This is a genomic window from Mycetocola tolaasinivorans (assembly GCF_003667565.1).
Lineage (GTDB): Bacteria > Actinomycetota > Actinomycetes > Actinomycetales > Microbacteriaceae > Mycetocola > Mycetocola tolaasinivorans.
Genome location: NZ_RCUX01000002.1, coordinates 169757 through 227427, shown reverse-complemented (window position 1 = coordinate 227427; position 57671 = coordinate 169757). Strand labels below are relative to the sequence as shown.

Annotated in this window: 52 protein-coding genes (2 of these 52 running past the window's edge); 27 read left to right on the top strand and 25 right to left on the bottom strand. The window is 65.3% G+C overall.

All coding sequences use genetic code 11. The features are described from left to right. Both D9V32_RS02935 and D9V32_RS02930 read left to right on the top strand, forming a co-directional pair. A protein-coding gene (locus D9V32_RS02935; protein WP_121647402.1) for an ABC transporter ATP-binding protein crosses the window boundary here: on the top strand, positions 1 to 676 show its 3' portion. Its footprint begins 422 nt before the window's first position; only the last 676 of its 1098 coding nucleotides appear in the window; its start codon lies off the left edge, out of view; it ends in the stop codon at positions 674 to 676. A gap of 97 nt (positions 677 to 773) precedes the next feature. Next, on the top strand, positions 774 to 2072 hold the full coding sequence (locus D9V32_RS02930) for a DUF4032 domain-containing protein (protein ID WP_121647401.1): 1299 nt from the start codon (positions 774 to 776) through the stop codon (positions 2070 to 2072). Positions 2073 to 2307: 235 nt separating this feature from the next. Here D9V32_RS02930 and drt3b read toward each other — a convergent pair whose 3' ends face one another. From drt3b to D9V32_RS02905, 5 genes are all read right to left on the bottom strand, one after another. After that, positions 2308 to 4341 (bottom strand): antiviral reverse transcriptase Drt3b, encoded by a 2034-nt coding sequence (gene drt3b, locus D9V32_RS02925; RefSeq protein ID WP_183086152.1) that lies wholly within the window; start codon positions 4339 to 4341, stop codon positions 2308 to 2310. Next, positions 4334 to 5740, bottom strand: coding sequence for an antiviral reverse transcriptase Drt3a (gene drt3a, locus D9V32_RS02920; protein ID WP_121647399.1), 1407 nt, complete (start codon positions 5738 to 5740; stop codon positions 4334 to 4336). Before drt3a ends, drt3b begins: the two co-directional genes overlap by 8 nt. Positions 5741 to 5961: 221 nt before the next feature. Next, on the bottom strand, positions 5962 to 6996 hold the full coding sequence (gene rlmB, locus D9V32_RS02915) for a 23S rRNA (guanosine(2251)-2'-O)-methyltransferase RlmB (RefSeq protein WP_121647398.1): 1035 nt from the start codon (positions 6994 to 6996) through the stop codon (positions 5962 to 5964). Continuing rightward, the gene (gene cysS / locus D9V32_RS02910; protein ID WP_121647397.1) at positions 6989 to 8404 is read right to left on the bottom strand and encodes a cysteine--tRNA ligase; all 1416 of its coding nucleotides are present in this window, start codon (positions 8402 to 8404) and stop codon (positions 6989 to 6991) included. Before cysS ends, rlmB begins: the two co-directional genes overlap by 8 nt. A gap of 101 nt (positions 8405 to 8505) precedes the next feature. Further along, positions 8506 to 9120, bottom strand: coding sequence for a TetR/AcrR family transcriptional regulator (locus D9V32_RS02905; protein WP_121647396.1), 615 nt, complete (start codon positions 9118 to 9120; stop codon positions 8506 to 8508). Positions 9121 to 9216: 96 nt separating this feature from the next. Between D9V32_RS02905 and D9V32_RS02900 the strand changes: the two genes are divergently transcribed. Further along, complete coding sequence (locus D9V32_RS02900; protein WP_183086151.1) at positions 9217 to 9945, top strand: DUF981 family protein; 729 nt, start codon at positions 9217 to 9219, stop codon at positions 9943 to 9945. A 59-nt stretch (positions 9946 to 10004) separates the two neighbouring features. Here the strand turns inward: D9V32_RS02900 and ispD are convergent, their stop codons facing one another. Next, entirely contained in the window at positions 10005 to 11177 is a 1173-nt protein-coding gene (gene ispD / locus D9V32_RS02895) for a 2-C-methyl-D-erythritol 4-phosphate cytidylyltransferase (RefSeq protein WP_121647556.1), read from the bottom strand. Positions 11178 to 11309: 132 nt separating this feature from the next. Next, positions 11310 to 11792, bottom strand: a complete 483-nt coding sequence (locus D9V32_RS02890) for a CarD family transcriptional regulator (RefSeq protein WP_121647394.1) — start codon at positions 11790 to 11792, stop codon at positions 11310 to 11312. A gap of 160 nt (positions 11793 to 11952) precedes the next feature. Between D9V32_RS02890 and D9V32_RS02885 the strand changes: the two genes are divergently transcribed. Both D9V32_RS02885 and D9V32_RS02880 read left to right on the top strand, forming a co-directional pair. Beyond that, positions 11953 to 12456 (top strand): hypothetical protein, encoded by a 504-nt coding sequence (locus D9V32_RS02885; RefSeq protein WP_121647393.1) that lies wholly within the window; start codon positions 11953 to 11955, stop codon positions 12454 to 12456. Positions 12457 to 12515: 59 nt separating this feature from the next. Next, positions 12516 to 13067: a GNAT family N-acetyltransferase gene (locus tag D9V32_RS02880; RefSeq protein WP_183086150.1), complete on the top strand. Its 552-nt coding sequence runs from the start codon at positions 12516 to 12518 to the stop codon at positions 13065 to 13067. 55 nt (positions 13068 to 13122) lie between these two features. Here the strand turns inward: D9V32_RS02880 and D9V32_RS02875 are convergent, their stop codons facing one another. Continuing rightward, on the bottom strand, positions 13123 to 13809 hold the full coding sequence (locus D9V32_RS02875) for a response regulator transcription factor (RefSeq protein WP_121647391.1): 687 nt from the start codon (positions 13807 to 13809) through the stop codon (positions 13123 to 13125). Further along, on the bottom strand, positions 13809 to 14957 hold the full coding sequence (locus tag D9V32_RS02870; protein WP_342772563.1) for a sensor histidine kinase: 1149 nt from the start codon (positions 14955 to 14957) through the stop codon (positions 13809 to 13811). The genes D9V32_RS02875 and D9V32_RS02870 overlap by 1 nt, the downstream gene beginning before the upstream one ends. 192 nt (positions 14958 to 15149) lie before the next feature. Here D9V32_RS02870 and phoU point away from each other — a divergent pair, with 192 nt between their 5' ends. Both phoU and D9V32_RS02855 read left to right on the top strand, forming a co-directional pair. After that, on the top strand, positions 15150 to 15815 hold the full coding sequence (gene phoU / locus D9V32_RS02865; protein WP_121647389.1) for a phosphate signaling complex protein PhoU: 666 nt from the start codon (positions 15150 to 15152) through the stop codon (positions 15813 to 15815). A gap of 1386 nt (positions 15816 to 17201) precedes the next feature. After that, on the top strand, positions 17202 to 17528 hold the full coding sequence (locus tag D9V32_RS02855) for a type II toxin-antitoxin system HicB family antitoxin (RefSeq protein WP_121647388.1): 327 nt from the start codon (positions 17202 to 17204) through the stop codon (positions 17526 to 17528). A gap of 28 nt (positions 17529 to 17556) precedes the next feature. Here D9V32_RS02855 and D9V32_RS02850 read toward each other — a convergent pair whose 3' ends face one another. Beyond that, positions 17557 to 18228, bottom strand: coding sequence for a GntR family transcriptional regulator (locus D9V32_RS02850; protein ID WP_183086149.1), 672 nt, complete (start codon positions 18226 to 18228; stop codon positions 17557 to 17559). A gap of 28 nt (positions 18229 to 18256) precedes the next feature. Then, a complete protein-coding gene (locus D9V32_RS02845) occupies positions 18257 to 19279 on the bottom strand; it encodes an ornithine cyclodeaminase family protein (RefSeq protein ID WP_183086148.1) in 1023 nt (340 codons plus the stop codon). A 230-nt stretch (positions 19280 to 19509) separates the two neighbouring features. On the opposite strand from D9V32_RS02845, the gene D9V32_RS02840 reads away from it, so the two are divergent. The 7 genes from D9V32_RS02840 to D9V32_RS02810 are packed head-to-tail and all read left to right on the top strand — an operon-like array spanning position 19510 to position 26630. Further along, a complete protein-coding gene (locus D9V32_RS02840) occupies positions 19510 to 20430 on the top strand; it encodes an ABC transporter permease (protein ID WP_183086147.1) in 921 nt (306 codons plus the stop codon). 27 nt (positions 20431 to 20457) lie between these two features. Then, entirely contained in the window at positions 20458 to 21342 is an 885-nt protein-coding gene (locus D9V32_RS02835) for an ABC transporter permease (protein ID WP_121647384.1), read from the top strand. Next, complete coding sequence (locus D9V32_RS02830) at positions 21339 to 22169, top strand: ABC transporter ATP-binding protein (protein ID WP_121647383.1); 831 nt, start codon at positions 21339 to 21341, stop codon at positions 22167 to 22169. Before D9V32_RS02835 ends, D9V32_RS02830 begins: the two co-directional genes overlap by 4 nt. Beyond that, a complete protein-coding gene (locus D9V32_RS02825) occupies positions 22166 to 23077 on the top strand; it encodes an ATP-binding cassette domain-containing protein (protein ID WP_121647382.1) in 912 nt (303 codons plus the stop codon). The genes D9V32_RS02830 and D9V32_RS02825 overlap by 4 nt, the downstream gene beginning before the upstream one ends. A gap of 45 nt (positions 23078 to 23122) precedes the next feature. Then, complete coding sequence (locus D9V32_RS02820; protein WP_183086146.1) at positions 23123 to 24637, top strand: ABC transporter substrate-binding protein; 1515 nt, start codon at positions 23123 to 23125, stop codon at positions 24635 to 24637. Positions 24638 to 24642: 5 nt separating this feature from the next. Continuing rightward, on the top strand, positions 24643 to 25863 hold the full coding sequence (locus D9V32_RS02815; protein ID WP_220700640.1) for an amidohydrolase family protein: 1221 nt from the start codon (positions 24643 to 24645) through the stop codon (positions 25861 to 25863). Next, a complete protein-coding gene (locus D9V32_RS02810; protein WP_220700639.1) occupies positions 25857 to 26630 on the top strand; it encodes an aspartate/glutamate racemase family protein in 774 nt (257 codons plus the stop codon). The genes D9V32_RS02815 and D9V32_RS02810 overlap by 7 nt, the downstream gene beginning before the upstream one ends. 55 nt (positions 26631 to 26685) lie before the next feature. Here D9V32_RS02810 and allB read toward each other — a convergent pair whose 3' ends face one another. The 8 genes from allB to D9V32_RS02770 all read right to left on the bottom strand — a co-directional run bounded on the left by allB (position 26686) and on the right by D9V32_RS02770 (position 37279). Further along, positions 26686 to 28023 carry an allantoinase AllB gene (gene allB, locus D9V32_RS02805; protein ID WP_121647380.1) on the bottom strand — a complete coding sequence of 446 codons (1338 nt, stop codon included), beginning with the start codon at positions 28021 to 28023 and terminating at the stop codon, positions 26686 to 26688. 62 nt (positions 28024 to 28085) lie between these two features. Then, complete coding sequence (locus D9V32_RS02800) at positions 28086 to 29330, bottom strand: allantoate amidohydrolase (protein WP_121647379.1); 1245 nt, start codon at positions 29328 to 29330, stop codon at positions 28086 to 28088. Then, the gene (locus tag D9V32_RS02795) at positions 29327 to 30586 is read right to left on the bottom strand and encodes a pyridoxal-phosphate-dependent aminotransferase family protein (RefSeq protein ID WP_245981970.1); all 1260 of its coding nucleotides are present in this window, start codon (positions 30584 to 30586) and stop codon (positions 29327 to 29329) included. Before D9V32_RS02795 ends, D9V32_RS02800 begins: the two co-directional genes overlap by 4 nt. Next, complete coding sequence (locus tag D9V32_RS02790) at positions 30583 to 33279, bottom strand: AtzH-like domain-containing protein (protein ID WP_121647378.1); 2697 nt, start codon at positions 33277 to 33279, stop codon at positions 30583 to 30585. The genes D9V32_RS02795 and D9V32_RS02790 overlap by 4 nt, the downstream gene beginning before the upstream one ends. Positions 33280 to 33281: 2 nt before the next feature. Next, the gene (locus D9V32_RS02785; protein WP_245981967.1) at positions 33282 to 33971 is read right to left on the bottom strand and encodes a YoaK family protein; all 690 of its coding nucleotides are present in this window, start codon (positions 33969 to 33971) and stop codon (positions 33282 to 33284) included. 155 nt (positions 33972 to 34126) lie between these two features. Further along, a complete protein-coding gene (locus D9V32_RS02780) occupies positions 34127 to 34774 on the bottom strand; it encodes a GntR family transcriptional regulator (RefSeq protein WP_121647377.1) in 648 nt (215 codons plus the stop codon). A gap of 100 nt (positions 34775 to 34874) precedes the next feature. Next, the gene (locus D9V32_RS02775; protein WP_121647376.1) at positions 34875 to 36341 is read right to left on the bottom strand and encodes an amino acid permease; all 1467 of its coding nucleotides are present in this window, start codon (positions 36339 to 36341) and stop codon (positions 34875 to 34877) included. Then, positions 36338 to 37279 carry an arginase family protein gene (locus D9V32_RS02770; RefSeq protein ID WP_121647375.1) on the bottom strand — a complete coding sequence of 314 codons (942 nt, stop codon included), beginning with the start codon at positions 37277 to 37279 and terminating at the stop codon, positions 36338 to 36340. The genes D9V32_RS02775 and D9V32_RS02770 overlap by 4 nt, the downstream gene beginning before the upstream one ends. Positions 37280 to 37437: 158 nt before the next feature. Between D9V32_RS02770 and hutH the strand changes: the two genes are divergently transcribed. Both hutH and D9V32_RS02760 read left to right on the top strand, forming a co-directional pair. Then, entirely contained in the window at positions 37438 to 38997 is a 1560-nt protein-coding gene (hutH, locus tag D9V32_RS02765; protein WP_121647374.1) for a histidine ammonia-lyase, read from the top strand. Between the two features lie 50 nt (positions 38998 to 39047). Then, on the top strand, positions 39048 to 39830 hold the full coding sequence (locus tag D9V32_RS02760; RefSeq protein WP_121647373.1) for an IclR family transcriptional regulator: 783 nt from the start codon (positions 39048 to 39050) through the stop codon (positions 39828 to 39830). Positions 39831 to 39948: 118 nt separating this feature from the next. On the opposite strand, the gene hutI is transcribed toward D9V32_RS02760, so the two are convergent. The 3 genes from hutI to D9V32_RS02745 form a co-directional block, all read right to left on the bottom strand. After that, a complete protein-coding gene (hutI, locus tag D9V32_RS02755) occupies positions 39949 to 41124 on the bottom strand; it encodes an imidazolonepropionase (RefSeq protein WP_121647372.1) in 1176 nt (391 codons plus the stop codon). 110 nt (positions 41125 to 41234) lie between these two features. Beyond that, complete coding sequence (gene hutU / locus D9V32_RS02750) at positions 41235 to 42914, bottom strand: urocanate hydratase (protein WP_121647371.1); 1680 nt, start codon at positions 42912 to 42914, stop codon at positions 41235 to 41237. A 175-nt stretch (positions 42915 to 43089) separates the two neighbouring features. Then, positions 43090 to 43842: a phosphoglyceromutase gene (locus D9V32_RS02745; protein WP_121647370.1), complete on the bottom strand. Its 753-nt coding sequence runs from the start codon at positions 43840 to 43842 to the stop codon at positions 43090 to 43092. A gap of 198 nt (positions 43843 to 44040) precedes the next feature. Here D9V32_RS02745 and D9V32_RS02740 point away from each other — a divergent pair, with 198 nt between their 5' ends. Continuing rightward, positions 44041 to 44226: a hypothetical protein gene (locus D9V32_RS02740; protein WP_121647369.1), complete on the top strand. Its 186-nt coding sequence runs from the start codon at positions 44041 to 44043 to the stop codon at positions 44224 to 44226. Further along, positions 44227 to 44853: a Fic family protein gene (locus D9V32_RS02735; RefSeq protein WP_121647368.1), complete on the top strand. Its 627-nt coding sequence runs from the start codon at positions 44227 to 44229 to the stop codon at positions 44851 to 44853. Between the two features lie 46 nt (positions 44854 to 44899). Here D9V32_RS02735 and ygfZ read toward each other — a convergent pair whose 3' ends face one another. The 3 genes from ygfZ to D9V32_RS02720 all read right to left on the bottom strand — a co-directional run bounded on the left by ygfZ (position 44900) and on the right by D9V32_RS02720 (position 47104). Beyond that, positions 44900 to 46054 (bottom strand): CAF17-like 4Fe-4S cluster assembly/insertion protein YgfZ, encoded by a 1155-nt coding sequence (gene ygfZ, locus D9V32_RS02730; protein ID WP_121647367.1) that lies wholly within the window; start codon positions 46052 to 46054, stop codon positions 44900 to 44902. Further along, the gene (locus D9V32_RS02725) at positions 46055 to 46675 is read right to left on the bottom strand and encodes a nitrobindin family protein (RefSeq protein WP_121647366.1); all 621 of its coding nucleotides are present in this window, start codon (positions 46673 to 46675) and stop codon (positions 46055 to 46057) included. Positions 46676 to 46813: 138 nt separating this feature from the next. After that, entirely contained in the window at positions 46814 to 47104 is a 291-nt protein-coding gene (locus tag D9V32_RS02720) for a hypothetical protein (RefSeq protein ID WP_121647365.1), read from the bottom strand. Positions 47105 to 47234: 130 nt separating this feature from the next. Here D9V32_RS02720 and D9V32_RS02715 point away from each other — a divergent pair, with 130 nt between their 5' ends. The 9 genes from D9V32_RS02715 to D9V32_RS02675 form a co-directional block, all read left to right on the top strand. After that, positions 47235 to 47912: a winged helix-turn-helix transcriptional regulator gene (locus D9V32_RS02715; RefSeq protein ID WP_121647364.1), complete on the top strand. Its 678-nt coding sequence runs from the start codon at positions 47235 to 47237 to the stop codon at positions 47910 to 47912. Beyond that, complete coding sequence (mshD, locus tag D9V32_RS02710; protein WP_183086145.1) at positions 47909 to 48808, top strand: mycothiol synthase; 900 nt, start codon at positions 47909 to 47911, stop codon at positions 48806 to 48808. The genes D9V32_RS02715 and mshD overlap by 4 nt, the downstream gene beginning before the upstream one ends. A gap of 61 nt (positions 48809 to 48869) precedes the next feature. Next, complete coding sequence (locus D9V32_RS02705; RefSeq protein ID WP_121647362.1) at positions 48870 to 51044, top strand: RNA degradosome polyphosphate kinase; 2175 nt, start codon at positions 48870 to 48872, stop codon at positions 51042 to 51044. Further along, positions 51041 to 51976 (top strand): NUDIX hydrolase, encoded by a 936-nt coding sequence (locus D9V32_RS02700; protein ID WP_121647361.1) that lies wholly within the window; start codon positions 51041 to 51043, stop codon positions 51974 to 51976. Before D9V32_RS02705 ends, D9V32_RS02700 begins: the two co-directional genes overlap by 4 nt. 278 nt (positions 51977 to 52254) lie before the next feature. Continuing rightward, entirely contained in the window at positions 52255 to 53358 is a 1104-nt protein-coding gene (gene pstS, locus D9V32_RS02695) for a phosphate ABC transporter substrate-binding protein PstS (protein ID WP_183086144.1), read from the top strand. A 79-nt stretch (positions 53359 to 53437) separates the two neighbouring features. Beyond that, the gene (gene pstC, locus D9V32_RS02690) at positions 53438 to 54376 is read left to right on the top strand and encodes a phosphate ABC transporter permease subunit PstC (protein WP_121647359.1); all 939 of its coding nucleotides are present in this window, start codon (positions 53438 to 53440) and stop codon (positions 54374 to 54376) included. Next, a complete protein-coding gene (pstA, locus tag D9V32_RS02685; protein WP_121647358.1) occupies positions 54376 to 55431 on the top strand; it encodes a phosphate ABC transporter permease PstA in 1056 nt (351 codons plus the stop codon). Before pstC ends, pstA begins: the two co-directional genes overlap by 1 nt. A 19-nt stretch (positions 55432 to 55450) precedes the next feature. Next, positions 55451 to 56230 (top strand): phosphate ABC transporter ATP-binding protein PstB, encoded by a 780-nt coding sequence (gene pstB / locus D9V32_RS02680; RefSeq protein ID WP_030148172.1) that lies wholly within the window; start codon positions 55451 to 55453, stop codon positions 56228 to 56230. A gap of 259 nt (positions 56231 to 56489) precedes the next feature. Further along, positions 56490 to 57671, top strand: the 5' portion of a protein-coding gene (locus D9V32_RS02675) for a DUF7507 domain-containing protein (protein WP_121647357.1). 51 nt of this gene lie beyond the right edge of the window; 1182 of the gene's 1233 nt are visible here — the first part of the coding sequence; the start codon lies at positions 56490 to 56492; its stop codon lies off the right edge, out of view.

The following is a 57671-nucleotide window of genomic DNA, read 5'->3' as shown; positions in this document are numbered from 1 at the left end:
TCAGCGTGTGGCCATGGGTCGCGCCATCGTGCGTCAGCCCCAGGTATTCCTCATGGATGAGCCGCTGTCGAACCTCGACGCCAAGCTCCGCGTCCAGACCCGTACCCAGATCGCGTCGCTGCAGCGTCGCCTGGGCGTCACCACCGTCTACGTGACCCACGACCAGACCGAGGCGCTCACCATGGGTGACCGTATCGCCGTGCTGAAGGACGGCCTGCTCCAGCAGGTCGGAACCCCGCGCGACCTGTACGAGCGTCCCGAGAACGTCTTCGTCGCCGGCTTCATCGGCTCCCCCGCCATGAACCTGCTCCAGGTCGGCCTGGCAGATGGCGGCGTGCAGTTCGGTCAGTCCATCGTTCCGGTTGAGCGCGAGACCATCGCCCAGACCTCCGCCGCTACCGCCACCATCGGTGTGCGCCCCGAGGACATCCGCGTCACCGAGGACCCCAACGCCGGCCTGGCCGTGACCGTTGACCTCGTTGAGGAGCTCGGTGCAGACGGTTACCTCTACGGTCACGCAGACATCAACGGCGTCCGCACCGACCTGGTGGCCCGCGTTGACGGCCGCATCCACCCCTACGCCGGCGAGACCGTGCGCCTGGAGGTTCTGCCGAACCACCTGCACGTCTTCGACGTCGAGTCGGGTCTGCGCCTGTCGAAGCCGGTTTCCCTGTAACCCAGGTACTCTCGGTAAAGAGTTTGTTTAGCTTCGGCCCACACCCTCGGTGTGGGCCGAAGTGTTATCCCGGGTAACCGGAAAAGAGAGGGAACGCATGAGCGGCTCGCTAAACATCACCTCGGCCACCGCGGATCCGGCACTGCTGGATCTGCCCTGGGAACTCCCCCTAGCAGACTGGCCGAGCGAGAGCATTGCCTCGCTGCCCAAGGGTATTTCGCGCCACCTGGTGCGCTTCGCCAACCTCTCCGGCTACGTGGTGGCCGTGAAGGAAACCACCGCCGAGATGGCGCGCGGCGAGTACGACATGCTGCGCACCCTGCAGCGTCTGGACATCCCCTGCGTGGATCCCCTCGCGGTGATCACCGGCCGCGGCACCGAGAGCGGCGACGAGCTGCCCTCGGTACTCGTGACCCGGCACCTGCGCTTCTCGCTGCCCTACCGCGCGCTGTTCTCGCAGCAGCTGCGCCCGGACACCGCCACGCGTCTCGTGGATGCCCTCGCGGTACTCCTGGTGCGCCTGCACATCGTCGGCTTCTTCTGGGGAGACGTCTCGCTCTCCAACACCCTGTTCCGTCGCGACGCCGGAGCCTTTGCCGCCTACCTGGTGGATGCCGAGACCGGCAAGCTCTACCCGGGCGGGCTCTCCCGCGGCCAGCGCGAAAACGACCTCGAGATCGCCCGCGTCAACATCGCCGGCGAGCTCATGGACCTCGCCGCCGGCGGCCGTGCCGATGAGGATCTCGATCCGGTGGAGCTCTCCAACGGAATCGTCGCCGCCTACCGTCAGCTCTGGACCGAGCTGACCGGCTCGGAATCGTTCTCCTCGCACGAGCGCTGGCGGATCCGCTCCCGCGTGGAGCGCCTCAACGACCTCGGCTTCGACATCGAGGAGCTCGCGATCAAAACCGCCGAGGGCGGCACGACCGTGCGCATCCAGCCCAAGGTGGTGGATGCCGGGCACCACCAGCGCCGCCTGCTGCGCCTCACCGGCCTCGACACCGGCGAGAACCAGGCCCGCCGCCTGCTCAACGACCTCGACTCCTACATCGCCGCCAATGGCAAGCAGGACATCGACGAGGAGGTCGTGGCCCACGAGTGGCTGATTCGCGTCTTCGAGCCGGTCGTGAAGGCCATCCCGCGTGAGCTCAAGGGAAAGCTCGAGCCCGCGGAGGTCTTCCACCAGCTGCTCGAGCACCGCTACCGGCTCTCCGAGGCCCGCGACGCCGACGTGCCGCTGGCCGAGGCACTCAGCTCGTACATCAACGACGTGCTGCGTCACCGCCGCGACGAGGCCACCGTCATCGCCCCGCCCACCGAGGCCCTCGACCTGCCGCTCGACGCGGTGGATGACGGTGACGAAGACACCACCACCGACTGGCGCGACCTGGTCTAGGCACGTACTGAGGTAAAAAGCAAAACACCCGCCCGGTTGCCCGGCGGGTGTTTTGTCTGCTAAGAAACTGGCTTCATCAAATAGGAGCGCATTTCTTTTGTATGAAGTTGTTGTTCACACAACAGCTCATGTGTTCGCAGCTTCGAGAGGAATTAGCGGCACTTCCTCACCACATCGACAGTAAGAATCCGCCGATTCTACGCAGGTGTGTATATTACTTCCGCATAACGTGCTATCAGTATACCTCTAGTGCTTGCTTTCGATGTAACGCCCGATCAAGGTCGAATCCGGCCCACGAAGTGAAGACTCTCTTGGGCCATTGCGCAATGGCAGTCGAGATTTGGCTTGCATTCAAGTCTTGAAATTCTTGCGCTAACCATTGTGCTCTTTGTTCTGAAGGTATGTGTCGGCAAGCGATCACATCAGCCAGGAGCATTGCACGTTCTGCGGCGCGAAGTTCCAGCTCCGCAATACGTCCAGTTACTATTTTGCAAACTTCAATTCTCAGTTCCTCAAATCGCTTTCGACGTTGCATATACGTCAACGACGCGATTATGTCGAAATAGTCTGGATCATCGCCACCGACTTCTGGATCTAACCTCAGAATCGAAGATAGCTCATCGCTCGTGAAGATATACGCCGATCCAAGTCGTGCATGAACCAAAAGCAGATACTGAGTTTCTACACTCCGTCGATGTTTTCCGACAGCGGTAGCCGCTCCAATGACTTGCCGACATACTCGATCAATATTCGCCAGGACGACATTTTGCACATCGATAGGCATTTTCTGTGCAGACTCAACTGCTCTAATCATCACTCTCGACAAACGCACTGCTGCAGAGACCGACGGGGAGCTTGCGTAGATAGCATGCGCTAGTGTGCATATGTCAGACAGTGCAGCAGCCGCCCGCTCCTGGCCTGCCCGATCTCTTAGATCAATCCGTTTTATTATAGAAGCGGATTTTCGCTCAATGATTGAAAGCGCGTATCCGGTAGTTCGAGCGGCGTCAACTCCGTAAACGCTGATGGCACGCTTGAAAGAAGTAATCGCCCGCTTGACTTTCGGTGTCGAACCGTTTCCATTCTCACCCTCGACAAAGGATCGAGCCTTCTTCAAATATTTGGTTAAATCTTTAGCAATCTGAAGTTTCGCATAGTGGATCATTGACCGTGACATTGAAACAAGATCCTGCTGCTTCGCCTTATTGAACCGCAAGTTGTACTGTCCCAGTTCAATTTCCAAAACATGCTGAATCTCATCTTGGACTTCTAAACTATGCGAGAAAATGAAGTAGTCATCAACATAGCGTGCAACCACGTAGCCTTCTGAAAACTTCAACCCTCGATTTTCAAGGTTCTTTTCTACAGTTCGGTCCACTCGTTGAAGTATCAACTCTGCAAAAACGCGACTCAGTTCCGAACCAATCAGAATTCCGTTGGTTTGACCGTTATTTGCATTCCGCAGAAGAGAATCGAAATCGTTCCCCAACGTGGCGTCACTCATGAAGTTCTTGCTTGCAGCCCGGCCTCGAAACGCCCAGTCGACTGAGTGGGTATAGATACTCTCGAAGCATCGAGTGATGTCGAGTCGTCTTTGGTGACGATATTTAGTCTCTAAGGAATGCAGGTCAGCGGATGCGAAGAATTTGTTGATATTTGAAAAGCTACTGTATCGGAAGAATGAGACAAACGAAATGTAACCTTCGTGGCTGAGTTCTATCCCATGGGTACGATCCGTTTGAGAACGAGTGAATGTCTTATCATCGACGTAGACGAACTGCGATTTAGCTACGGGCGCACGCAACGAAAACTTAGATTTCCTGGCTTGGTGAACAATTGCGTCCGAGTAATTCTCTAGAAACTCGACACTTGCTAACTGGTCTTTAGGATGTGGAATTGTTAGAGCTCGATATTGCCCGTCAGGTCGATCGACGAGAAATGTGAGTGGATGTCTCCAGCTTCCGTGAACTGTTTTGGAAGAAGAAGTGGAAGAGGAAGTGGGCAGGATTTCGAATGTCTTCCCTTCGAGCTTTATGTCGTGCTCGTGCGTTCCGACAATTATCTGAACTAGCAGGTCGTCAGCAGTACTGGGCGAATCGGACTGACGTCTTGTCCAAGAAGTGTTTTCCTTAGTGACTTTCGCTCCAGTTCGACTGATGAGCTCAAAGAAACCGCGGCTATCGATATTTGGAGCGAGCTCAAACGGCAAGAGTTCCGTCAGCAGCACTCTGTGTGCGGCTTTTGAAACTTGTATTTTCTTCTTATGCACCCTGATTCCTCCAGGCACTAGTCAACTCAGCCAACTCGCGAGTCGAGAAATGCGTGGTCAGAGAGCGTTGGTATCCGCTCTCAAATGTAAGCTTTTCGAGCCGGGTGGCAAGATCAGGGTCATTCACGGCGATTCCTCTAATTTTTTTGATCAAATGATTATCGAGCGATCGAATTTGTTTATTTGTAGTGAGAAGAGGGTTCGCAGATTTCAATCCTGAATACACGCGAGACTTCGCTCCATGTAACTTTTGATTTCGCGTGAGCAAACGAATACGACGTTCAAGTTGAATTGCACTGATCGGAATGCCAGATCGATACAGGTCAAATGACAGATCCAACCGTTTTCGAATTTTTCTGAACCTCTCAGGCGAAAGGTCTACAGAAACCCCAGGTATCACCTGCGGTTCTTTTGAACTCACGAGTTTGAACTCATATCCGAGGTAATTAAACCTAAAGCTGTTGGAATCCTTGGGTCCCTCATCGTTCTTAGTTGTGTCCGTCGTCTGAGTGAGACGGAGACTTTCAAGAGCAGACTTAAGGTAGTTCAATCGATAGTTTTCTTTGGGGCGCGAGGCAGTGCTCGTTGAATAGACCACCACAATATCGTCCACATACCGACCATAAAAGACGCAATCAGTGTCTGACGCGATCGTTTGGTCAAACGCTTTCATATAGATCTCGGATAGGGCTGCGCTCATTCCAATTCCACGAGGAAGTCCCCTGCCAGCAGCAACCCCTGGAATAGTTGAATATGAATCAAACATCTGGCGGATCCAATTGCGGGTCACCGGGGAAAGCTTGCGGTTGCCATCCAACTTAGCGAAGAGCCCTTTGTGCTCTACAGATTCGTAGAATGACTGAATGTCAGTCCGTACAATGCGCATATTCCAATTACCTCGCAATGTCTGTACGAGCGCGGATGTGATCTCGTGTCGGCTTCGAGAATAGAGCGAAAACGCCGATCTCAACTCTGCGTTCACAATGCGCGCAATAAAGACAGATAGGTCGTAAGTCTCCGCCATCAAGACGAAGGACTGCTTTGCCGTTGGGGAACCAACCATTGGGCCTTTTTCAACTCGTAGAGGGTCGATTCCTTGGTTTAGCCGAGTCTGAACAGCAACGAGGTAATGATCAATTGCTTTTGAGAGCTCCTCCTTGTTTCTTCGCTCCTGCTGCCGCAAGTGAATGTATGGCTGCTGGTTCTTTTGCAGTCGCTTAATCTCAAGTCTGAGCGAACGGCCTAGCAACTGAAGATGCTGAACTTCCGTTAACGTTTTGTCGTCAACTGATCCAAGCCGCAAGAATTTCGAAGTGAGATCAACACCAGATCGTGTTCGTTCATCCCAAATCTTTCGGAGTGAGACCAGCGCAAACGCGCCTACAGGTTTTACAGACATTTTGATCGCCTTTTGAATTTACATAACGTCTAGTTTTTTGAAATCGCTAGAAATCATCTTGGCGTATGAATGGTGAGTCGTGATGAGCCACGCATAGGCAACATACATTATCTATTTGATTCACCCGTCCATTATCAATTACGCCATTTCCACTAGGAACGCGCAAAACAAGAACCCCGCCCGGTTGCCCGAGCGGGGTTCTTGTGATTCGAGGGTGAACGTTACTTGGCGGACTTGCCCTCGGCACGCAGGCGCGAGATCTCGTACAGGGTCACCGAGGCGGCGATACCCGCGTTGAGCGACTCGGTAGCGGCCGAGATCGGGATCGAGACGATCGCGTCGCAGGCCTCGGTGACGAGGCGCGACAGGCCCTTGCCCTCGCTCCCCACCACGATCAGCAGCGGACGGTCGGCCAGTTCGAGACCCGGCAGCATGGTGTCGCCGCCACCGTCGAGACCGATCACGAAGACACCGGCGGCCTTATAGGCCTTGATGGTCTGGGTGAGGTTTGCGGCCATCGCCACGGGGGTGCGGGCCGCGGCACCGGCGGAGGTACGCCAGGCCGAGGCGGTCATGCCCACCGAGCGACGCTGCGGAACGATCACCCCGTGACCACCAAAGGCGGCGGTCGAGCGCAGGATCGCACCGAGGTTACGCGGGTCGGTGATGCCGTCGAGCGCGACGATCAGCGGCACCTGGGCGCGCGAGATGGTCTTCTGCAGCAGGTCTTCGGGGTGCTCGTAGCGGTACGGCGGCACCTTGAGCGCGAGGCCCTGGTGCACCGAGTCGAAGCTCACCATGCGGTCGAGCTCCGGACGCATGACCTCGAGGATCGGGATGCCACGGGTGGTGGCGATGGTCACGATCTCCTTGACGCGCTCGTCGTACTCGATGCGCGAGGCGATGTACAGGGTGGTCGCGGGGATCTTCGCGCGCAGCGCCTCAAGGACGGCGTTACGACCGGTGACAACCTCGGCCTCATCCGCGGTGCGCTGCTTCGGGCGACGCTGCTGCGGTGCGGAAGACGGCTGGTCTCCGCCACGCGACTGAGCCGGTCCACGGCCGCCACGGGCCGCGTCAAGGCGCTCGCGAGCGATCTTGCGCTTACCGGCGACGTGGTAGGTGCGGTCCTCGGCCTTGGGGGTCGGACCCTTGCCCTCGAGGGACTTGCGGCCGAGGCCACCGGTGCCCTTGCTCGGGCCCTTCTTGGCTTTGCGAATGGCGCCGGGGCGCCCGTTGCTGTTGTTGTTAGCCATCAATACTCCAATGTGCCCCGGTGGGGGTGTCGTCAATCGTGATACCCGCAGCCTGGAGGTCATCACGAATTTGGTCTGCGGTGGCGAAGTCCCGGCTGGCCCGGGCCTGTTCGCGATGCCCCAGCAGCCGGTCGACAAGCGGCGCGAGTGCGGACTGTGCCGCCCCGTCGCCGGCCTGCTGCCAGGTTGCCGAAAGTGGGTTGATGCCGAGGACGTTGGTCATCGCGATGACCTGTCCGAAGGCGGCGGCTGCGGCCGCAAGGTCGTCTCCGTCGATCGCGGCGTTGCCGCCACGAATCGTGTCGTGCAGGACCGCGAGGGCCTGCGGGATCGCGAGATCATCGTCCATCGCGGCGACAAACTCGGCGGGAAGCTCCTCGGCCTGGGTGCCGGCATACCGGGTGTCAGCGAGGCGACGCTCGGTGCGTTCGAGGAAGCTTTCGATCCGGTCCAGTGCGGCCTCAGCCTCGGCGAGGGCACCATCGTGGAAATCGATCGTGGAACGGTAGTGGGCCTGGCCGAGGAAGTAGCGCAGCACGAGCGGGCGCGCCTGGGCCAGGAGGTCGGCGGCAAACAGCGAGTTGCCGAGCGACTTTGACATCTTCTGGCCGCCCACGTTCACCAGGCCGTTGTGCACCCAGTAGTTCGCGAAGCCGTGACCGGCCGCGGTGGACTGCGCCACCTCGTTTTCGTGGTGCGGGAAGCGCAGGTCGAGCCCGCCGCCGTGGATGTCGAAGTTCTCGCCCAGGTAGCGGCTCGACATGGCCGAGCACTCGATGTGCCAGCCGGGGCGACCGGCACCCCAGGGGCTGTCCCACACGGCGGAGGAGGGCTCGCCCTCCTTGCGGCCCTTCCAGAGGGCGAAGTCGCGCGGATCGTTCTTACCGCGGGGGTCGGCGTCGGTGGCGTCCTCCATCGCGTCGATGCTCTGACGGGTGAGCTCGCCGTAGCGGGGCCAGCTGCGCACGTCGAAGTAGACGTCGCCCGAACCATCGGTCGCCGGGTAGGCGTGACCGCGCTCAATCAGCGTGGCGATGATCTGCTGCATCTGCTGGATGCTCGCGGTGGCGCGGGGCTCATAGGTCGGGGCCAGCACGCCGAGTGCGCGGTAACCCTCGGTGAATTCGAGCTCCATCCGGTAGGCGAGCGCCCACCAGGGCTCCTCCTCGGTGGCGTTCAGCAGCACCTTGTCATCGATGTCCGTGACGTTGCGTACGAGGGTGACGCGGTAGCCCGAGTGGTCGAGCCAGCGGCGCAGCTGATCGTAGACCAGGGCCGAGCGCAGGTGCCCGATATGCGGGGAGGACTGCACGGTGGGTCCACAAACGTAGAGTCCTACCTGGCCCGGAATAATCGGGGTAAATTCGCGCAGGTCTTGGGTTTTGGAGTCATACAGGTGCAGGGCCACGCCTCTAAGAATACTCGGGACGGGCCCTCACGGCGCGCCGCGCCCGGTGTGTGACACGAGAAATCGGCTCGTTAGCCCCTATTTTTTGCCAAAAACCGCGTTTACCGGATGTTTTCGGTCGCGCTCCCGGCATCGCGGGAGGCACGGCGCAGGAGAACGAGGAGGCGCGCAACCTGGGCCGCCGCCTGCGCGCGGGGATCCGCGGCCCCGGTGCCCACCGCGTACAGCAGGCTCGCATCGAGCATCTGCGCGATCAGCTCGGTTTCGCCGGCACCGCCGAAGCCCGAGCGATCCAGCACGGTGTCGAGGGCGGCGAGCAGGCTCGGCCGCGAGGCGGTCATGATCTCGCGCAGCTCGGGATCGGCGCCGGCCTCCAGCATCGGCTGGAGCCGGATGCGCACGAGATCCGGATCGGTGTGCGGGGCATACCAGGTTTCAAGTAGCAGGAGCGCGGTGTCCTCGGGCCCCCGATCGACGCGGGGCAGGGCCTGCGCCACGGCCGTCGCGGCCGCGGTGCGCACGCCCTCGGCGGAGGTAACCGCCGCGGCGTACAGCTCACGCCGAGTAGGGAACAGGTAGTTGGCGGACCCGGCCGGAATCCCCGCGGTCTCGGCCACCCTGCGGTGCGTGATCGCCCGCGGCCCCTCGGCGATCAGCAGCGTCGCGGCCGCTGCAATCATCTGCTCGCGACGCTCCTGCGTGGTCGGGGTTGTCATCCTCTCAGGCTACCCGCTTCGTGGGTATAGGCATCCCGGATTACCGGGTCTATACTTCCGTATACACAGCATATACACATGCATAGAAAGGCAATCATGCCCCTCCTCAAAACCCAGGGCCTGGTCATTGACTGGACCCAGATGCCCACCTACAACACGATCATGTCGATCGCCGCCGGTGCCGGGCTCCTGCTGCTCGTGCTGCTCGCCCGCGAGCTGCGCAAGAAGAACGAGGCGTTCGTCGCCGAGGGCTGGGCGCTCTCCGCCGGCGTGCTCGGCTTCATCCTCACCGCCACCGGCATGCACATGACCCTCACCTGGCCGTTTGCGAAGTACTTCCCCTTCGACAACATCATCTTCGGCGAGACGAGCCTCGGCCTCGGCGTACTGCTGCTCGCCGCCTCGCTGTTCCTCTGGAAGCGCGGCACCGCGATCCGCGACGCCGCGGACCCCGCCGCCTACGTGGCCAAGGTGTCGCGCCCGCTCGGCATCTTCATCGTGGGTCTCGGCCTCGCTCTGTTCGGCATCGCGTTTGCCGGCGTGATCTTCCAGCTGTTCGCCGCACCGCCGGAGGAGCCCATCTCCGGCGCCTTCGCCGAGTACCCCATGGTCGAGGCCATCTTCATGTCCGGCCTGTTCGCCCTGGTCGGCCTCGGCGCCGTGCTCTTCCCGTTCGCCCTCAAGACCTTCTCCACCACGACCGTGCCGAGCGTCGTTGAGAAGATCGTGGGCATCGTCTGGGGTCTCGCCGGTATCGCGTTTGTGCTCTTCGGCGCGATGAACTTCTTCACCCACATCGGCCTCATCGTCAACACGATGGGTTAGGTTTTACCCACAAAAGTGCCGGGCCCCACGGGGCCCGGCATTTTTGTTATTCGAGGGGTCTAGTGACGCTGACGCAGCGCGGCGGTCGCGATCGCGGTCAGCCCCTCACCGCGGCCGGCGAAGCCCAGGCGGTCGGTCGTGGTGGCTGAGAGGCTCACCGGGGCACCCAGCAGGCCGCTCAGCGTGGCCTCGGCCTCGGTGCGGCGCGGGGTGAAGCGCGGGGTGTTGCCGATGATCTGCACCGAGACGTTCTCGATCGCGAATCCCGCCTGAATCAGGCGTTCCCGGGTGGCAATGAGGAATACCTCGCCGCGGGCCTGGGCGAAGCGGGGGTCGTCGGTGCCAAACATCGTGCCGATGTCGCCGAGCCCGGCGGCACCGAGCAGGGCGTCAGTGATGGCGTGGGCCACGGCGTCGCCATCCGAGTGCCCGGCGAGCCCAGCCTCACCCGGCCAGTGCAGGCCCGCGAGCCACAGCTCGGCGTGATCGTCATAGGCGTGTACGTCCACCCCGACGCCCACCCGGATGCGCTCCCCACCCTCGGGGCGCAGCAGCTGCTCGGCACGGTTGAGATCCCAGGGGGTGGTGATCTTGAACGCGCGGGCATCGCCCGGAATCACCGCGACGGAACCGCCGGTAGCCGCAAACAGCGCGGCATCGTCGGTGTACTCCTCCTCGGCATCCGCATAGCCCTGGGCGAGGGCGTGCCGCGGGAAACCCTGCGGGGTCTGCATCGCGCGCAGTTCATCGCGATCCACGGTCTCGACGATGCGCTCGTCGCCATCCACGCGCTTGATGGTGTCCGCCACCGCGAGGCCGGGCACGATGCCCCGGCCGCCGGCCGCAACCGAGTCGACCACGTCATCAAACTGACGCGAGGGGGTCAGCGCGCGGGCCGCGTCGTGCACCAAGACGATTCGGACCGACTCGGCGAGGGTCGCGATTCCGGCGGCCACGGAGGCCTGCCGCGTCGCCCCGCCCACGACGACGGACGCGTATTCGCTCGCGGCACCGGCCACGTGACCGAGGATCAGCTCGGCATCCCCGCGGAAGGCCTCGGGAGCCACCACCACGACCTGAGCCTCACGACGCATGCCAAACACGCCGCGCAGCGCGTGCTCAAGAATCGGCGCACCGGCGAGTTCTCGGAAGGCCTTGGGGATGTCCCCGCCCAGGCGGGTGCCGCTTCCGGCGGCAACAACGATCACGGCTACGGCGGGGTTCACACTCATGTATCGAGCGTACAGGTCGCGCCGCCAGACAAACACAAAACGGGCGGATGCATCAGCATCCGCCCGTTATGAAGTGTAAAACCCGGGGGTACCCCGCGGCTTCGGTAACTAGACCCTAAGAAGCCAATACCTCTAGGAAGCCAGTACCTCGTCGAGAACCAGCGAGGCCTTGTCCTCGTCGGTCTTCTCGGCCAGGGCCAGCTCGGAGATCAGGATCTGGCGAGCCTTCGCCAGCATGCGCTTCTCACCGGCGGAGAGGCCGCGGTCCTGGTCACGACGCCAGAGGTCGCGAACAACCTCGCTCACCTTAATGACGTCGCCCGAGGCGAGCTTCTCAAGGTTTGCCTTGTACCGACGGGACCAGTTGGTGGGCTCCTCGGTAAACGGTGCACGCAGCACCTCGAACACGCGCTCGAGGCCCTCCTTGCCAATAACATCTCGTACCCCAACGAGGTCGACATTGTCTGCCGGCACCTCGATTACGAGGTCGCCCTGGGTGACCCGGAGCTTCAGATAGGTTTTTTCGACGCCCTTGATCATCCGAGTCTTAACCTCGGTAATAAGAGCAGCCCCGTGGTGGGGGTAAACGACGGTCTCGCCAACCTCAAAAATCATGAAATGGTGTCCCTTCAGCGTTTTTCAGTTTAGCACAGTGAAGATGCGTTATTATCTGCGCGTTCAACACACCCTGTGCCACACGCTAGACTTGTACGGTCCAATCCGTGTAACCGCGCAATTCCGCGTGTTTACCGCCCATCGTGTTCTTGGAGGACCAGTGAAGGCGCGTCTCATCAGCTCTGTCGTACTCGCGGCAACCGTTCTTGTCGGCACCGCCGGCTGCAACCTCATCGCACCGCAGGCCACCCTGAAGCACTATGACGCCAGCGATGGCGTATCGGCCAATGTGGGCACCCTCGAGGTTCGCAACGCCCTCGTCATCTCCTTCCCGGGCAAGGAGGGCGTCCTCGCAATGACCGTCGTTAACACCGGCGACTCCGCACAGACCCTCACCGTTGAGTACCCCGGCGGCCGCGTTTCCGTCGAGGTCGCCGCCTCGGGCCCCACCGCCTTCGGCGCTAACGGCAACCCCGGAATCACCCTGCCCGGCTTCACGACCCCGGCCGGTGCCGACGCCGCCACGGTCTTCCAGTACGGCACCGAGACCGGTGCCGAGGCTCGCGTGCCCGTGCTCGACTCCGCCGATGACTTCGCCTTCCAGGAGTACAAGACCCTGACCCCGACCCCGATTCCGTCGGTGTCCCCCTCCACCGGAAACTAACCGGCGGTTACACGCTCAACCGGATCACACCGCGGCTCTCGCCCGGTGGGGTCCGGTTTTTGCATTATCGAAGGAGTCATGATCCCCTGAACGAATCGATCAGTATCCGCTTCGCCGCCGAAAACGGCAGCGATACATCGGCGATTGGCGCGCTTCTCCGCGCCTATCTGGAGCAGACGGAGCGGGAAAAGCACGCCCACGGCATCGGTGACGCGCGCGAACACCGATCGGATACCGGGCTGCCACAAAAATATCTTCCGGAAGTCACCGATCCCGCTGCCGCGTTCGCGAACGCCCGCATTCTGCTGGCACAGAGGGCGGGTGCCGCGGTGGGGATCGTGATCCTGCACCAGCGTGGGGCAGGGGACGCGAGCACGGAGACCGAAATCAAGCGCCTCTGGGTCGACCCGCGGTTTCGCGGCGGCACCGGTCGCGCACTTCTCGAGCGGGCACTCGCCGAGGTCACCGACCCCGCCGTGCTCTCGGTGTGGGAGTGGCGGGAGGGGGCGCTCGCGCTCTATCGCACCCTCGGATTTGAGACGATTCCGAGCCGGGACGCCCGTGCCGGCCTGATCTGGCTGCGACGCCCCGCGCCCGAAGACCCGCGCTAAACACAGCATCGCCCGGAGGCACGAGGCCGCCGGGCGATGGGAAGAGCGGGCTCTGCTAGCCCTCGAGGCGGTAGCCGAGACCGCGCACGGTCAGCAGCATCTTGGGCTCGGAGGGTACGGCCTCGATGCGCGAGCGGATGCGCTTGATGTGCACGTCGAGGGTCTTGGTGTCGCCGAAGTAGTCGCTGCCCCACACGCGGTCGATGAGCTGACCGCGGGTGAGGACCCGGCCAGTGTTGCGCATCAGCATTTCGAGCAGCTCAAACTCCTTGAGCGGCATGGCCACGGCACTGCCGTCTACCTCGACAGTGTGGCGGTTGAGATCCATCACGACGTTGCCGGCGCGCAGCACGGTGTCGTCGAGATCATCGCCCTCCTCCTCACCGCGGCGGCGCAGCACCGCACGGATGCGCGCGAGCAGCTCACGGCTCTTATAGGGCTTGGTGACGTAGTCGTCGGCGCCGAGCTCGAGACCCACCACCACGTCAACCTCGTCGTCCTTGGCGGTCACCATGATGATCGGCACCGTGGATAGCTGGCGAATCTGGCGGCACACCTCGGTGCCGGAGATTCCCGGTAGCATGAGGTCGAGCAGGATTGCCTCGGGGTTATCGGTGTGGAACTTCGCCAGGGCGTCCGTTCCATTCTCGGCGAGAGACACGGTGTGCCCCTCACGCTCGAGCAGATACACGAGCGGTTCGCTGAGCGATGCTTCGTCCTCAACAACCAGGATGCGAGCCATTACTTTTCCTCCAGGGATGTGGTTTCGATCTGTGCCCGAGCGTCCGGTGCGGCCTCGGGAAGTCTGATGGTGAATGTGGATCCGTGGCCCACGCGCGACCATACGCGCACCTCGCCGCCGTGATTCTGGGCAGTGTGCTTCACGATGGAGAGCCCGAGGCCCGAGCCGCCGGTGGTGCGCGAACGCGCCTGATCCACCCGGAAGAAGCGCTCGAACACGCGCTCGCGCTCCTCCTCGGCGATGCCGGGGCCCTGGTCGGTCACGGAGACCTCGATGATTCCGTCGCGCGCCACGAGCCCCACACCCACGCGGGTGGCATCCGGGGAGTACGCGATCGCGTTATTGACGAGGTTGTGGACAGCCACCACGAGCAGCGCCTTGTCGCCGATCACGATCGCGTCCGGCACCGTCCGTGAGACAACCTCCACGCCGTGGGATTCGGCCACGACGCGGTTCTGCTCCACGGCATCGCGCACGACCTCGGCCATGTTGACCAGCGCCGGCTTACCGATCGCCTCGGCCGACTGCAGCCGCGAGAGGTTGATGATGTCCGCGGTGATCTTGGTGAGGCGTTCGGCCTCGACGTCCAGACGCGCGGCGAAGGAGCGCACGCGGGCGGGATCATCGGCGGCGGGATCGAGGGCGTCAGCGAGCAGCGCGATCGCGCCGATCGGGGTCTTCAGTTCGTGGCTGATGTTCGCGATGAAGTCGCGGCGCACCTCGTCGAGGCGCATGCGCTCGGTCTGGTCCTCCACCAGGATCAGCACGTAGCGGGTGCCGAGCCGGGCACCGCGGGCGAGGACGTGGCGGTCCAACTCGCCAAACTGTTCCGGCCGCAGGGCAAACTCACGGGTGGTGGGCAGCCCGGTATCGCGCACAACGCTGGCGAGGGCGTTCAGTTCCTCATGGGTAACCTGCCCGTCACGAACGAGCCCCAGGGTGAACGCCGCATTCGAGGCCTTGACCACGTTGCCGGAGGGATCGACCACAACGCCCGCGTTCTCGATCGCGTCGAGAACCTGCGACACGCCCTCGGGAACCCGCGGTGCCGCGACGGCAGCGACGCGGCGGCCCCGCTGCGCGGCTACGAAGAATAGAAGCGTAAACCCTGCGCCAAGGACGAGGCCGAGGACAAGAGCGGAAGTCACCAACAGGGTTGAGGGCATACACATAGACTAGGGTGCGAGACCCCTGGTCACCCAACGTCAACCATCCCAACCAGGGGTTTTAGTGTCGCGTTTACGGAATCGGCACCAACTGTTAACCTTGACCAGGCATTCTAATGCGGTGCTGCCCAAACCTGTGGCCCGCACCACACACCCGTTCACACGAGGAGAAGCATGCGTCAGGTATTCCAGCAGGAGCTACGAGAGGTTCAGGATCGCCTGATCGCCATCTCCGAGCTCGTGACGATCTCGATTGAAAACGCCGTGCGCGCCTTCAACGAGTCGGATGTTGCCATCGCCGAGGGCGTGATCGAGAACGACACCCGAATCGACGTGCTGACTCGCGCCCTGGACGAACTGGCCATCAACATTCTTGCCCGCCAGCAGCCGGTCGCCCGCGACCTGCGCACCGTCGTCTCGGCCCTGCGCATCTCCGCCTCGCTCGAGCGCATGGGAGACATGGCCGAGCACATCGCTCAGCTCGCCCGCTACCGCTTCCCGGAGCGCGCGGTACCCAAGGGCCTGCGCTCGACCTTCGCCGAGATGGGCCGACTGGACGTCGAGATCTCGCGCAAGCTCACCGAGATGCTGCGCAACCAGGACGTCGACATCGCCGAGGAGATCCTTACCGATGACGACCGCGTCGACGACCTGCACGTCGCCGTGTTCGAGAAGGTTCTGGGAGACTCCTGGAAGGGTGAGGCCACCGCAACGGTGGACGCCACCCTGGCCTCCCGCTACCACGAGCGCTTCGCCGACCACGCGGTCTCGATCGCCAAGAAGGTCCAGTACCTTGCCACCGGCGACTGGGCCCCCGAGGCAGACGACAACGCGCTCTAGCCTTTACGATCACCAACAAACCCCGCGGAACCTCGGTTCCGCGGGGTTTTTGCTGCGCCCAAACATCACAACCGAACTTCTCGTGCTGGCTTCGGGCGAAGATTCTGGCCTATTCGGTGCTCCAAGAACGTGATATATACAGATCTTTCGATTGCATCATGGCGATACAAATGAAACAGCTGGGTTCACGATCGGGACAACCCTGCCTTTCCGACGATCGTTTTTGAAGAGTCCAGGGAATCGTACAGAAAAACGGTCGGAACTGAAGGCTCAAACTCAACTGCATGGCAGAACGCGGTCCAGAACGAGATTCTGCAAAAAACGGTTCTAGCCTCGAATCCACCATTCATCTTCGAGAATGCGCGCTCGGAGCAATAGGGCAGGCCTCGAACCGTATTCTCGAATCATGGCTACGAGACGTAAGCCGGCAAACTAATGGCGTTGCGCCCTCAACAATATTCGGTTGCGCATTCTTGATTGGCCTACCAGGCACGGTTGTTCCTGCGCGCGTAGTTTCTGCATCTGACGAGGTCCCTGATATCTCTGACCACTGTATGCCGAGTCTCAAGACTCGACCATCTCGAGCGGAATGAGCATGATCGATTGAATACTCAGTTAGGCAACCCAGCAACACTAGAAAATCTGCCGCCTCACTCCGAGAACAAATTCCTAAATAGCAACATTTCGGATCACTCGCTAGGAGCAGCTCAGCGGACAACGAATTGTGAATTCAAATGGCGGGAAAGCGGGGTGTGGACATAAATTCAGCACGACTCCCTGACGTCTAATCGATATAATTCAATACGATCTGCAGGTTGAGGGGGGTTACTCCCGGAAGTTCTACTGCAAGCGTTGTTTTGTTCATCTGCGCAATAACAGTTTCGATCCTTATCGAGGTGATGACTCTTGTTCACGAAGACGAATTTCGGAAGGTGGTGGTGTTTATGAAGAATTTCATCGACGGCGTCGCCAGCTATGCGACGCTTTTTTCAGTAGGGCTCTCCTGAGCTTGCAGCCCGCTAGACAAGTACAACTTCTGACTGAAAACCCCGCGGAACCTCGGTTCCGCGGGGTTTTGCTACGCCCAAACATCACAACCGAACTTCTCGTGCTAGTATCACTATCGATACTATAAATGATGGCCAATATGAAGAAGGTCCTCATTCGCATATCGCAGAACCCGGGAGACGTGAGGTTTGCTGAGCTCGTACGGGTCTGCGATCACTATTTTGGCGAACCTCGACAGAACGGCACCTCGCATCGGGTCTATCAGATGCCCTGGCAAGGTGACCCTCGAGTAAACATCCAAAACATCAGAGGCAGAGCAAAGGCCTACCAGGTGAAGCAGGTACTTGCCGCGATTGCAAAAATGACGGGGGAATCAGCATGATTCACGCAGATCACTACACGTATCGGGTCCGTTGGTCCAGAGAGGATGACGGCTTCCTGGGAACCGTGGCCGAGTTCCCCTCACTTTCCTGGTTCGCCGAGACCTCGCGGGACGCCTTCTCCGGAATCAATCATCTCGTCGCGGAGATACTCACGGACATGGAGCTCACCGGCGAAATCATCCCCAGCCCACTCTCAGATCGCGCTTACTCCGGAAAGCTTCTCGTGCGCATCGCGCCAGAACTCCACCGCAACCTCGCGATCGAGGCCGCCGAACAGCAGGTTTCGCTCAACCGTCTCATCTCCACGCGTCTCGCGAGCTAGCAAGACAGAAGCAGAGGCAAAAGCGCGGCTATTCGGTGTTTTCGCCGAGGGTGCCCGCGAGCGCGGCGAAGGTGGGGACGCGACCGCCCTCAACGTGGGCGCTGGCGAGGAAGCGCGCGAGTGCACCCTCGCCGGCCGCAATGGCCTCGACGAGGTGGCGGTGCTCGGAGCACTGCACGTCGGTGTCGCGGTCCGAGGTGAGGTAGAAGATCCAGTTCATGCGCACCAGCACCGGACGCATCATCTGACGCAGGAGCTCGTTATCGGCGAGGTCAAGAATGACGCGGTGAAGGTCGGCGTTGGTGGCCGCAATGGCACCGGGCTCCCCCGCCTCGATCGCCGCAACCGCATCGGCAAACGCCCGGTGCAGCGGGGCCGGGTCCGTCCCCTTCGCTACGCGCCGAGCCGCATACTCGGCTGCCAGCGGTTCGAGTGCGAGACGCACCTCGAACAGGTCGGTGACCGAGGCGTGATCCCAGCTGTGCACCACGGCGCTTCGCCTCGGGTTGGTGCGGATCAGGCCGTCGCGCTCAAGCAGCGGCAGCACCTCACGAATGGGTACGCGCGAGACGTTGAGATCGGCCGCGAGGGTGGTCTCGGGAAGCTTCGCTCCCTGCGGATACTCGCCCAGAATGATGCGCTCCCGCAGGGTAGCGTAGAGCACCCCCACCAGGGAGTCCTCGGTCGATACCCGTGTCATCGCCACCCCTTCTCCGATGCCGTCATGCTCATGATACGGGAGTGCGGACGGGGCGCAGCTGCACCTGCAGGCCATCCTCGTGCACCTCGGAACGCTCGAGGAAGTACTCGGCCGCGGCAAGATCCTGGAGCCCGATCCCAACGCTGTTGAACACCGTGAGCCCGCGCGGTCGCGCAAAACTCTCGACCAAGACGTGACCGAGTTCGAGCGGCTCATCCGCGGCAAGGGTTCCCGCCGCGACGGCGTCCCGAATATTGCCGGACTCCGCCAGGGCGATGGGCAGGGCATCCACCACGGTGAGTGCCGCGCGCCCAAAGACGTCCGGGGTCAGCTCGCGAAACAGCGGCCGGGGCGGGGAACCCACCGCGTTGACGTGCACGTTCTCGCCCAGCATGTGCGCAGAGATCAGCGGGTCACGGGCCGGTGTGAGCGTGCACACGATCTCCGCACCGTTGAGGGCCGCGCGCAGATCGGTGGTCGCGTTCAGGGCGATCCGCGCAAACTCGGGCTCGCCGGCCAGTGTCGCGACCGCGGCATCCGACCCAGCCGGAGTGCGTGACCAAAACCTGATCTCACTCAGCGGCAGCGCAGACACCAGGGCTCGTGCATGCTCCAGGGCGAGCGCCCCCGCGCCCACAATGGTCACGATGGAGGCACCCGCTGGCGCGAGGGCCACGGTGGCGGCCGCCGTCACGGCAGCCGTGCGGGTCCTGGTCAGTACCGCACCGTCAATCAGGGCACGGCACTCCCCCGTTTCGGCGGAGAACAGGGCCACCGTCGAGCGCTGCGCCGGAATACCACGCTCGCGGTTGTGCGGGGCATCCGCGAGCGCCTTCAGCACGTAGCTCCCGGTGGCGGCACGGTAGCCGGTCATCGGGATGATCTGGGCGGGGGCCGCGTCGGTGTCTGCGGGGTTGCGGATCGAGCGCGGAACGGGTTGCACCGCGTCTCCACGGGCGTGTTCGAGATGCACCTCGCGCATCGCACGCATCAGGCCGGGCCATTCGGCGATCCGAGCGCAGTCATCACCGGTGAGGAGAACCGTGGTCATATCAATCCTTGTATACAGAATCGGAGCAAGATGCGGGGGCATCCGCGGGGTTGGTCACCAGTATGCGCGCTGCAAATCAGATTTGCAATACGCCTCAAGCCGCGCATTTGTGCGGTGTTTTCGCCAGAAGCCGCCACCCAGAATCTTGTTACCGGCCCGTAACAGGACGTGACGTGCTCGAAACAATCCGACAGCACTATGTATACAACACCTCCGTTCGAAAGGCTCTCATGGCTCGATACGTCCTCCGCCGCCTGATCCAGGCCGTCGTGACCCTCGCCATCGTGGTGAGCCTCACGTTCGTGTTTGGCCGCCTGAGCGGAAGCCCCGCGGCGATCCTCCTCACCGAGAACGCCCCGCAGTCGCAGATCGATGCGCTCAACCACCGCCTCGGATTCGATCTGCCGATCTGGCAGCAGTACCTCAACTACATGGGCGGGGTCCTGCACGGCGACTTCGGCGACTCCTACCGCCAGCCGGGCGTCCCCTCGATGCAGCTGGTGTTCGAGCGGATTCCCGCCTCCTTCCAGCTCGGGTTCGCCGGCCTGGCGGTGGGCCTGCTACTGGCGCTGATCGCCGCGGTCAGTATCCACCTCACCGGGCGTCGTTCGCTGCGCACCGTGTTCCTCGGATTCGGATCGCTGCGTCAGGCCATCCCCGACTTCTTCTTTGGCCTCCTGCTGGTGCTCGTGTTCTCCGTCTGGCTGGGCGCACTGCCCTCCCTGGGCAACGCCGACTGGCGGGCCATGATCATGCCGGTACTGACCATCGCGACCGGACAGTTTGTGGTCTACACGCGGCTCATGGACAACGCGCTCAGCGAGCAGAGCGTTTCCGACTACACCCGCACCGCTTACGCCCGCGGCGAGCGCCACAGCACGGTGGTCCTCACCGAAACGCTCCCCAACGCGCTGCTTCCCGTGCTCACCGTGGCCGGCATCAACCTCGGTACCTTCCTCGGCGGCCTCGTCATCGTCGAGAACGTGTTCGCCTGGCCGGGCCTCGGGCAGCTGATGCTCGGGGCCGTGTACTCCCGGGACTTCCCCGTGGTGCAGTCGGCCCTGATCATCATCGCGGTGATCTTTGTGGTCGCCAACCTGCTGGTTGACCTGATCTACGGCCTGGTTGACCCCCGTGTCCGACTCTCCTGATTTCCCCCGTCCCCGAGTGAGGTTCTGATGACCACAACCACTTCCCCCGCCACCGTCCCGGCAGCACGCGTTCGCCGGTTCCGGGTCACCGGCCCCCTCGTGGGTACCGTGCTCGTGGGCCTCGTGGTGCTGTTCTGCATCGCGTACCCGCTCCTTCCCGGCTACGACGCCTACACGCAGAATCTCGACAAGATGCTGCTCGGACCGTTCGTCGATCCGTCGCATCCACTCGGCACCGATGCCCTCGGCCGGGATGAGGCGAGCCGCCTGGCCCTGGCCGGCCGGATCACCCTGGGTATCGTGGTGGCGATCGTCGCGGTCAACGCCCTGATCGGTCTCGTGGTCGGCACCTCCGCCGGGTACCTCGGCGGCAAGGTCGACACCGTACTGATGGGGTGGGCGGACGTCCAGCTCGCCCTCCCGGTGATCCTCGTCCTGATCGCGCTCTCCGCGGCGCTGGGCCCGAGCGTCTGGCTCATGATCATCGTGCTGGCCGCGACCTACTGGGTGGGCTACGCCCGGGTCGCCCGCGGTACCGCGCTGAGCCTGCGCGAGCGAGATTTCGTGATCGCCCCGCGCATTCAGGGGGCGAGCCGGTGGTGGACCGCCCGCAAGCACATCATGCCCAACGTCGCCGTGCAGATCCTGATCCTCGCCTCGACCGATATCGGTGGCGTAATGCTCCTCACCTCCTCGTTCGACTTCCTCGGCCTGGGCGTCCAGGCACCGACCCCGAGCTGGGGCCTGATGATCTCCGAGGGCCAGAAGTACATTCGTCAGGCACCGCACCTGGCCCTCGTTCCCGGTATCGCGATCTTCCTCGTGATCATCGGCACCAACCTCATCAGCCAGCGATTCACCGCCGAGGGTTCGGCGCTGTTCCGCATCGCCAAGAAGGGAAAGCGCGCATGAGCACCCCCGCCCCGCTTCTGCAGGTGCGCGATCTGCGCATCGCCACCACCGCCCCGGACGGCTCCGTCCGCGAGCTCGTCCACGGCGTGAACCTCACCGTCAACCCCGGCGAGGTGCTGTGCCTCGTGGGTGAGTCAGGTTCGGGCAAGAGCCTCTCGATGCTCGCGGTGCTGGGTCTCCTGCCGCCGGGCGTGGAGGTCACCGGGGGTCAGATCCTGGTGGACGGCGTTGACGTCGCAGGTCTCGATGAGGCCGAGCTGCGCGTGCTGCGCGGCGGCCGGGTCGGCATGGTGTTCCAGGATCCGATGACCGCGCTCAACCCGGTCAAGCGGGTGGGCAATCAGGTGGCCCGAGCCGTGAAGGTGCATCAGCCCGAACTCTCGGTGACCGCTTCCCGGGCCCGCGCGGCCGAACTGCTCGAGCAGGTGGGCGTCCGTGATGCGGCCGAGCGCGCCCGCGCCTACCCGCACCAGTGGTCCGGCGGGATGCGCCAGCGCGCGGTGATCGCGATGGCGATCGCCAACAACCCCGGCCTGCTGATCGCCGATGAGCCCACGACCGCGCTGGATGTGACCGTGCAAGCGCAGATCATGCGGGTACTCGCCGAGGCTCGACGGGACACCGGGGCCGCCCTGGTGATGATCACCCACGACCTGGGTCTCGTTGCCCAGGTGGCCGATCGAATCTGCATCATGCGCTCCGGCGAGATTGTCGAGGAGGGCACGGTGTGGGACATCTTCGATCACCCCGAACACCCCTATACCCGGATGCTGCTGAGCTCGATTCTCGGCGTACCGGCCACCGATACCGAGGGAGTCTCCGCATGAGTGACACCAGCACCGGCCCGATCGAACACCTGACCCGCACCCCCGTCGCGGCCGATGCCCCCGTGGTGCTCGCGGTGGATGACCTCGCGGTCACCTTCCGCGGTTCGGGCCGCCGCCGAGAACCGGTGCGCGCGGTGGACGGCGTGAGCCTCAGCCTGCGCCGAGGTGAGACGCTGGGCCTCGTGGGCGAGTCTGGCTCGGGAAAGTCCACGCTCGTACGCACCCTGTTTGGATTGAACGCCCCCACGCGCGGCAGCATTCGCATTCTGGATCAGGATCCGAACGCCCTGAGCGGTCGGGATCTTCGCCGGCTCCGTAACCGCATGCAGATGGTCTTTCAGGACCCCTACTCCTCCCTCAACCCGCGGCTCACCACCCACGACATCGTGGCCGAACCGCTGCGCCTGATGGGCCGCTACGATCGCGACCGCGTGGTCCAGCTGCTCGCGGATGTGGGGCTCGGCGAGGACGTCCTCGGCCGACGTCCGGCACAGTTCTCCGGCGGGCAGCGCCAGCGCATCGGTATTGCCCGCGCTCTCGCGCTGAACCCCGAGATCCTGGTGCTCGATGAGCCGGTTTCCGCCCTCGACGTCTCGGTGCAGGCGCAGGTCATCAACCTGCTGATCCGTCTGCAGGAGCAGCACGGTCTCTCGTACCTGTTTATCGCCCACGACCTCTCGGTGGTGCGACACCTCTCCGATCGGATCGCGGTGATGCGTGCCGGCCAGATCGTCGAGACCGGCCCCGCCGAGCGGGTGTTCCACCAGCCGGAGGATGCCTACACCCGCGAACTGCTCGCGGCCATCCCGATCCCGGATCCGCATCGCCGCGGTGCCCTGACCGGAGCGATCCCCCACCCGCTGCAACACCCGGGGGCCGCCGCCGGCCCCGTGTCCGCAGCCGCCTAGCCTCCCCACCCACCCGCACCACCGATCCCTGAAATGAGTATCGCGATGAGACGTTCCCTCACTGCCACCCTGGCGATCTCGGTCGCCGCGACCCTGCTGCTCGCGGGATGTTCGGCCGGCGCCACCGGAACCTCCGGTGACCGCACCCTCACCATCGGCCAGGTAGCCGAACCGGAGAAGTCGCCGGATCCCATCATGGACGGCTCCCTCGCCGGCTACAACTACTACTACAACGAGTTCGATCAGCTGACCCAGCTCAGCGCGGATGGCGAGCTGACCCCGCGCCTGGCCACCAAGTGGACCCCGAACGCCGACTTCACCACGTGGTCGTTCACCATCCGAACCGATGCAAAGTTCAGCAACGGCGACCCGGTAACCGCCGAGGACGTGGCCTACACCTACAACAAGATCCTCGCCTCCCCGGACTCCGACAACCTCGGCTACATGGAGACACTGAAGTCGGTGCGCGCGACCGCGAAGGACACCGTCGAGTTTGATCTGAACGCCCCGTTCTCCCCGTGGCCCTCGATCACCACCGCGATCTCGATCGTGCCGGAGAAGGTCTACGAGAAGCTCGGATCTGACGGCTTCGCGAAGGCCCCCGTGGGCAGCGGCCCCTTCACGTTTGAGAGCTACACCCGCGGCGTGAACTACACGATGGTCGCAAACCCCGACTACTGGGGCAAGGCACCCGAAACCAAGAAGGTCGTATTCCAGACCGTGGGCGATGAGGATGCCCGCCTCAACGGCGTGATCTCCGGCAGCCTCGACATCGCGCTGATCTCCCCCAACCAGGCCACCGGGTTCAACTCCCCGGGTGCCTCGGTGAAGAGCCGTACCGGCAACGGATCGGTGTTCCTCGGCATCAACTCGACCGCGGGTGTGCTCGCCAATGCGAAGGTGCGCCAGGCGATCTCGCTCGCCATCGACGAGAAGTCGCTGGTGTCGAAGGTGCTCTCGGGCAGCGGTACCGCAAACGACCAGGTCATTGCCCCCTCGGTGGCGGGCTATGTGAAGGACGCCGCGACCCACGAGTTCGACCCGGCGAAGGCCAAGTCGCTGCTCGCAGAGGCCGGTTACAACGGCGAGAAGATCACCTTCCAGTACGCCACGAGTGGCCGCATTCCGCTGAGCTCCAACGTTGCGCAGGCCATCCAGGGCTATCTCAAGGCCGTGGGGCTGAACATCGAGCTGGCGGGTACCGATCAGGCCACCCTCTCCTCGATCATCTACTCGACCGTGAATGCCGCGGGGCTCTACCTCAACACCTGGGCACCCTCGACCCTCGATGGTGACATGCCGGTTACGAACCTCTTCGCCGGCGGCCAGAACGACTATGCGAAGGACCCGGCCGCGAAGGAACTCGTGCTGAAGCAGCGCACAGTCTCCGGAGACGAGCGCATCGCGGCCTTTGCCGCGCTGCATAAGCTGAACGTGGAGCAGGCCCACATCATCGGCCTGTACACCCCGAACACCGACTACGCGGTCCGCGACGGCATCACCTGGAAGCCCCGCGCCGATGGCGAGTATGTGATCGCCGACATCACCTATGCGAAGTGAGTGACATGACCCCCTCCCTGCTGATCACCAATGTGCGCCCCTGGGGTGCCGATACCACCGATGTTCTGCTCTCGGGCGGGGTTATCGTGGCGGTCGGTGCCGAGGTGGCCCCCCACCCCGATGCCCCCACGGCCGACGTGTTGGACGGCGCGGATCGTCTCCTTCTGCCGTCGTTCTCCGACACGCACGTGCACCTGGACTCCACCAGACTCGGCCTGCCCTTCCGCCCCTACTCGGGGGAATCCGGCCGGGATGGTCGCATCTACAACGACCGCGCGAACTGGCGTTCGGCCGAGAAATCGGTGGCCGAGCGGGCAACGTTTACGCTCGAGCGGATGATCACGCACGGCGCGACCCGGGTGCGCTCGCACGCGCAGGTAGATGCCGACTCGGGCCTGGAAAAGTTCGCCGGGGTGCTCGCCGCCCGCGAGGCCTACGCCGATCGCGCCGAAGTGGAGATCGTGGTGTTCCCGCAGGTGGGTATCCACCGCGAGCCCGGCGTTCCCGAGCTGATGTCCGAGGCGCTGCGCTCGGGCGGCAACCTGGTGGGCGGGATCGATCCCTGCGAGATCGATCGCGATCCGGTGCGCCACCTCAACACGGTGTTTGAGCTTGCCGAGCGCCATGGCGCGGGGGCGGACATTCACCTGCACGAGGCGGGTCTGCTGGGCCTGTTCTCGATGGACCTCATTTTCGAGCGGGTTCGCGCGCTGAACATGCAGGGGCAGGTGTCGATCTCGCATGCCCCGGCCCTTGGCAGCGGCCTGCCGCAGGTCGAGCGGGCGCTCGAGCAGGTCGCCGAACTGGATATCGCGATCACCCATATCGCGCCGGCCGGCCCCGGCTGGGTGCTCCCGCTGGAGCGGATGGCGAGTGCGGGGATCCGGGTGGGCCTCGGCATGGACGGCCAGCGCGACTACTGGTCGCCCTACGGCAACGCGGACATGCTGGATCGCACCTGGCAGCTCGCCTTCGTGCAGAACTACAGTCGTGATCAGAAGATCGAGGACGCCCTCGAACTCGCAACCTGGGGCGGTGCGCGCGTGATCGACCGCACGCTCACCGCCGCCGGTTCCGGACGGCCCGGCGTGGCCGTGGGCGACCCGGCCGAGCTCGTGCTCATCCCCGGCGAGACTCCGACCTCCTCGGTGATGGATCGCCCGCAGCTGGGCCGCGTGGTCATTCACGCGGGCCGCGTGGTCGCGCAAGACGGAGAGCTGTGCTGAGCGATCTCCCGCCGACGATCCTCGTGGTGAACTGCAATACCGATGCGCAGGTCACCGCGGGGATCGCCCGCACCGCCCAGGCGGCCGCCCGCACCTGCGTGGTGCGGGCGGTGCAGCCCACCTGGGGGCCGACCTCCGCCGAGGGCTACCTGGAGAGCTACCTCAGTGCGGCCGCGGTGATCGAGCGGGTCGCTCAGGAGCGATCCTATGACGCGGTGGTGCTCGCCGGTTTCGGGGAGCACGGCCGCGAGGGAGTACGCCAGCTCGCAAACGTTCCGGTGGTGGACATCACCGAGGCCGCCGTGCTCACCGCCTGCCTCCTCGGGCACCGGTTCGGCGTCGTGACCACGCTCGCGTCCACGCTCGCGGGCATCGCGGACACCATCGAGCTGATCGGCCTCTCGGGCCGCTCGGCCGGGGTGCGCGCGTCGGGAATTCCGGTGTCGCACGCGGGGGTGGCCACCTCCGACGGTGCGGATCCGGGGCTCGATGCGTTGGAACGTGAGTCGCGGCTGCTGCTTGATGCCGGTGCCGACGTCATCGTGCTCGGCTGTGCGGCATTCGGCGGGCTCGATGCGCGGCTGTCCGAACGCCTCGGCGGCATCCCCGTGGTCGACGGCGTGGGCCAGGCCGTGCGCCTCGCCGAAACCCTCCTCGCCGCGGGCCTCACCACGAGCAAGCACGGCCCCTACGCCCCACCGCGCGCGAAGGTCTGGACCGAACGTACCCTCCCCCTCCCGGCAAAAATCAGCCGGCCAGGAAGCTAACCGACACGAACGAGAGCGCCGCGATCCTCACGGGTCGCGGCGCTTCGTCATTGGTTTAGGGTCGCCGACGCACCTGCCCCGCGGGAGACGAATCCTCGGTGATCTCGGCACCGTGCAGCCACACGCGCTCGACCACGCCGTGCAGGCGGCGGCCGTCGAAGGCGGAGATCTTATTGCGATGCGCGAGGTGTTCGGCATGGACGGTGAATGCGGCGTCCGGATCGAAGGCCACGAGGTGAGCGCGATTGCCCACCGCGATGCTGCCCACGTCGGTGAGGCCCACGAGACGGGCCGGGGCGGCGGAGAGAAGCGCGATCACGCGCTCAAGCGGCATCCCGAACTCGCGCGCGGCGGTCCAGACCACCGGCAGCTCCACCTCGAGGCCGGAGACGCCGCCCCAGGCCACGCGGAAGTCGCCGTCGCCGCGGCGCTTCTGTTCGATGGTGCTGGGTGAGTGATCCGAGGCGATGGTGTCAATCGTGCCATCGGCGAGGGCTGCCCAGAGCGCCGCCCGGTTTCCCGCGTCACGGATGGGCGGGCAGCACTTAAACTCGGTGCCACCGGCGGGCACGTCCTCGGCGCTCAGCCCCAGGTAGTGCGGGCAGGTCTCCACGGTGAGGCGCAGCCCCGCGGCCTTGGCCGCCCGGATCTGATCGAGCGCGCTGGCCGCCGACAGGTGCAGGATGTGCGCGCGGCCGCCGGTACGCTCCAGGCCCTGGATCACCATGCGGATGGCATCGCGCTCGGCCGATTCGGGCCGCGAGCGCAGAAACTCCGGATAGCCGCCATCCACCGCCTCGGGCTGGGCGTCCAGCACCGCTGGGGACTCCGCGTGCACGATCAGCAGGGCATCCACCTCGGCGAGCGCCGCGAGCACGATGTTCAGCTCGGACTCATCCAGGTGTCCAAACTCGTCGATCCCCGAGGGCGCAAGAAACGCCTTGAAACCGAAAACCCCGGCCTCGTGAAGCGGGCGCAGATCCCCACCGTTCTCGGGTACCGCGCCACCCCAGAACCCGACGTCCACCCGCAGCTGCGGGATAGCCGCGGCCAGCTTGGCCTCGAGCGCGGCAACGGTGGTCGTGACCGGGATCGAGTTCAGCGGCATGTCCAGCAGGGTCGTGACCCCGCCACGGGCGGCCGCGCGGGTGGCCGAATCGAAGCCCTCCCACTCGGTGCGGCCGGGCTCATTCACGTGTACGTGGGTGTCCACGAGACCCGGCAGCAGCACCTGGCCCGCGGGGAGGACGATGCCCGGCGGGGCCGCATCCAGCGCGGTGATCGCCGAAATGCGGCCACCGTGCACGTGCACACTCGCCGGGCGGAATGCGCCGTCAATGAGGGCGCGCTCGGCGTGAATGATGAGATCAGCGTTGTGAGGGGTCGAGGACATCGGGTGTGCTCCATCCGGATGGGGGAAAGTGGGAGGAAGGCAAGGGGATGTGGTGGTGCAAACTAGGGGGCGCGGTGGTGCTCGGCGAGGGTTTCGATCGTGCGGGTCAGGGCGTCCAGGGCGGTGTCGATATCCGCGGCGAGCACGCTCTCATCGGGGTGATGGCTAATGCCGTCGTTACCGCAGCGCACAAACAGCATCGCGACGTCGGTGATCGCGGCAATCGCCAGGCCATCGTGTCCGGCTCGGCTCCAGATCGGGGCGGGAACAGCGGCACCGGTAGCGCCAGCGATACCGTTCTCCACTGCCGCACGCAGCGCGGGCGCACACACCACGGCGTCGGCACGATAGTTTTCTCGCCACTCGACGCTCACGCGACGGCGCTCTCCCACGGCCCGCGCGGCCGAGGCGATGCGGGCGAGGGTCGACTCACGCAGCGCGGTGGATTCCGCGCGGAGATCCAGGCTGAACTCCACCCGGCCGGGGATGACATTGACCCCGCCGGGGAACGCGCGGATCGTCCCGACCGTGGCGAGCGCCCCGGCCTCCCGCGCGATGGCCTCGCCCGCCAGAATCATCTCGCTCGCGCTCACCAGCGCATCGCGGCGACGAGCCCAGGGGGTGCCACCAGCGTGCCCGGCCTTCCCCGTCACCACGACCGTGTGCCGGGTCGCGGCCCCGATCGAGGACACGACCCCGAGCGGGCGATCCTGATCCAGGAGCTCCGGGCCCTGCTCGATGTGGGTTTCGAGGTAGCCCACGAGCTCGTGCGGTGCCCGCCCAGCCTCGGCGATGCGCGCGGGATCAAGGCCAAACGACACCGCGGCCTCGCGGTAGCTCACGCCCTCCGCATCGCGGACATCCCACCACGCGGGGTCAAAGGTGCCGGCGAGCGCGCGGCTCCCCGAGAGGGCCGTGCCGAAGCGGGTGCCCTCCTCATCGCTCAGTGCGACGATCTCCAGGGCAAAGGGCAGGCGCCGTGCCTCGGGTGCCAGCCGGCGGATCGCGGCGAGCGCGAGCAGCACGCCGAGCATGCCGTCATAACGGCCGGCATCGGGCACAGTATCGAAGTGCGAGCCGAGCAGCAGGGCGGGGAGGCCAGGCGTTCGCCCCTCGATCCGGCCGCAGAGGTTTCCGGCCGCATCCACCCGCACGGCGAGCCCCGCCTCGGTAAACCAGGGTGCCACGAGCGCGTTGACGGCCGCGTGCTCGGGGCTCAGGTGGACGCGTTCGAGGGCATCCGGCCGGGCGGACACCGCGGCCAGCGCGGCAATCCTCTCGGCGATCAGCTCACCCTCGGCACTCACGCGGGGTTCCCCGCGGCACGGTAGCTGTCGAGCGCGGCCTCCACCCCGCCCGAGCGCGGAACCGAGACCCCGTGGCGCACCAGCACCGATTCGAGCGCGGCGAGCGTGGAGAGCACGGTGTCCCGGCGGGCGTTGTATCCCATCGTGCCGATGCGCCACACTTTCCCGTGCAGCGGCCCAAACGAGGTGCCGATTTCAATCGCGAAGTCATTCAGCATGTCGGCACGCACGGCATCCCCGTTCACGCCCTCGGGGATGTGCACGGCCACCACGTTGTTCATCCGGTGCTGCGCCTCACCGAAGTCGCGCAGCCCGAGGCCCAGCACGCCGGCGTGCATCGCGGCACCGTGCACCCGGTGGCGCTCGATCGTCTCCGCGAGCCCCTCGGTCACAATGATGCGGGCACACTCGTGGGCCGCATAGAGCATGCTCGTCGCCTCGGTGTGGTGGTTCAGGCGGGTTGCCCCCCAGTAGTCAAAGATCATGCCCAGATCAAAGTAGTTCGAGCGAATGCGGTGCTCGGAGGCGTACTGCCCCGGATCTCTCAGCCCCGCCTCCACGCTGTGCCGGCGCTCAATGCGTTCGACCGCCGCGGGCGAGAATGCGGCCGGGGCACTCCCCGAGGGACCGCCCAGACACTTCTGCAGGCCCGCGGTCGCGGCATCCACCCCGAGGGCATCCTGATCAAAGGGGTTTCCGCCCAGCGAGGCCGTGACATCGGTGTAGAGCAGCGCGCCGTAGCGATCGCAGATCTCCCGCAGCCCGTCGAGCGGCTGCATCATCGTGGTCGAGGTATCACCGTGGACGAGAGCAACCAGCGCGGGCCGGGTCTGCGCGATTGCCTCGGCGATCTGCTCGGGGCGGAACACCGTACCCCACGGAATCTCACGGACGTGCACCTCGGCACCGGCCCGCTCGCAGATCTCGCGCAGCAGGCCGCCGAACCGGCCAAAGATCGGTACGAGTACTCGATCCCCCGGCGTGATGAGCGAGAACAGTGCGGCCTCGATGCCCGCGCGGGCGGTGCCATCGATCAGCAGCGTGTGCTCATTCCGGGTCTGGAATACCCGGCGATAGAGCTCCTGAGTCTGGCTCATATACGTGGTCATCGCCGGATCAAACTGGCCGATCAGACCCGCCGACATCGCGCGCAATACTCGCGGATCGGCGTTGATCGGCCCGGGGCCCATGAGGAGCCGCTGCGGCGGGGCGATGGGCTCGGAGGCGAAGGCGGGTGCGCTGGTGTGGATGGTCATACGGTCTCCCGGTCGAACGAGGTGGTGAGCTGTCGGGTGAGGGAATCGGCGAGGTCGAGCAGGGTGTGCTCGCTGCCGGGTGGTCCGATCAGGCTGAGACCGATCGGCGGAGAGGCTGGTGTGCCAGGAACGGGGAACGCGAGTGCCGGCCGGCCAGTCAGCGAGGCGATCGTGGTGAGGCGCAGGGTTGCGACGCGCACGGCATCGAGCTCCGCTGGCGGGATATCCACGCGCGGGGCGGGCCCCGGCGTTGTGGGAATCAGGAGGAGGCGGTCTCCGAGGGCCTCGTTGAGCAGCCCGCGCAGCTCTGTTTGGTGCACACGCGCCCCCGCGATTACCTCGGGATCCAGCTCGGCCGCCGCCCGGAACCTCGCGGCAACCGCCGGTTGAAGCGCGCCCGGATGTGCGGCAACCCACTCACCGTGGGCGGCGTGAGCCTCACCCGCCTGCACGAGCCGGAAGACCTCGGGTACCTCGTCGAGGCGGTCGAGCTCGGTGCTGGTCGTGGAGTATCCGAGCTCGCCCAGCGTCGCAAACGCCGCAAAGAGGGCCGTCGCGACCGAGCACTCCACGCCGCGCAGGAGACTCGGAACCGTAATAACTTCCGTAACGCGAGCGCTAGGGGTGTCGGGCCCCGGCACGCTCGCGGCGAGTACCCGCCGGAGCAACCCCGGTTCCCGGGTGAGCCAGCCGACGCTGTCGAAGCTCGGGGCCAGCGGGAGGACGCCCGTGCGCGAAACGAGTCCGTGGGTCGTGCGCAGCCCCCACAGCCCCTGATAGGCGGCGGGCACCCGGATCGAGCCCGCGGTGTCGGTGCCGAGCGCGATACTCGCCTGCCCGGAGGCGACCGCTACGGCGGGGCCGCTGGTCGATCCGCCGGGGAGGCGACCCGGGGCCGCGGGATTCGCGGCGGGGGAATGCGGGCCGCTGGTGCCCGAGAGCCCGTAGGCAAACTCGTCGGTCTGGGCGATCCCGGTAACCTCGGCACCCGCACTGAGCAGGGCCGCGAGTGCGGGCGCATGCTCGGGTTCCACGGCATCTTCGGCAAGATATGCGGGTACCCCGGCACCAATGCGCTGGCCGGCAACGGCAAACAGATCCTTGACGGCGATCCGCTCCCCCGAGAGCGCACCCGACGCCGCGGCCGGCACGAGCGGGGTGCCTACGATCCGCCACACGGCCGGATCGATCGCCGGTGCCGGCGCCGAAACGTGGGCCAGCGCGATCTTCCAGCCCTCCGCGCCCAGGGTCCAGTGCTGGGTGTTGAGCCCGCGACCACCCGCAGCGGTGCGGGTCTCGACCATCATCAGCGCGTTGTGCGCGTCGATCCAGCGAATGTCCCGGTTCACGACCGTGCGGCTCGCGGTGCCACCGCGGCGAGAACGGAACCCGAAGATGTCCGCCGACCCGCGCAGTACGCCGTGGGCATCGGCGCGCAGCGCGCCCGGTCCGCTGACAAACGCGGCGGCGAGCGCTTCCACGTCGTTTCCGGTGAGTGCCCGCTCATAGGCTTCGCTCGCGGCTACGAGCGCTGCCGAGCCGTGGCCCGCGGTGAAGTCGGAGCGCCGAATCGTCGCGTGTACCCCCACCACCCGGTCAACCACCTGCGAGATGCGGAAGTCGGTGGCGGCACTGAGATACGCGTAGGCAAGGTGCGCCTCCATGCTGTAGCGGGCCCCCAGCAGAGATACGCTCGCCTCCACGCAGGCACGCATCGCCTCATCCAGGGTGCTCCCCAGGCCGCAGGGCACCACAAAATCGGGGGTCTCAATCAGCGGGGCCGTCAGGGTTCCCCAGCGGGCCACCGCCTCCGCGGCGGGTACCAGGTCGAACCGCACCGTGACGCGCAGCGATGCCTCCAGCGCGGTCAGCGACACCTCACCATCGCCCTGCGCAAAGTGCGGATCGCCCACATAGGCGAGGGCTCCGGGCACCTGAACCGGCAGAAAGATCGTGCTGCCCGGGGTGAGCAGTGAAACATCGATATTGCCACCGTGGATGCCCGGCGGAACCGAGTGCGGTCGCTCCGTCTCGGCCACCGCAACGCCCATGATCCCGAGGAAGGGGTGCAGTTTGAATCGCGCGCGCCCGGCCTCGCCGGACCGCAGCGGCACGCTGCCCCATGCCGGAGCATCGGCGGCCAGATTGCCGGGTTCGGCGGGTACCACCGGGCTGAACACGCTCACGTTCTCCGGCCCCTCGGGGAAGCGGTCGGGAAGGGCTCCCCGCCCGTGGCGGTTCGAGATCACCCCGTAGGGCACTCGGCGCAGCGCCTCGACCAGCGTGATCCCGAGCACATCCCCGGGCTTCGCACCGCGCACCGCAATGGGCCGTGAGACCACGTGCGGGCCATCGGTTTCGGCCTCCCGCGGGGCCTTCCGGGCAATCTCGATCGCATCCTCAAGAACGCGATCGATCGGGACGCCGTGAGACCCGAAGAACACCGCCGGATCGGACCCCTGGTCCTCGAGAAGCCCCTCGTGGCTCACGGTGTCGATCGTGACCTCGGTACCGTCGTCCACCGTCAGGAGCGGAGCATCCCCCGCCGCGGGCAGCCGACCCCAGAGCACCGTATCGGCTCCGGCATGAACGTAGTGGGCGGAGCGGATCGGGCCGGTTCCGCGCTGTAGGACCGGGCCGATCCCGATCTCGGAGGCGCCGTTCTGCGCCGTCTTGATCTCCCGCTGTTCCATGGTCAGGCCTCGATTCGGCGCGCACCGAGGTGCCCGAGGAAGGCAACCACGAGGGTGATCAGTGCCGAGAGAATGATGCCCGGTGCCAGTCCGAACCGGTGTAACCAGGCCCCCGCGGCGGCCCCCATCCCGATGAGAATGACCGCGAGAGCGCGGCGCAGCCACGGGTGGGTTGCGTGACGTCCGAGTACGGAGTCATAGGCCAGCCCGACGAGGGTTGAGGTCACCACCACGGTGGTCACATCGGCCACCGCGAGGTGGCGGGCGGCACCGGCCTGAAGGCCCATCGCGGCACCGAGCAGGCCGGTTACCGTGAGCGCGAGTGCCGTGATCTCGACGACCGGCGCGACGAGCACCAGGACGGCGCAGGCAACGAGAATACCGGCGACGATTCCGAGCTGGGCGGTGTTACGCCTCGTCCATCCGGGCTCGGATCCCCGAGCAAGGCGGCCGCTCGCTGCGGCACCGGCCATGAAGCAGACCAGGGCAATCACCGGCCCCAGAATGGGCAGGTGATCGGCCCCCACGAGCGCCATCCCGAGCAGCACCACGTTGCCGGTCATGTTTCCGGTAAACACACGGTCGAGCCCGACGTAGCCCACCGCATCGATCACCCCGGTGGAAAACGTCAGGGCGAGCATCAGGGCGACGTGGGGAACCCCGCCGATTCGGTGCTGCAGTGCTGTGGTCACCCGTGATCCCTCCGCTGATGCGGTGTCACTCGATCACCGCTTCGGTATACCCAAACTAGGCTTCGCGAAAGTCTACAGCGCGGCGATTGTGTTTCCGGATTGTAAAATCAGTGCCAGGAACGTCAGTGCCCGCTATTTCGGTATACCAATTTTTGTTATTCGGTCGCATCCAGCGTATCGAGCACGCGCTGACGCGCCTCGGCCACATGAGCACGCGCGAATCCGGCAGCGGCTTCGGGACGCCCGCGCAGAATCGCCCCGGCGAGGCCGCGATGTTCCTCGAGCGCCTCGGCGTGATCCTCACGGTAGGCGTGGGCGGCGAGGCGGCGGTCGAGGTCCAGCACCGGGCGCAGAAGCCGCGTCAGCAGCGAATTATTCGCGAGGGCGACGATCTCCGCGTGCAGGGTCGCCGCCGCGGCCGTGGCGGCACCGGGCTTCTCCGACCGCGAGGTGACGGCCTCGAGAGCGGCGGCCAACGCGGTCGCATCCGCGCCGGCAGCCACGTTGCGAGCGGCCGATTCCGCGGCCAAAACATCCAGGTGGGCGCGCACGTCGAAGAGCTCGATCACCTCGGCTCGATCAAAATCGCGCACGACGATACCTCGGCCGGGCCCCGCCGCGATGTATCCGGCGTCCAGGAGCCTGGGCAGGGCCTCACGCACGGGTACCCGGGAAACCTCCAGCTCAGCCGCCAGCTCTCGCTCACGCAGGCGCTCACCGGGAGCGAGGGTGCCGTCGATGATCCGATCACGGATGCTCTCAAACACCCGCTCGCTGAGGCTGTTGGGGATCACGGCGGACATGTTCGTCACGTTAGCACAGCGCCGCCCGGCATCCACGAGGATGCCGGGCGGCGCTGGACGGTGCGCTGGCGGCGCGGCCGGAGAGTACTGACCGTGCGCGCTAGCGATCCTGCGGCGGGATCACCCGGATGGGCGCGGTGGTGTCTTCCAGCTCGCGCGGCTTCTTGCCGTTCGGGCGCACCAGGAAGCGGTAGCCGAGCGCAAGAATCGCGATCCAGATCAGCCCGACCCAGAGGGCGTCTCGGGTACCCGGGATGACGCCGATCATCACGATCACAAACACGATGAACCCGACGGTAATCCACGAGGCCACCGGCCACAGCGGCACGGGGAACTCGCTCGGCAGGAGGTTGTCTCGCGCGATTTCGCGCTTCATCCTGATGTGCGAAATCAGGATCATCAGCCACACCACGACCGTGGCGAACGTGGCGAGCGCGGCGATCAGGAAGAAGATCTGATCCGGGAACAGGATGTTCAGCACCACGCCCACGAGGAGCGCCCCCGACATGGCGATCACGGTGAGCCACGGCACACCGGTACGGGTGAGGCTCGTGAAGGCCTTGGGCGCGTGCCCCTGCTCGGCGAGGCCGTGCAGCATGCGCCCGGCACCGAAGATATCGGCGTTGATCGCGGAGACAGCCGCGGTGATCACGACCGCGTTTAGGATGTGCGCGGCACCGGTCAGCCCGAGGCTGTCGAAGATCGACACGAACGGGCTCTTGGAGCCGTCGATGGTGTTCCAGGGCTGGATCATCATGATCACGCCGAGGGTCAGAACGTAGAACAGCAGGATGCGCACGGGCACCGAGTTGATCGCCTTCGGGATCACAACCTTGGGGTTCTGTGCCTCACCGGCGGTGATACCGATGACCTCGATGCCACCGAACGCGAACATCACGATGGTGAAGGCCGCGAGGAAGCCCAGGATGCCACCGGGGAAGAATCCACCGTGTTCGAAGAGGTTGGCGAGGCCCGCGGCATTTTCACTCTGGTTGCCCAGGCCGAAGATGATGATGGCGATACCACCGGCGATCATGCCGATGATGGCCACGATCTTGATCAGCGCGAACCAGAACTCGAGCTCGCCGAAGACCTTGACCGAGATGAGGTTGACCGCCGCGATGAAGAAGATGAGGGCGAGGATCCAGATCCAGCGATCGACATCGGGGAACCAGAAGCCCATGTAGACGGCGAACGCCGTAACGTCGGCGAGCGCCACCACGAACATTTCGAACGTGTACGTCCAGCCGGTGAGGAACCCGGCGAACGGGCCGATGTAGCGCGAGGCATACTGCCCAAACGACCCGGAGACGGGGTGGCGCACGGCCATTTCACCGAGCGCTCGCATCACCATGAAGACGGCGGCGCCACCGATCATGTAGGCCAGCAGCACCGCGGGCCCGGCGGTCTTGATCGCGGCGGAGGAGCCGTAGAACAGCCCGGTGCCGATGGCCGAACCCAGCGCCATGAAACGGATATGACGTGCGGTGAGCCCGCGGCGCAGGCCTTCGGAGGTTACCTTACCCAGGCGCGACGATGCGGGTGGGGTGTTGGTTTCGGCGCTCATTGGGCAGCCTTTCGTTGGGCAAGGCCGGTGGCGGCCTCAAGAATGAGGAGTGCGGCGAGCCGGATGGTCCGGCCGTCCGCGGTGTCGGCGGTGGCGTCGATCTCGGTGAGGTCGAGCGAGCGCACCCGCGCATCCCGGGCGAGAGCCCGGGTCAGGCGGCGCAGCTCATGCGCCTGAAGTCCGCCCGGCACCGATGCCGGGCAGGCCGGTGCCACGCTGCGATCGCACACGTCCACGTCCACGTCGACGTGCACGGGCCCTCCCGCAGCCCCCGCGATGGCCAGCGCCTCGGCGGCGATGTCCTGCGGGGTGCGATCGTGCAGCGCATCGCGATGGATCACGGTGATGCCGAGATCGCGGGCCCGCTCACGGTACTGGCGGGAGTTCGCGAAGTCGGCGATGCCGATCTGGACCACCCGGGTGCCGTCGAGGCCCGCCTGGATGAGGCGGCGTACCGGTGATCCGTTGCTCACGCCGTCGCGCAGGTCATGGTGTGCGTCGATCGTGATGAGCCCGGCGGTGGCGAGATTGTCGCCAAATCCCCCGAGTGCGGCCGGAACGGTGGCCGCGTTGTCTCCGCCCAAGCTTATGAGCAGTTCGGTGGTGGAGGCCAATTCGCGCAGTGTGCGAATGGCCGCGGCCTCGCCTTCCGGGGTGTCCGGGTCGGCGATATTGCCGTCGTCGACGAGGGTCAAGACCTCCTCGAGCACGGTGTCGGTCAGGCCGTCGAGGCTGACGCTGTGGCCGGAGTAGCGCCGCAGGGCCGCCCGGATGGCGTCGGGAGTGTGCTGCGCGCCGGTGGGCGAGAGCGAGGTGCGCCAGGTGGGCACACCGACGATGGCCAGGTCGGCGACGTTGCCGCCCGGCTGTGATCCGCGGGAGGGCCAGGCGCCAGTGCGTGGCCAGAGCGGATCATCATGCAGTGATGGGGTACTCATGCCCTGACCGTACAGGGTTCAAACCGCCGCGGTGTATGGGCCGCACGACACGTGTGTCTGGGAATTCAGACGAGCGCGGCACCCCACAGTCTCAGATACCAGACATCATCGTCGGTAGCCGGGTTGGTCTTTTGGGCCGGGTGCGCTCGAATCGGATCATGAGCAACGCACAGACCATCGCGCTCGGCGCGAACACCCTGACCATCAACGACGTCGTCCGGGTTGCCCGCGAAAATGCGCGCATCGAGATCGCGCCCGAGGCCGCGGTCCGCATCCGCGCGAGCCGCGCGGTGATCGAGGAGCTGGCGAACGACACCCGCCCGCACTACGGCGTCTCGACCGGCTTCGGCGCCCTCGCCAACGTGCAGATTCCCGCCGAGAAGCGCGCCCAGCTGCAGCGCAGCCTGGTGCGCTCGCACGCGGCAGGTACCGGTGCCGAGGTCGAGCGTGAGGTGGTGCGCGCGCTGATGCTGCTGCGCCTCAACACCCTCGTTTCCGGGCACACCGGTGTGCGGCTGGAAACGGCCGAGGCCTACCGAGACATCCTCAACGCGGGCATTACTCCGGTCGTGCACGAGTACGGTTCGCTCGGCTGCTCGGGTGATCTCTCGCCGCTCGCGCACTGCGCGCTCGCGGTCATGGGCGAGGGCGAGGTGCGCGGCCCGGATGGCACGCTGCAGCCCGCAGCTGACGCCCTCGCCGCCGCCGGCATCACCCCGGTTGTGCTTGCCGAAAAGGAGGGTCTGGCACTGATCAACGGCACCGACGGGATGCTCGGCATGCTCGCCCTTGCCCTCACCGATCTTGCCGCGCTGGTCCGAGTGGCGGACATCGCGGCCGCGGCGAGCATCGAGGGCCTGCGCGGCACCGACGCCGTCTTCGCCGCCGACCTTCACGAGCTGCGTCCGCATCCGGGACAGCGGGACAGCGCGGCCAACCTGCGGCGAGTACTCGCCGATTCTGGTCTCATCCAGCGGCCGGTCGAGGGTCAGTTCACCCGCGTGCAGGATGCCTACTCGCTGCGCTGCTCACCCCAGGTGCACGGCGCGGTACGTGCCACGATGGCGCACGCCGAGAGCGTCGCCGCGATCGAGCTGGGCTCGGCCGTGGACAACCCGGTCGTGACGAGCGACGGACGGGTGGAGTCCAACGGAAACTTCCACGGTGCCCCCGTGGGCTACGTTCTCGACTTCCTGGCGATCGCCGTGGCTGATCTCGCGAGCATCTCCGAGCGCCGCACCGATCGCTTCCTCGACACCTCCCGCAACCACGGGCTGCCGCCGTTCCTCGCGGCAGATCCCGGGCTCGACTCGGGCCTGATGATCGCCCAGTACACCGCGGCCGGCATCGTTTCCGAGCTCAAGCGCCTGGCCGTTCCCGCCTCGGTGGATTCGATCCCCTCCTCGGCCATGCAGGAGGACCACGTGTCGATGGGCTGGGCCGCGGCCCGCAAGCTGCGTCGCGGCATCGACGGTCTCGGCCGGGTGCTCTCGATCGAGCTGCTGGCCTCCACCCGCGCCCTCGATTTCCGCCTGACCGAGGCTCCCGAGCAGGTACCCGGTGCCGCCACCTCCGCGGTGCACGCACTGTTCCGCACGCGCATCGATGCGCCGAGCACCGATCAGTTCCTCTCCCCCACCATCACCGCGGCCTACGATCTGGTCGAAAGCGGTGCCGTACTGGATGCCGTGGAGAAAGCCATCGGCACTCTTGACTAGGCTGGAGGTAACCCGCGCTCACCGCTGAGCGTGGAGCAGGGGAGGATTTCATGGCAGGAGTCGCATCACGGGTTCCCGCGGCCGAACAGACGCTGCAGATCCTCACGCTGCTCTCCACCCAGCGGGGGCCGCTTCCGGCCTCGATGATCGCCGCGCAGCTCGGGCTGCCGCGCTCGAGCGTCTATCACCTCCTCAACGTGCTGGTGCGCAACGGTTTTGTGCTGCACCTCGCCGAGGAGAAGCGCTACGGGCTCGGCATCTCGGCGGCCGCGCTCAGCTCGGCGTATGCGCGGCAGGAGCCGCTCTCCCGGCTGGGGCGGCCGCTGCTCGCGGGCCTCGTGGACCGCGTGGGTGCGAGCGCGCACCTCGCGGTGCTGCACGGCCGCGATGTGCTCTACATCGTCGAGGAGCGCGCACGAAATGCCCCCTCGCTGATCACCGACGTGGACGTGCGTCTGCCTGCCCCGCTCACCGCCACCGGCCGGGCCATCCTGGCCGGGATGCCCACGGCCCAGGTGCGCGCGCTGTTCCCGGATAAGGGGTCGTTTGTGACCCGCGGCGAAAGCCCGGATGAGATCACCCGCTATGCACGCCTGCGCGAGGTCCTGACCCAGGTACAGCGACGTGGCTACGCGACCGAGGAGGGCTCGGTGAGCCCGGGCCTCTCCTCGGTGGCCTGCGCTGTCCATGATCACCGCGGCTGGCCGGTGGCCGGTATTGCCGTCACCTTCGCCGCGGAGGCCGTCGACCCAGGAGCTATTGCGGGCCTTGTTGAGCAGGTGCAGCAGACCGCGGATACCCTGACCCAGCGCATCTACGGACGTACGGCGTAGCTCGGGTTTTTCCGCCCCTTGGCTTCGAAGCGCTCCGCGGGAGAACGGCTCAACGGGGCGAGGGCCAGCCGGGTGCAGCTCCCGGCCGGCCCTCCTCGTCGGCGGATTCCCCGTTCCCCTATCCGCGGACGCGATTTCCGGCACGCCAGACCGCGTGGGTCAGCGGCATGCCGGGGCGATACGCCAGGTGGGTGACCGAGGGCGCATCGAGTATCTGAAGGTCGGCGCGGGCACCCACGGTGAGCTCGCCCACGCGAGGTTTGCCCGGCCGGTCGAGGTGCCGGCCGAGGGCGCGGGCACCACCGTGGGTCGCGGCACGCACGGCCTCGGCCACGGTGAGGCGCATCTGGAGCACCGCGGTGGCCACGGCGAATCCCATCGACGAGGTGTACGAGGTGCCGGGATTCGCGTTGCTGGCAATAGCGAGGTGTGCGCCGGCGTCGAGGAGCGCACGGGCCGGGGCCAGCGGCATGCGCGTCGAGAGGTCACAGGCAGGCAGCACGGTGGCGACGGTGTCGGAGGCCGCGAGCAGCGCGATATCGCCTTCGGTGAGGAACCCGAGGTGATCCACGCTGAGCGATTCGTGCTCCACCGCGAGGCGCACTCCGGGGCCGTGCCCCAGCTGGTTTCCGTGGACGTGGGTGTCGAGGCCGCGCGCGGTGGCGGCCGCGAGAATGCGTCGGGTTTCCGCCTCGTCGAATGCGCCGGTTTCGCAGAAGACGTCGACGGCGGAGACGGTGTCCGCCACCGCGTCCAGCATCTCGCCGGTGACGAGGTCGAGATAGGCTGCCCGGTCCGCTCCGGCGGGGACAACGTGCGCCCCGAGGAAGGTGACCTCGTCGACGTGGCGGGCCGCGATCTGCGCCGATCGCCGCTCATCGGCCACGGTCAGGCCGTATCCCGTCTTGGTTTCCAGGGTGGTGGTGCCGCCCCCGTAGGCCTCCTCGAGGTGGCGGATCAGGCCGCGTTCGAGTTGTGCGTCGGTCGCGGCACGGGTGGCCTCGACGGTCACGTTGATGCCACCGGCCGCATACGCTTCGCCGGCCATACGCGCCTCGAACTCCGCCGTGCGGTCCCCCGCGAAGACCAGGTGGGTGTGGGAGTCAACCCAGCCGGGCAGCGCGGCGCGCCCCTCGGCGTCGTATCGTTCATCGGCGGCGGGGGCGTTCGCCGCGGGCCCGACCCAGGCGATCAGACCGTCATCCATCACCACCGCGGCGTCACGCAGGCGCCCGCCTGAGTGTTCGGGATCGTGGGTGGTCAGCTCGCCGATGCCGGTGATCAGGGTGCTCATCTGGGGTCCTCCCGAGGGTGTTTCACGCTGGTGTTTCGCACGGGTGTAGCGCGCTGGCCGTGGGGCCGGAGTTGAGCGCGGGCACGGGTGTGCCCGCGCTCGGTCCCAGGCTAGTTGCCGGTGTTGCGAATGGTGGGTTCCATCGGAATGTGTACGCCGCGTTCGGCGGCGACATCTGCCGCACGCTGGTAGCCCGCATCCACGTGCCGGATGACGCCCATGCCGGGGTCGTTTGTCAGCAGGCGCGAGAGGCGTTCGGCGGCGAGCGGGGTGCCGTCGGCCACGGACACCTGGCCCGAGTGGATCGAACGTCCGATGCCCACGCCGCCGCCGTGGTGAATGGACACCCAGGTGGCACCCGAGGATGCGGCGGTAAGTGCGTTGAGCAGGGGCCAGTCGGCGATGGCGTCCGAGCCGTCGGCCATGGATTCGGTTTCGCGGTAGGGCGAGGCGACCGATCCGGAGTCGAGGTGGTCGCGGCCGATCACGATGGGCGCGCTGACCTTGCCCTCGGCGACCAGCTCGTTGAAGCGCACCGCTGCCTTCGCGCGGTCGCCGTAGCCGAGCCAGCAGATGCGGGCGGGCAGACCCTCGTATTCGACGTGTTCCTGGGCGGCGCGGATCCAGCGGTGCAGGTGTTCGTTTTCGGGGAAGAGCTCGAGAATGGCCTCGTCGGTGACCCGGATGTCTTCGGGGTCTCCGGAAAGCGCGACCCAGCGGAACGGCCCAAGGCCCTCGCAGAACAGCGGGCGAATGTAGGCCGGGACGAAGCCGGGGAACTCGAATGCGCGATCGTAACCGCCGTGGCGGGCCTCGTCACGGATGGAGTTGCCGTAGTCGAACACCTCGGCACCGGCGTCCTGGAACTCGACCATCGCCCTCACGTGTGCGGCCATCGAGGCGCGAGCGTCGAGGGTGAAGGTTTCGGGGTCGGCGGCGGCGCGTTCGGCCCACTCGGCGACGGTGTAGCCCACCGGGAGGTAGGACAGTGGGTCGTGGGCGGAGGTCTGGTCGGTCACGATGTCGATCGGGACGCCGCGGCGCAGCAGCTCGGGGAACACCTCGGCGGCGTTGCCCACGAGCCCGACCGACAGCGCGGTGCGGTTCGCCTTGGCCTCGAGCACGAGTTCGAGGGCGCGATCGATATCGGTCTCGACGCGGTCAAGGTATCGCTTGCCGGCGCGACGGTTGAGGCGATCGATGTCGACGTCGACGATCAGCACGGCACCGCCGTTCAGGGTGACCGAGAGCGGCTGCGCGCCGCCCATTCCACCGCAGCCGCCGGTGAGGGTGAGGGTGCCGGCGAGGGTCCCGCCGAAGCGCTTCTCGGCGATGGCGGCGAAGGTTTCATAGGTGCCCTGGAGGATGCCCTGGGTGCCGATGTAGATCCAGGATCCGGCGGTCATCTGGCCGTACATGGTGAGCCCCTCGGCCTCGAGCCGGCGAAACTCGGGCCACGTTGCCCAGTCGCCCACGAGGTTGGAGTTGGCGATCAGCACGCGCGGCGCCCACACGTTTGTACGGAACACCCCGACCGGCTTGCCGGACTGCACCAGCAGCGTCTCGTCGTCATCGAGGTGGGTGAGCTCGCGGGTGATCGCGTCAAAGCTTGCCCAGTCTCGTGCCGCACGGCCCGTGCCGCCGTACACGACGAGGTCGTCGGGACGCTCGGCCACCTCGGGGTCGAGGTTGTTGTGCAGCATGCGCAGCACCGCCTCGGTCTGCCAGCTTTTCGCGGTGATCTCGGTGCCTCGCGCTGCGCGAACCGGACGTGCCCCTGGGAGTGCCATAGTGAAGACCTTTCGTTGTCTGTCTGCCACTATCCAAGCGCGCCTCTACCCGCGGAACAATGCCCGTCTCGGGCGGTGTGTCTGGGGTTCCAGACCGCCACAGAACTTCTCCACGGGGATGCATAGAGCCCCCGAGACCTCACGGTCTCGGGGGCTCTGTAGCGCAGCGGAAGGGTTACTTCTTCTCACCCTGGGCGGCCACGGCGGCGGCACCGGCAGCGGCGGCCTCGGGGTCGAGGTACTCGGCGGCACCGATCGGCTTGAGGTCGGCGTCCAGGCGGTAGACCAGCGGGATGCCGGTCGGGATGTTCAGCTCGGCGATCTCGTCATCCGAGATACCGTCGAGGTGCTTCACCAGGGCGCGCAGCGAGTTGCCGTGCGCGGTGACCAGGACGGTCTTGCCGGCGACGAGCTCGGGGGCAATGGTGCCCTCCCAGTAGGGAAGCATGCGCTCGATGACGTCCTTGAGGCACTCGGTCTCGGGGATCTCGCCATCGATGCCGGCGTAGCGCGGGTCGTGAGCCTGCGAGTACTCGGCGTCGGCGGCCAGCGCGGGCGGCGGTACGTCGAAGGAGCGACGCCAGGTCTGGAACTGCTCGGGGCCGTACTCGGCGAGGGTCTGGGCCTTGTCCTTACCCTGGAGCGCACCGTAGTGACGCTCGTTCAGACGCCAGGAGCGGGTGACCGGGATCCAGGCGAGGTCGGCCTTGTCCAGCGCGATGTTCGCGGTCTGGATGGCGCGGGTCAGGACGGAGGTGAACAGAACGTCGGGGCGCAGACCGGACTCGGTCAGCAGCTCGCCGGCGCGGGCGGCCTCGGCCACACCCTGATCGCTCAGGCGAACATCGACCCAACCGGTGAACAGGTTCTTCTGGTTCCAGTCACTGTTACCGTGACGCAGCAGGATGAGGGTATAGGGCTCAGTCATGCCTCCAGTCTATCGAGACGCCCTCCGACACGGGAATAATTTGTCGTGCACGGATACCCGTATGAGGGTGACAGCGCCGATTCTATGCAGCGCATAGGCCCTGGGCTCACAGTCCTTTCCCACCCACGTTTGGTTCCCCTAGCCACCCCACCTCCATAGGCTGGAGAATACCCAGCACACATCCCAAAGGAGGCCATCATGACGCTCACCGACATCATCCGCAGCCCAGACGGCCTACGCAGCATCAGCCGCGAGCGCCTGCGCGAGGCCGTACGTAAATCTACGCGAGCATCGGCCGCACTTGAGGGCCGTGTCATCCCCGAAGACTACGTAAGACCAGAATGGGTCACGAAGTTTCTTGCCGCCCACGACCGTCTCGGCTAAGTGTCTCTCCGGCCACCGTATGGTGCCACCGCACTTGATTTTGATGAGCTAGAAGCCCTCACTCCAGCGGTTCGCTATGCTCCGGTAAGTCTTCGAACGAAAGCTGCCATCTACGACATCGAACAGTCGTTTGAAGAACGCATAGGAGACAGCCTCACCGACCGTGCGGTTGTCGGCAGCATCGGCCTCGACCTTATTCTCACGCGTCATTTCATCTCTCTGCTCCACCATGAGATGTACGGACAACTGTGGACATGGGCCGGGACCTATCGCCGCCGGACCACCAATATCGGAGTTGACCCCGCGTACATCCAGACAGAGCTGCAGCATTCCCTGGACACAATTCGCTACAGATGGCGGCACACCACAGATTGGACGGCCGCGCAGCTTGGAATTGCGGTACATGCAGAGGTGGCGCGTATTCACCCGTTTTTCGATGGGAATGGGCGTTCAAGCCGAGTGCTCGCCGATATCGTTTTTGGTGCGGCTCAAAACGGACGTTACGTTGAACGCTACGAGTGGCAGGTAAACCGAGAACAATATATCCAGCTACTACGCGCGTACGACAGACACCGCAACTCCGCAGACCTAGCGGCGTTTATCTCCGTTGAGGAGTGGGAAGAGTAATACTCAACGGCTCACCGAGCATGTCGCACCCGGTGCACACGGCACCCTACGCCCGACGTCCGCCAATGCGCGGCAGTCGCGGAATGTCGGCCACGGAGCCGGCGTCGCTCGGCACGATGATCTCCTGGGCGGCCGCAAGCCAGCCGGGTTCCTCGTTTTCGCCAGCGGGGCGCGCCACATCGAGACCGATCGTCGGGTCAACGGCGCGGCGAATAACGCCGAGCGCAATCGGGCCAAACTCGTAGTGGTTTGCCACCGAGGTGACCTTACCCACGATGCGGGGTTCGCCCGCCTTGAACGCACGAATCTCGGCCCCGGGCTCGGGCAGGAACCCCTCCGAGCCGTCGAGGTGTAGCTGCACAAATCGACGCGGCGGGTGCCCCAGGTTGTGCACCTTCGCGATGGTTTCCTGGCCGCGGTAGCAGCCCTTGTTCAGGTGCACGGCCGAGCGCAGCCAGTCGGTCTCATGCGGAATGGCGTGATCGTCAACCTCGGTGATCTCCCGAGGACGCCAGGCCGCAATCCGCAGGGCTTCGGCAGCCAGCGCCCCAGCCGCGGGATGCGCGGCCGCCACCTCGGCGAGGGCCGTGCGCGGCACCAGCACCTCACGCCAGGTGTAGTCCACACCGGGGTGGGTGTCCGGGCGCGAATACTGCCAGCCGCCATCCACCACGTGCGTCCACGGGTCACGCCAAATCAGCGGCACGTCGTTCGGGGCGGCCGCGGGCAGAGCGTCCAGCGCGATGCCGCCGTCACGTTCCAGCAGGCCCACGATCGCGAAGTCCTCCGTGCGGTCCAGAATCTCGACACGGGCACGGAAACGCATCTTCAACAGCCACGCCACCAGCGCCTCGGCGGAGGAAGACTCCGGCAGCAGCCACAGCGAAACACCGTCATCGATCAGGCCGGCGGCATGCTCGATCCGGCCCTGCGGGCTCAGCACGAGCGTCTCGCCCGAGTCGCCCACCGCGAGCGCGGTGATAAGCCCCGACGTGATCGAGTTCAGCCAGGTGAGGCGGTCCTCGCCGCGCAGCTCGAGCACGGTGCGGGTGGAGAGATCCACCAGCGCCTTCCCCGCATCGAGCGCACGCTGCTCCCGCAGCGGATTGCCGTAGTGCGCGGGCACGCCGGGATCGGCCGATTCCTCGGGCACGATCGCGCCGGGCAGCGCGGCAAACGGGGTCTGCGGGAGCGCGGTCACCTAGTCGACCTTGGCCAGACGAGCGGACGCGTGGGAGGCGAGCTCCTGGCCGAGAGCCGCGATATCCCAGGCCCACAGCAGGTGGCCATCTACCAGACCGTACATGCGGGTGGCCGCGGTGTAGTCCTTGCTCCCGGCGGCACGCAGGACGGCGTCGGTGCTGAGATCGATGCGCGGCCCGGTGATCTGGCCGAGGTAGAGCTCACTCACACCATCCGGGTGAATGATCGAGGCCTGAATGTCGAAGCCGCCCGCGGCGTTGCGTAGGGTTTCGACGCCCTCGGCATCGGTAAACGGAGCCTCGGCGCGGGCCGGCAGCATCGCGGGCCCGGCATCACCCGGGGTCAGGGCGCGGTGCAGGCGCCAGTAACCGGTTTCGGAGGCGAGCAGCGTCGTCGCGGCATCCTCTTCAGAGTCGGCGGACTCATCCAGCAGCCAGGCCTGCGAGCTGTAGTTCAGGTACGACTGACCGTCGTGGCTGAAACTCACCCGCTGACGGAACTCGTGCTGAATGCGCTCCTCGCCGACGAGGTAGGACAGCACACCGGTGCCCTCCCAGACGCCGAGCAGCCAGGACAGGGGAACAACCTCGGCCGGCAGACCGGTGGGGATCTCAATCATCTGAGAACCCGCTAGCGCTGGCCGCGGTACAGGTTATAAACGACGACGCCGGCTGTGTAGACAATCGCCAGCGTTGCCAGGCAGAGCAGACCGATGAAAAACAGTTCAAGTGCGAGCATGCACCCAGTCTATCCCGCGCTATGCCGGGAGCAACTTACCAATTCCCATCAGCGCGCTCATGACGCCGAGGATGACCACGGATCCGGCGATGCTGATGGCTACCCGATCGATAAAACCGGTCTTTCGGCCGCCGCGCAGCTGCATCACAAAGGTGAGCATGGTGACCACGGCGAGGGCCACGGCGAGCCAGGAGAACGCGGCAACACCGGGTGCGAAGATCCAGATCAGGATCGCAGCGACCAGCGCAACCACCCACACCAGCACGATGTCGCGGCGGCGCGGAAGGGCGACACTCTCAAATTGACTCACCCTGCCATTGTGCCCGATCCCCCGCCGCCACACCATTCGGCGCGGTAAATGCACGAACGCCCAGTGCGCCGAGGAGGTGGCCGCACAGGAAGAAACAGTAGGATGGGCCTACATCTTTGCGGAGGAACCCGTGGCACGACTCTTGATTCTTACCGGTCAAACCGACAGCGAGGTGTTACCCGCGCTCGGGCTCCTGCAGCATCGTGTTCGTCAGGTCCCCGCTCGCGCCGACCAGGTCATGGCCGGAATCGAGGCCGACGCCCTGATTGTTGATGGCCGCCGCGACCTGGCCTCAGCCCGGGCACTGTGCAAGATTCTGCACGCCGGATTCGCCGAGATTCCGCTGCTGCTGGTGCTGACCGAGGGCGGCCTGTCCGTCGTGGCACCGGACTGGGGCGTCGATGACCTCCTGGTAGACGGGGTGGGCCCCGCCGAGCTGGATGCTCGCCTTCGACTGTGTATCGGTCGCGTGCCCGCACCCGCCACCGCCGCGCCCATTCAGACCTCCGGGGTCACGATCGACGAGTCGTCGTATTCGGCCCGCGTGCAGGGAAAACCGCTGGATCTCACCTATAAAGAATTTGAGCTCCTGCGGTTTTTTGTTGCCAACCCTGGGCGAGTTTTCACGCGCGAGCAGCTGTTGAGCGAGGTATGGGGCTACGACTACTTTGGGGGAACCCGTACCGTGGACGTCCACATCCGTCGCCTGCGCGCAAAGCTCGGCGATATGGAGCAGCTGATCGTGACCATCCGAAACGTGGGCTACCGCTTCAACCTCGCCGATGAGACCACCGGGGAATCCGCGTGAGCCGTCAGATTCGCACCGACCGCACCGTCCAGGGGCTCGACGCGGCGCTCTCCGACCTCATCTCGCGCGCCCACGCCACCGATAACCAGCCGCCGTTCAACGACCAGACGCGTATTGCGCTCGCTACGGGCTCGGCTCAGATCATCACGGCGGAAAACGAAGCGGGCACCCTGCTCGGTGTCGCGGTTCGTGATGGCGCTGGTTTCGAGGCCGTCATCGACCCCTCCGCGCGCGGTCTCGGGCACGGCGGCGCGCTGATCGCCGCGCTCCTTGATACCCCGGGTGGGGCCGAAATTACCTCGGCCTGGGCGCACGGCGACCATCCCGGTGCCGCGGCGCTGGCTCGCCGTCACGCATTTTCGCGGAAGCGCGTGCTGTATCGGTTGGCACGAGCCCTCGACGCTGGTACCCCGTCCGACGCACGCGATACTCCGCCTTCTCTGGCGATCACCACGTTTGACGCGGATCGGGACGCCGATGACTGGGTCGCACTGAACGCTCGGGTCTTCGCAACCCATCCCGAGCAGGGTGCGATTTTGCGCGCGGATCTCGATGCCCGCATCGCAGAAGACTGGTTCGATCCGCGAAGCTTCCTCCTGGTGCGCGACGCGGCCACACACGCCCTGATCGCCTATAACTGGCTGAAGATTGAGCCCGGGAGCGAAGACGGCGAAATCTACGTGATCGGTGTCGCCGAGGAGGCCGCCGGGCGGGGCCTTGGTCGCCACCTGATGAATGCCGGGCTGGCCCGTTTCGTCGAGCTCGGGCTGAGCACCGCGAGCCTCTACGTGGATGACTCAAACGCGGGTGCCGTCGCCCTCTATCGTTCACTCGGATTTGAGACGGACACGGTTGACGTGCAGTACCGTCGTCCACAGCCCGGGGTGCGCTCCTAAGTTTTCACAACGTTCACGAAATTCCCGCGCGGCGGCGGGGAGAACCTGCCAAGATGGGAAAATGGCTGATGAAATTGTGGCTCTGGACACCGGGCTTGGCGGCGACGATGATGACTTCGACGCGGTACGTGATGAGTCCGATCCCTCGCTCCCCGAAGAGCGCTATCTCGATCGCGAGCTGAGCTGGCTCGCGTTCAACCAGCGCGTCCTGGAGCTCGCCGAAGACCCCACCCTGCCCGAGCTGGAGCGCGCCAACTTCCTGGCGATTTTTGCCTCCAACCTCGATGAGTTCTTTATGGTGCGCGTCGCGGGCCTCAAACGCCGCATCCTCACCGGGCTTGCCGTACCGACCAATGTGGGTCGCGCGCCGGTAGACGTCCTGAACGACATTTCGGTGACCGCTCACGAACTGCAGGAGCGTCACGCGCGTGTCTGGCAGGAGCAGGTTTCCCCGGCGCTCGCGCGCGCCGGTGTGAGCGTCGTGACCTGGGCCGACCTCGATGAGGCCGACCGCGAGCGGCTGAACACCTACTTCGCCGATCAGCTGTTCCCGATCCTGATGCCGCTCGCGGTAGACCCTGCCCACCCGTTCCCCTACATTTCGGGGCTCTCGATCAACCTCGCGGTGCGCATCCGCAACACCAAGACGGGCCGTCAGGAGTTTGCGCGCCTGAAGGTGCCGCAGATGCTGCCGCGCTTCGTGCGGGTGGATCCGTCCGAGACCCTGCGTTCGGTGCGCTTCATCTCGCTGGAAGACGTCATCGCCAGCCACCTGGGTGATCTCTTCCCGGGCATGGAGATTCTGGAGCACCACGAGTTCCGCGTGACCCGCAATGAGGACGTCGTGATCGAGGAGGACGAGTCCGAGAACCTCATTCAGGCTCTCGAGCGCGAGCTGCTGCGTCGCCGGTTTGGTCCGCCGATCCGGCTCGAGGTCAGCGCCGATATGGACCAGGTCACCCTGGGTCTGCTCGTGCGCGAGCTCGACATCACCGACCAGGAAATCTACCGTCTTCCGGCACCGCTTGACCTCGGCGGGCTGTTTAGCCTCGCCGGGATCGACCGCCCGGATCTCCACTACCCCAAGCGTCTGCCCACCACGGCCGCGGCGCTCACCCCGTCTGATTCCAACGGCCCGGTCGACTTCTTTGAGGTGATCTCGCGCGGTGATGTGCTGCTGCACCACCCGTATGAGTCCTTCGCGACGAGCGTGCAGGCGTTCCTGGAGCAGGCCGCGGCGGATCCGCACGTGCTCGCCATCAAGCAGACCCTGTACCGCACTTCGGGTGACTCCCCCATCGTTGAGGCCCTGATTCGCGCGGCCGAGGCCGGCAAGCAGGTGCTCGCGCTGGTCGAGGTCAAGGCACGTTTTGACGAGCAGGCGAACATCACCTGGGCGCGCAAGCTGGAGAAGGCCGGCGTGCACGTGGTGTACGGCCTGGTGGGGCTCAAAACCCACTGCAAGCTCGCCCACGTGATCCGCGAGGAGAAGGGTGCGCTGGTTTCCTACAGCCACATCGGCACCGGAAACTACAACCCGAAGACCTCCCGTATATATGAGGACTTCGGCCTGCTGACCGCCGACCCTCAGGTGGGGCGCGACCTCACCCGCCTGTTCAACGAGCTCTCCGGCTACGCCATCGAGAAGAAGTTCAAGCGTCTGCTGGTGGCTCCGCTGCACCTGCGCAAGGGGCTGCTGAAGCACATCGATACCGAGCGTCAGAATGCCCTCGCGGGCAGGCCGAGCGGTATCCGTATCAAGGTCAACTCGATGGTTGATGAGGCCATCATCGATGCCCTGTACCGCGCGAGCCAGGCCGGTGTGCCGGTTGAGGTGTGGGTGCGCGGTATCTGTGGCCTGATGCCCGGTGTGCCGGGGCTGAGTGAAAACATTCGGGTGCGTTCCATCCTGGGCCGCTACCTGGAGCACTCGCGTATCTTCTCGTTTGTGAACGACGGCGACCAGCACGTCTTCATCGGTAGCGCCGACATGATGCACCGCAACCTCGACCGCCGGGTTGAGGCCCTGGTGCGCCTGATCGACCCGACGCACATTGCCGAACTCACCGATCTGTTCGATATGGCGATGGATGACCAGACCGGTGCCTGGGATCTCCAGGCCGATGGTGAGTGGGTACGCCACTCCACAGACGACGCGGGTGCGCCGTTGGATGATCTGCAGGATAAGCTGTTGCAGCAGATTACCCATCGTCGACGCCCGAGGAACCGTAGGTGAACAAAGCCGTATACGCAGCCGGCGCTCTGTGCTGGCGCCTCATTGATGGGAAGCCGCACGTTCTCGTCATTCATCGCACTGCCTATGGGGATGTCACCATCCCCAAGGGCAAGGTGGATCCCGGCGAAACGCTGCCGCAGACCGCCGTACGTGAGATTGCCGAGGAGACCGGTCTTTCGGTGACCCTCGGTGTGCCGCTCGGCATGAGCCGGTATCCGCTTCCCTCGGGGAAGACGAAGGTGGTGCACTACTGGGCCGCGCACGTCACCGATGAGGCGATCCGGACCTCGAATTTCCGGCCGAACCGTGAGGTGGCCGCGATCGAGTGGGTCACCCTGAAGAAGGCGCGCGGCTACCTGACCTACGGTCACGACGTCGAGATTGTGGACGTTTTTGAGAAGCTGGTGAACGAGGGTGTGACGCACACGTTCTCGATCACCGTGCTGCGCCACGCGAAGGCCGGTTCGCCCTCGGCCGGGGACGGCACCGATGCGGGTCGTCCGCTGACCTCGCGCGGTCTGGAGCAGGCGCAGGCGCTGGTTCCGACCATTGCCGCGTTTGGCCCACGCAAGATCGTCACGAGTGATGCGGTGCGCTGCGTCACCACCGTGGCCCCGCTCGCGGCGGCCACCGGGATCACGCCCAAGCGCAGCGCAAAGATCAGTCAGGACGCCTTCGAGGACGGTCACGCCGAACCGCGTGCCATCGTGGGCAAGCGGGTCAGCGCCGGCAAGAACGCCGTGATCTGCTCGCACCTGCCCCTGGTTCCCGAGCTGCTGCGCGAGATCGCCCTCGCCACCGGCAGCATCACCGGCTCCTACATTCACTCTGCCGCAGATCTCGCCCCGGGCGACTTCTCCGTGGTACACCTCTCGGCCACCAACCCGAGCTCCGGCATCATCTCGATCGAGACGCACTCAAACCCGGTGTAGTGGGGCGTCCCGCCCCGTTCACCTCGGGTTCGAACATCTCGAAACCCTCCGATTGCCTCGACACCCCGGTGTTCGAGGCAATCACTTTCTGTCCGTTGAGCAAACGGCAGGAAACCGCGCCGATTTACTCCCGCGGAATCACGGGCTACGACACCAACCGTTCACCCACGTTAACCTTCCGTTTACCCGCACGCGGGATGCTTGTCACTAACGACGCATAGCTTGGCGGTGAGCCGACAGCAGGCTCGCCCCCGAATCCACTATGAATGGAAGTACCCGTGAAGTTTTCTTCGGTAGCGCGTGTCTCGGTAGTCGCCGCGATCACCGCCCTCGCCCTCACCTCGTGTGCAGCCAACGAGGGTTCGCCCTCCTCCTCCGAGTCGGCTTCCGGCGCTCCCGCCAGCTCCCTCTCGGGTGAGCTCGTCGGTGTTGGTGCATCGAGCCAGGGCACCGCGCAGACCACCTGGGCTGCTGGTTTCCAGACCGCCAACGAGAAGGTCACCGTAAACTACGACCCCTCCGGTTCGGGTGCCGGCCGTAAGGCCTTCATCGCCGGTGGCGCCGCATTCGCCGGTAGCGACTCGGCCCTCTCCGACGAGGAGCTCGCGGGCACCTTCGGTACCTGCGCCGCAGACACCAAGGCCATCGACATCCCCGTCTACATCTCCCCGATCGCCGTCATCTTCAACGTTGACGGAGTCAAGGACCTGAACCTCGACGCCGCGACCCTCGCCGGCATCTTCTCGGGCAAGATCACCCAGTGGAACGACGCCGCGATCACCGCGCTCAACCCTGACGCCAAGCTGCCCGACGCAAAGATCAACGCCGTGCACCGCTCGGACGCCTCGGGTACCACCAAGAACTTCGCTGACTACCTGAACCAGAACGCTCCCGATGTCTGGACCGAGAAGCCCGCTGACGACTTCCCGTTCCAGGGTGGCGAGGGTGCCCAGGGTACCTCCGGTGTGGTTGACGCCGTCACCAACGGCACCAACATGATCGGCTACGCAGACGCCTCGCGCGCCGGCAAGCTCGGTGTTGTCAAGGTCAAGGTTGGCGACAAGTTCGTCGGTTACTCGGCTGAGGCCGCAGCCGCCGTTGTTGCCGAGTCGCCCCTGGTAGACGGCCGTGGCGCCAACGACCTCGCGATCAAGCTGGACCGCAAGACCACCGACGCCTCGCACTACCCGATCGTCCTCGTCTCCTACGCCATCGCCTGCGAGACCTACAAGGACCCGGCACAGGGCACCCTGGTCAAGGCCTACCTCGACTACATCACCTCCGACGCCGGCCAGAAGGCCGCCGCGGAAAAGGCTGGAAACGCGCCCCTGTCGGCTGACCTCTCCAAGAAGGTCGCCACCGCAGTCGCAAGCATCAAGTAGCATCCCATTCACCCTCGTCATGGCCCGGCCTTTGGTCGGGCCATGACGGCGAGACAAGGAGCCGAGGGCACCGCCGAACATGACCACTCAAACCGCACGGCCTAAACCCGTCATCCGCCTGGGTGACCGCGTTTTCGCCCGGAGCACCCTGATTGCCGGAAGCCTCATCCTCGTGGCCCTGGCCGCGGTGGCCATCTTCCTCATCGTTGAAGCAATACCCGCCCTCGGCGCCGACCCCAAGGAGCTCAAGGGCTCGCCGTCCAGCTTCTGGACCTACGTCGGCCCGCTCGCCTTCGGTACCGTCTGGGCCGCGTTCCTCGCCCTGCTGATCGCCGTACCGCTGGCCACCGGAATCGCACTCTTCATCTCCCACTACGCTCCCCGCCGCCTCGCGCAGGGCCTCGCCTACGTGATTGACCTCCTCGCCGCCGTCCCCTCGGTTGTGTTTGGTCTCTGGGGCATCAAGGTCCTCGCCCCCGCGGTCCAGCCGGTCTACGCCTGGCTCACCGACAACCTCGGCTGGTTCCCCCTCTTCGCCGGCCCGGTCTCCGGTACCGGCCGCACCATCCTCACCGTCGCCATCGTCCTCGCCGTGATGATCCTCCCGATCATCACCGCCATGGCCCGCGAGGTGTTCCTGCAGACTCCGAAGCTGCACGAGGAAGCCGCCCTGGCCCTCGGCGCGACCCGCTGGGAAATGGTCCGCATGGCCGTTATCCCCTTCGGTCGTTCCGGCCTGGTTTCGGCCTCCATCCTCGGCCTCGGACGCGCACTCGGTGAAACCATGGCCGTGGCCATGGTGCTCTCCCCCAGCACCGTCATCTCCTTCGTGCTGCTGCAGTCGGAGAACCCCAACACGATCGCCTCGAACATCGCACTGAACTTCCCCGAGGCCCACGGCACCGGCGTCAACGTGCTGATCGCCACCGGCCTGATCCTGTTTGTGATCACCTTCGCGGTGAACTTCATTGCTCGGGCCATCGTCGCGCGTCGTAAAGAATTCTCGGGAGCCAACTAATGTCCACCGTCGCCCCGATCGCCAACGCGCTCACCGCGGGAAAGCTCCCGCGCAACACCCCGCTGTGGATCCTCCTCGGCTCCGCCGTCATCGTCACCGGTGTGGCCCTGCTGATGGGAAACCCCTCCATCGCCGGCATCGTCGTGGTCTCCGCGATCCTGTTCGTCGTGCTGGTGTACCTGCTCTCACTCGTCGTGGAGGGCTCGCGTAAGGCCAAGGACCGCCTGATGACCTCGCTGGTCACCCTCGCGTTCCTGCTGGCCCTGGTGCCGCTGATCTCGGTGGCCGCGACCACCATCGGCCTCGGCCTCGCCCGCTTCGACATCGAGTTCTTCACCACCTCGATGCGCAACGTCACCGACGCCGGCGGTGGAGCACTGCACGCCATCGTGGGTACCGTGCTGATCACCCTGGCCACCGCGATCATCTCGATCCCGATCGGTATCCTCACCGCGATCTACCTGGTGGAGTACGGCCGCGGCTCCCTCGCCCGCTGGATCACCTTCATGGTCGACATCATGATCGGTATCCCGTCGATCGTGGCCGGTCTGTTCGCCTACGCCCTGTTCTCGCTGATCTTCGGACCCGGCATCCGCCTCGGCATCGCCGGTGCGGTCGCCCTGTCGCTGCTGATGATCCCCGTGGTGGTTCGCTCCACCGAGGAGATGCTGAAGCTCGTCCCGAACGAGCTGCGTGAGGCCTCGCTGGCCCTCGGCGTGCCGAAGTACCTCACCATCCTCAAGGTGGTTCTGCCCACCTCGCTGGCCGGAATCGTGACCGGTTCGCTGCTCGCCGTGGCCCGCGTGATCGGTGAGACCGCCCCGCTGCTCATCGTCGCCGGCTTCACCCAGTCGATGAACTACGACCTGTTCAGCGACCGGATGATGTCCCTCCCGCTGTTCGTGTACTCCTCGTACGCCCAGCAGGGTGCCGACCCGCAGCAGTTCCTCGACCGTGCCTGGACCGGCGCGCTCACCCTGATCCTGATCGTGATGGCCCTGAACCTCCTCGGTCGCCTGATCGCCCGCATCTTCTCCCCGAAGCTCTCCCGATAGAAACCCGAAGGAATAGTCCGTGTCTAAGCGCATCGAGGTCCGCGACCTCAACGTCTACTACTCCAAGTTCCGTGCCGTGGAGGGTGTCTCCCTGACCATTGAACCGCGCAGCATCACCGCGTTCATCGGCCCGTCGGGTTGTGGCAAGTCCACCTTCCTGCGCACCCTGAACCGCATGCACGAGGTTATCCCCGGCGCTCGCGTCGAGGGTGAGGTGCTGATCGACGGCGACGACCTCTACGGCCCCGGCGTTGACCCGGTGCTCGTACGCCGCCAGGTGGGCATGGTGTTCCAGCGCCCGAACCCGTTCCCGACGATGTCGATCAAGGAGAACGTGCTCGCCGGTGTGAAGCTCAACAACCGTCGCATCTCGAAGTCGGACGCCGACGACCTGGTGGAGAAGTCGCTGCGCGGCGCCAACCTCTGGAACGAGGTCAAGGATCGTCTCGACCGTCCCGGTTCGGGACTGTCGGGTGGACAGCAGCAGCGTCTCTGCATCGCCCGCGCCATCGCGGTCTCCCCGGACATCCTGCTGATGGATGAGCCCTGTTCCGCCCTGGACCCGATCTCCACCCTGGCGATCGAGGACCTCATGGAGGAGCTGAAGAAGGAGTACACGATCGTGATCGTGACCCACAACATGCAGCAGGCCTCTCGCGTCTCGGACAAGACCGCGTTCTTCAACATCGCCGGCACCGGTCAGCCCGGAAAGCTGATCGAGTACGACGACACCAACACCATCTTCACCCAGCCCAACGTTCAGGCCACCGAGGACTACGTCTCCGGTCGATTCGGATAAACAGCCGCCGATAACAGGCACGGGCAGAATGCGCCGATTTCCGTCAGGGAGATTGGCGCATTTTGTCGTCTAGACGCCCCTCCACCGAGGTTCAAAAAGCACCAACTACCGGGTGTTTCGGGCGATAATTTCGACCCATAAAACATAACGTCCGCTCGTGGTTCAAACGTTATGAAAACTCCACTGTTTTCGTCCCGAATTGTCCCCGGTTGCACGTATCTTTGAAGTCACTCAACCACTTCAATTCCATGGGGGAATAATGGCAAAAATCTCGGGTCGCTGGGCTACCGCGGCCTCCGTCCTGTCTCTTGGCGTACTGCTCGGCGTGACCACCACTCTTCCGGCATCGGCCGCGCCGATGCCGGTACCGTCGGCAAGTGTCGTCGCAGAGGATGACACGACCGAAACCGGTTCGGAATCCACCGATCCTTCGGTGGTGCCGAGCGCGAGCCCGTCGGAGACCACCGAGGCCGACGAGCCGTCCAGCCCGGTGCCCACCCCCGAGGTTTCGATCGAGCCGACCAGGGCCGCGGACGTCCCCGAGGAGACCGACACCGAGGCCGAGCCCGAAGAGGGCAACGCCCCCGGGCAGGAGACCGAGGAGGGCCCCTGGGGCGACTACGGTCTCGAGGTAACCCCGACCTGGATCATCGAAGACACCAACGGCAACGGCCTGCTGGATGTCGGCGAGCGTTTCGGATACAGCTTTGAGGTCAAGAACCTCACCGACCTGGATCTCACCAACCTCACCGTCAACCAGATCCACCCCGCCTACCCCTGGGACACCCCGGGCCCGAGCGTGGCGGCCGGTGAAACCGTCACCCTGACCGAGACGTGGGTGTACTCCCAGATCGCCTTCGATTTCCGTGTCCCCACCCAGACCGGGACCGTTTCGGGCGCCGAGAACGAAACCACCGAGTCGTATGTTGTGCGCGGGATCAGCGCCAATGACAAGGGCGTTTACAGCTCGATTCAGGTTCACGACTTCCCGCTTCCCGTGGTCAAGCCCGCGGTAACCTCCGTTGCGACGGTCACCTCCACCGAGACCCCTCGCCTCGTGGGCGACGTCATCAACTACTCGGTTGTTGTCACGAACTCCGGCAACGCGACCCTGGCCGAGCCCGCACTCGCCTCGCCCGCCAACACCACCGGTGGAGCAGAGCGCGCCTACCCGATCGATTACGAAACCGTGCGGGGAGTTGCCCCCGGCGAAAGCCGCACCCTGACCGGAACCCACATCGTTGGGGCCGCGGATATCGCCCGTGGTTCGGCCATCTTTACCGTCAACGCAACCTCGCAGAGCATGGGTGAGTTCTGGGTGCTCTCCGCTCCGCAGACCCTGACGGTCAAACTCGACCCGGCCGTCGGCGGTCTGGCCGATACCGGTTCGGATCTGTCCTCGGTCGTGCCCGGCATCGCCGTTCTGGTGCTCGCCGCCGGC

What these genes read in the sequence shown, in the direction of transcription:
- D9V32_RS02930 (WP_121647401.1), top strand. Translation starts at nt 774, where the DNA reads ATGAGCGGCTCGCTAAACATCACCTCGGCCACCGCGGATCCGGCACTG.
- drt3a (WP_121647399.1), bottom strand. Translation starts at nt 5,740, where the DNA reads ATGTCTGTAAAACCTGTAGGCGCGTTTGCGCTGGTCTCACTCCGAAAG.
- rlmB (WP_121647398.1), bottom strand. Translation starts at nt 6,996, where the DNA reads ATGGCTAACAACAACAGCAACGGGCGCCCCGGCGCCATTCGCAAAGCC.
- D9V32_RS02905 (WP_121647396.1), bottom strand. Translation starts at nt 9,120, where the DNA reads ATGACAACCCCGACCACGCAGGAGCGTCGCGAGCAGATGATTGCAGCG.
- D9V32_RS02900 (WP_183086151.1), top strand. Translation starts at nt 9,217, where the DNA reads ATGCCCCTCCTCAAAACCCAGGGCCTGGTCATTGACTGGACCCAGATG.
- ispD (WP_121647556.1), bottom strand. Translation starts at nt 11,177, where the DNA reads ATGAGTGTGAACCCCGCCGTAGCCGTGATCGTTGTTGCCGCCGGAAGC.
- D9V32_RS02890 (WP_121647394.1), bottom strand. Translation starts at nt 11,792, where the DNA reads ATGATTTTTGAGGTTGGCGAGACCGTCGTTTACCCCCACCACGGGGCT.
- D9V32_RS02875 (WP_121647391.1), bottom strand. Translation starts at nt 13,809, where the DNA reads ATGGCTCGCATCCTGGTTGTTGAGGACGAAGCATCGCTCAGCGAACCG.
- phoU (WP_121647389.1), top strand. Translation starts at nt 15,150, where the DNA reads ATGCGTCAGGTATTCCAGCAGGAGCTACGAGAGGTTCAGGATCGCCTG.
- D9V32_RS02855 (WP_121647388.1), top strand. Translation starts at nt 17,202, where the DNA reads ATGATTCACGCAGATCACTACACGTATCGGGTCCGTTGGTCCAGAGAG.
- D9V32_RS02850 (WP_183086149.1), bottom strand. Translation starts at nt 18,228, where the DNA reads ATGACACGGGTATCGACCGAGGACTCCCTGGTGGGGGTGCTCTACGCT.
- D9V32_RS02845 (WP_183086148.1), bottom strand. Translation starts at nt 19,279, where the DNA reads ATGACCACGGTTCTCCTCACCGGTGATGACTGCGCTCGGATCGCCGAA.
- D9V32_RS02840 (WP_183086147.1), top strand. Translation starts at nt 19,510, where the DNA reads ATGGCTCGATACGTCCTCCGCCGCCTGATCCAGGCCGTCGTGACCCTC.
- D9V32_RS02835 (WP_121647384.1), top strand. Translation starts at nt 20,458, where the DNA reads ATGACCACAACCACTTCCCCCGCCACCGTCCCGGCAGCACGCGTTCGC.
- D9V32_RS02830 (WP_121647383.1), top strand. Translation starts at nt 21,339, where the DNA reads ATGAGCACCCCCGCCCCGCTTCTGCAGGTGCGCGATCTGCGCATCGCC.
- D9V32_RS02825 (WP_121647382.1), top strand. Translation starts at nt 22,166, where the DNA reads ATGAGTGACACCAGCACCGGCCCGATCGAACACCTGACCCGCACCCCC.
- D9V32_RS02820 (WP_183086146.1), top strand. Translation starts at nt 23,123, where the DNA reads ATGAGACGTTCCCTCACTGCCACCCTGGCGATCTCGGTCGCCGCGACC.
- D9V32_RS02815 (WP_220700640.1), top strand. Translation starts at nt 24,643, where the DNA reads ATGACCCCCTCCCTGCTGATCACCAATGTGCGCCCCTGGGGTGCCGAT.
- allB (WP_121647380.1), bottom strand. Translation starts at nt 28,023, where the DNA reads ATGTCCTCGACCCCTCACAACGCTGATCTCATCATTCACGCCGAGCGC.
- D9V32_RS02795 (WP_245981970.1), bottom strand. Translation starts at nt 30,586, where the DNA reads ATGACCATCCACACCAGCGCACCCGCCTTCGCCTCCGAGCCCATCGCC.
- D9V32_RS02790 (WP_121647378.1), bottom strand. Translation starts at nt 33,279, where the DNA reads ATGGAACAGCGGGAGATCAAGACGGCGCAGAACGGCGCCTCCGAGATC.
- D9V32_RS02780 (WP_121647377.1), bottom strand. Translation starts at nt 34,774, where the DNA reads ATGTCCGCCGTGATCCCCAACAGCCTCAGCGAGCGGGTGTTTGAGAGC.
- D9V32_RS02775 (WP_121647376.1), bottom strand. Translation starts at nt 36,341, where the DNA reads ATGAGCGCCGAAACCAACACCCCACCCGCATCGTCGCGCCTGGGTAAG.
- D9V32_RS02770 (WP_121647375.1), bottom strand. Translation starts at nt 37,279, where the DNA reads ATGAGTACCCCATCACTGCATGATGATCCGCTCTGGCCACGCACTGGC.
- hutH (WP_121647374.1), top strand. Translation starts at nt 37,438, where the DNA reads ATGAGCAACGCACAGACCATCGCGCTCGGCGCGAACACCCTGACCATC.
- D9V32_RS02760 (WP_121647373.1), top strand. Translation starts at nt 39,048, where the DNA reads ATGGCAGGAGTCGCATCACGGGTTCCCGCGGCCGAACAGACGCTGCAG.
- hutI (WP_121647372.1), bottom strand. Translation starts at nt 41,124, where the DNA reads ATGAGCACCCTGATCACCGGCATCGGCGAGCTGACCACCCACGATCCC.
- hutU (WP_121647371.1), bottom strand. Translation starts at nt 42,914, where the DNA reads ATGGCACTCCCAGGGGCACGTCCGGTTCGCGCAGCGCGAGGCACCGAG.
- D9V32_RS02745 (WP_121647370.1), bottom strand. Translation starts at nt 43,842, where the DNA reads ATGACTGAGCCCTATACCCTCATCCTGCTGCGTCACGGTAACAGTGAC.
- D9V32_RS02740 (WP_121647369.1), top strand. Translation starts at nt 44,041, where the DNA reads ATGACGCTCACCGACATCATCCGCAGCCCAGACGGCCTACGCAGCATC.
- D9V32_RS02725 (WP_121647366.1), bottom strand. Translation starts at nt 46,675, where the DNA reads ATGATTGAGATCCCCACCGGTCTGCCGGCCGAGGTTGTTCCCCTGTCC.
- D9V32_RS02705 (WP_121647362.1), top strand. Translation starts at nt 48,870, where the DNA reads ATGGCTGATGAAATTGTGGCTCTGGACACCGGGCTTGGCGGCGACGAT.
- pstC (WP_121647359.1), top strand. Translation starts at nt 53,438, where the DNA reads ATGACCACTCAAACCGCACGGCCTAAACCCGTCATCCGCCTGGGTGAC.
- pstA (WP_121647358.1), top strand. Translation starts at nt 54,376, where the DNA reads ATGTCCACCGTCGCCCCGATCGCCAACGCGCTCACCGCGGGAAAGCTC.